The 55,074-nt window shown below is 67.2% G+C and carries 54 protein-coding genes and 2 tRNA genes (2 of these 56 only partly in view); 32 read left to right on the forward strand and 24 right to left on the reverse strand.

Annotation, left to right across the window (positions count from 1 at the left end):
• Positions 1-1,997: the 3' portion of a DNA translocase FtsK gene (locus U5798_RS18730; protein ID WP_415859505.1), read on the forward strand. It extends 2,164 nt beyond the left edge of the window; only the last 1,997 of its 4,161 coding nucleotides appear in the window; its start codon lies beyond the left edge, outside the window; the stop codon is at positions 1,995-1,997.
• 116 nt (positions 1,998-2,113) lie between these two features.
• Here U5798_RS18730 and U5798_RS18735 read toward each other — a convergent pair whose 3' ends face one another.
• Positions 2,114-3,358 carry a lactonase family protein gene (locus U5798_RS18735; protein ID WP_322082837.1) on the reverse strand — a complete coding sequence of 415 codons (1,245 nt, stop codon included), beginning with the start codon at positions 3,356-3,358 and terminating at the stop codon, positions 2,114-2,116.
• Between the two features lie 165 nt (positions 3,359-3,523).
• On the opposite strand from U5798_RS18735, the gene U5798_RS18740 reads away from it, so the two are divergent.
• Positions 3,524-5,353, forward strand: coding sequence for a glycoside hydrolase family 15 protein (locus tag U5798_RS18740; protein ID WP_124452950.1), 1,830 nt, complete (start codon positions 3,524-3,526; stop codon positions 5,351-5,353).
• Between the two features lie 223 nt (positions 5,354-5,576).
• Complete coding sequence (locus U5798_RS18745; RefSeq protein WP_322082838.1) at positions 5,577-7,067, forward strand: polyhydroxyalkanoate depolymerase; 1,491 nt, start codon at positions 5,577-5,579, stop codon at positions 7,065-7,067.
• 109 nt (positions 7,068-7,176) lie between these two features.
• On the opposite strand, the gene U5798_RS18750 is transcribed toward U5798_RS18745, so the two are convergent.
• Positions 7,177-7,809: a TetR family transcriptional regulator gene (locus tag U5798_RS18750; protein WP_069747402.1), complete on the reverse strand. Its 633-nt coding sequence runs from the start codon at positions 7,807-7,809 to the stop codon at positions 7,177-7,179.
• A gap of 156 nt (positions 7,810-7,965) precedes the next feature.
• Between U5798_RS18750 and rsxB the strand changes: the two genes are divergently transcribed.
• Positions 7,966-8,970 (forward strand): electron transport complex subunit RsxB, encoded by a 1,005-nt coding sequence (rsxB, locus tag U5798_RS18755; RefSeq protein ID WP_322082839.1) that lies wholly within the window; start codon positions 7,966-7,968, stop codon positions 8,968-8,970.
• Positions 8,967-9,611, forward strand: a complete 645-nt coding sequence (gene nth / locus U5798_RS18760; protein WP_124452943.1) for an endonuclease III — start codon at positions 8,967-8,969, stop codon at positions 9,609-9,611. Before rsxB ends, nth begins: the two co-directional genes overlap by 4 nt.
• A 96-nt stretch (positions 9,612-9,707) precedes the next feature.
• On the opposite strand, the gene U5798_RS18765 is transcribed toward nth, so the two are convergent.
• Positions 9,708-10,637, reverse strand: a complete 930-nt coding sequence (locus U5798_RS18765; protein WP_124452941.1) for a DMT family transporter — start codon at positions 10,635-10,637, stop codon at positions 9,708-9,710.
• 378 nt (positions 10,638-11,015) lie between these two features.
• On the opposite strand from U5798_RS18765, the gene U5798_RS18770 reads away from it, so the two are divergent.
• A complete protein-coding gene (locus tag U5798_RS18770) occupies positions 11,016-11,483 on the forward strand; it encodes a DUF1841 family protein (RefSeq protein ID WP_371090871.1) in 468 nt (155 codons plus the stop codon).
• 108 nt (positions 11,484-11,591) lie between these two features.
• Here U5798_RS18770 and U5798_RS18775 read toward each other — a convergent pair whose 3' ends face one another.
• Both U5798_RS18775 and U5798_RS18780 read right to left on the reverse strand, forming a co-directional pair.
• The gene (locus U5798_RS18775; protein WP_124452939.1) at positions 11,592-11,951 is read right to left on the reverse strand and encodes a c-type cytochrome; all 360 of its coding nucleotides are present in this window, start codon (positions 11,949-11,951) and stop codon (positions 11,592-11,594) included.
• Positions 11,952-11,991: 40 nt separating this feature from the next.
• On the reverse strand, positions 11,992-12,351 hold the full coding sequence (locus U5798_RS18780; protein WP_124452937.1) for a c-type cytochrome: 360 nt from the start codon (positions 12,349-12,351) through the stop codon (positions 11,992-11,994).
• 244 nt (positions 12,352-12,595) lie between these two features.
• Here U5798_RS18780 and U5798_RS18785 point away from each other — a divergent pair, with 244 nt between their 5' ends.
• The 5 genes from U5798_RS18785 (at position 12,596) to U5798_RS18805 (ending at position 17,729) form a co-directional block, all read left to right on the forward strand.
• Entirely contained in the window at positions 12,596-13,438 is an 843-nt protein-coding gene (locus U5798_RS18785; RefSeq protein WP_059236665.1) for an AAA family ATPase, read from the forward strand.
• A gap of 27 nt (positions 13,439-13,465) precedes the next feature.
• Positions 13,466-14,641, forward strand: coding sequence for a vWA domain-containing protein (locus U5798_RS18790; RefSeq protein WP_059233533.1), 1,176 nt, complete (start codon positions 13,466-13,468; stop codon positions 14,639-14,641).
• Between the two features lie 57 nt (positions 14,642-14,698).
• Positions 14,699-15,910, forward strand: a complete 1,212-nt coding sequence (locus U5798_RS18795; protein WP_322082840.1) for a benzoate/H(+) symporter BenE family transporter — start codon at positions 14,699-14,701, stop codon at positions 15,908-15,910.
• Between the two features lie 168 nt (positions 15,911-16,078).
• Positions 16,079-17,032, forward strand: a complete 954-nt coding sequence (gene tal, locus U5798_RS18800; RefSeq protein WP_322082841.1) for a transaldolase — start codon at positions 16,079-16,081, stop codon at positions 17,030-17,032.
• A 241-nt stretch (positions 17,033-17,273) separates the two neighbouring features.
• Entirely contained in the window at positions 17,274-17,729 is a 456-nt protein-coding gene (locus U5798_RS18805) for a VOC family protein (RefSeq protein ID WP_089484375.1), read from the forward strand.
• A gap of 97 nt (positions 17,730-17,826) precedes the next feature.
• Here the strand turns inward: U5798_RS18805 and mctP are convergent, their stop codons facing one another.
• The 3 genes from mctP to U5798_RS18820 all read right to left on the reverse strand — a co-directional run bounded on the left by mctP (position 17,827) and on the right by U5798_RS18820 (position 20,735).
• Positions 17,827-19,377, reverse strand: a complete 1,551-nt coding sequence (gene mctP / locus U5798_RS18810) for a monocarboxylate uptake permease MctP (protein ID WP_322082842.1) — start codon at positions 19,375-19,377, stop codon at positions 17,827-17,829.
• On the reverse strand, positions 19,374-19,616 hold the full coding sequence (locus tag U5798_RS18815; RefSeq protein ID WP_059233528.1) for a DUF3311 domain-containing protein: 243 nt from the start codon (positions 19,614-19,616) through the stop codon (positions 19,374-19,376). Before U5798_RS18815 ends, mctP begins: the two co-directional genes overlap by 4 nt.
• A 201-nt stretch (positions 19,617-19,817) precedes the next feature.
• The gene (locus tag U5798_RS18820; protein ID WP_124452929.1) at positions 19,818-20,735 is read right to left on the reverse strand and encodes a spermidine synthase; all 918 of its coding nucleotides are present in this window, start codon (positions 20,733-20,735) and stop codon (positions 19,818-19,820) included.
• Between the two features lie 168 nt (positions 20,736-20,903).
• On the opposite strand from U5798_RS18820, the gene U5798_RS18825 reads away from it, so the two are divergent.
• Genes U5798_RS18825 through U5798_RS18835 form a run of 3 tightly spaced genes read left to right on the forward strand, consistent with a single transcriptional unit; the run spans position 20,904 to position 21,756 of the window.
• Entirely contained in the window at positions 20,904-21,182 is a 279-nt protein-coding gene (locus tag U5798_RS18825) for a YlcI/YnfO family protein (RefSeq protein WP_322082843.1), read from the forward strand.
• Positions 21,179-21,487 (forward strand): type II toxin-antitoxin system RelE/ParE family toxin, encoded by a 309-nt coding sequence (locus U5798_RS18830; RefSeq protein WP_322082844.1) that lies wholly within the window; start codon positions 21,179-21,181, stop codon positions 21,485-21,487. The genes U5798_RS18825 and U5798_RS18830 overlap by 4 nt, the downstream gene beginning before the upstream one ends.
• 14 nt (positions 21,488-21,501) lie before the next feature.
• On the forward strand, positions 21,502-21,756 hold the full coding sequence (locus tag U5798_RS18835; RefSeq protein ID WP_124452923.1) for a hypothetical protein: 255 nt from the start codon (positions 21,502-21,504) through the stop codon (positions 21,754-21,756).
• Between the two features lie 147 nt (positions 21,757-21,903).
• Here the strand turns inward: U5798_RS18835 and U5798_RS18840 are convergent, their stop codons facing one another.
• Positions 21,904-22,137: a hypothetical protein gene (locus U5798_RS18840; protein ID WP_322082845.1), complete on the reverse strand. Its 234-nt coding sequence runs from the start codon at positions 22,135-22,137 to the stop codon at positions 21,904-21,906.
• On the opposite strand from U5798_RS18840, the gene U5798_RS18845 reads away from it, so the two are divergent.
• Together U5798_RS18845 and U5798_RS18850 are read left to right on the forward strand one after the other, a co-directional pair.
• The gene (locus U5798_RS18845; protein WP_011545877.1) at positions 22,136-22,831 is read left to right on the forward strand and encodes a mobilization protein; all 696 of its coding nucleotides are present in this window, start codon (positions 22,136-22,138) and stop codon (positions 22,829-22,831) included. The genes U5798_RS18840 and U5798_RS18845 overlap by 2 nt on opposite strands.
• Positions 22,832-22,906: 75 nt before the next feature.
• Positions 22,907-23,710: a hypothetical protein gene (locus U5798_RS18850; protein ID WP_124452919.1), complete on the forward strand. Its 804-nt coding sequence runs from the start codon at positions 22,907-22,909 to the stop codon at positions 23,708-23,710.
• 161 nt (positions 23,711-23,871) lie between these two features.
• On the opposite strand, the gene U5798_RS18855 is transcribed toward U5798_RS18850, so the two are convergent.
• From U5798_RS18855 to U5798_RS18870, 4 genes are all read right to left on the reverse strand, one after another.
• Positions 23,872-24,348 (reverse strand): DNA-deoxyinosine glycosylase, encoded by a 477-nt coding sequence (locus U5798_RS18855; protein ID WP_124452916.1) that lies wholly within the window; start codon positions 24,346-24,348, stop codon positions 23,872-23,874.
• A complete protein-coding gene (locus U5798_RS18860; protein WP_124453123.1) occupies positions 24,348-24,944 on the reverse strand; it encodes a chorismate--pyruvate lyase family protein in 597 nt (198 codons plus the stop codon). Before U5798_RS18860 ends, U5798_RS18855 begins: the two co-directional genes overlap by 1 nt.
• Positions 24,945-24,952: 8 nt before the next feature.
• Positions 24,953-26,851, reverse strand: a complete 1,899-nt coding sequence (gene htpG / locus U5798_RS18865; RefSeq protein ID WP_322082846.1) for a molecular chaperone HtpG — start codon at positions 26,849-26,851, stop codon at positions 24,953-24,955.
• A gap of 158 nt (positions 26,852-27,009) precedes the next feature.
• Positions 27,010-28,470 carry a PLP-dependent aminotransferase family protein gene (locus U5798_RS18870; RefSeq protein ID WP_124452912.1) on the reverse strand — a complete coding sequence of 487 codons (1,461 nt, stop codon included), beginning with the start codon at positions 28,468-28,470 and terminating at the stop codon, positions 27,010-27,012.
• A 229-nt stretch (positions 28,471-28,699) separates the two neighbouring features.
• Here U5798_RS18870 and U5798_RS18875 point away from each other — a divergent pair, with 229 nt between their 5' ends.
• The 7 genes from U5798_RS18875 to U5798_RS18905 all read left to right on the forward strand — a co-directional run bounded on the left by U5798_RS18875 (position 28,700) and on the right by U5798_RS18905 (position 37,057).
• Positions 28,700-29,392, forward strand: coding sequence for a VOC family protein (locus U5798_RS18875; RefSeq protein WP_322082847.1), 693 nt, complete (start codon positions 28,700-28,702; stop codon positions 29,390-29,392).
• A gap of 55 nt (positions 29,393-29,447) precedes the next feature.
• The gene (locus tag U5798_RS18880; protein WP_124452908.1) at positions 29,448-30,356 is read left to right on the forward strand and encodes a DMT family transporter; all 909 of its coding nucleotides are present in this window, start codon (positions 29,448-29,450) and stop codon (positions 30,354-30,356) included.
• Between the two features lie 151 nt (positions 30,357-30,507).
• Complete coding sequence (locus U5798_RS18885) at positions 30,508-31,689, forward strand: PLP-dependent aminotransferase family protein (protein WP_124452906.1); 1,182 nt, start codon at positions 30,508-30,510, stop codon at positions 31,687-31,689.
• A 42-nt stretch (positions 31,690-31,731) separates the two neighbouring features.
• Positions 31,732-32,190, forward strand: coding sequence for a RidA family protein (locus U5798_RS18890; RefSeq protein WP_322082848.1), 459 nt, complete (start codon positions 31,732-31,734; stop codon positions 32,188-32,190).
• 13 nt (positions 32,191-32,203) lie between these two features.
• Complete coding sequence (locus U5798_RS18895; protein WP_322082849.1) at positions 32,204-33,088, forward strand: PhzF family phenazine biosynthesis protein; 885 nt, start codon at positions 32,204-32,206, stop codon at positions 33,086-33,088.
• Between the two features lie 217 nt (positions 33,089-33,305).
• The gene (locus U5798_RS18900; protein ID WP_124452901.1) at positions 33,306-35,645 is read left to right on the forward strand and encodes an EAL domain-containing protein; all 2,340 of its coding nucleotides are present in this window, start codon (positions 33,306-33,308) and stop codon (positions 35,643-35,645) included.
• Positions 35,646-35,848: 203 nt separating this feature from the next.
• Positions 35,849-37,057 (forward strand): chromate transporter, encoded by a 1,209-nt coding sequence (locus tag U5798_RS18905; protein WP_322082850.1) that lies wholly within the window; start codon positions 35,849-35,851, stop codon positions 37,055-37,057.
• A 52-nt stretch (positions 37,058-37,109) separates the two neighbouring features.
• Here the strand turns inward: U5798_RS18905 and U5798_RS18910 are convergent, their stop codons facing one another.
• Entirely contained in the window at positions 37,110-37,556 is a 447-nt protein-coding gene (locus U5798_RS18910) for a multidrug/biocide efflux PACE transporter (RefSeq protein WP_124452897.1), read from the reverse strand.
• Between the two features lie 112 nt (positions 37,557-37,668).
• On the opposite strand from U5798_RS18910, the gene U5798_RS18915 reads away from it, so the two are divergent.
• Positions 37,669-38,553, forward strand: coding sequence for a LysR family transcriptional regulator (locus tag U5798_RS18915; protein WP_124452895.1), 885 nt, complete (start codon positions 37,669-37,671; stop codon positions 38,551-38,553).
• A gap of 45 nt (positions 38,554-38,598) precedes the next feature.
• Here U5798_RS18915 and U5798_RS18920 read toward each other — a convergent pair whose 3' ends face one another.
• The 5 genes from U5798_RS18920 to U5798_RS18940 all read right to left on the reverse strand — a co-directional run bounded on the left by U5798_RS18920 (position 38,599) and on the right by U5798_RS18940 (position 46,507).
• Entirely contained in the window at positions 38,599-39,057 is a 459-nt protein-coding gene (locus tag U5798_RS18920; protein WP_322082851.1) for a CopD family protein, read from the reverse strand.
• A gap of 235 nt (positions 39,058-39,292) precedes the next feature.
• The gene (gene parC, locus U5798_RS18925) at positions 39,293-41,614 is read right to left on the reverse strand and encodes a DNA topoisomerase IV subunit A (protein ID WP_124452892.1); all 2,322 of its coding nucleotides are present in this window, start codon (positions 41,612-41,614) and stop codon (positions 39,293-39,295) included.
• A gap of 69 nt (positions 41,615-41,683) precedes the next feature.
• Entirely contained in the window at positions 41,684-43,666 is a 1,983-nt protein-coding gene (locus U5798_RS18930; protein ID WP_322082852.1) for a DNA topoisomerase IV subunit B, read from the reverse strand.
• Positions 43,667-43,886: 220 nt separating this feature from the next.
• Positions 43,887-45,872: an ATP-binding cassette domain-containing protein gene (locus U5798_RS18935; protein ID WP_409364426.1), complete on the reverse strand. Its 1,986-nt coding sequence runs from the start codon at positions 45,870-45,872 to the stop codon at positions 43,887-43,889.
• A gap of 230 nt (positions 45,873-46,102) precedes the next feature.
• Positions 46,103-46,507 (reverse strand): DUF4399 domain-containing protein, encoded by a 405-nt coding sequence (locus U5798_RS18940; RefSeq protein WP_124452886.1) that lies wholly within the window; start codon positions 46,505-46,507, stop codon positions 46,103-46,105.
• 198 nt (positions 46,508-46,705) lie between these two features.
• Here U5798_RS18940 and U5798_RS18945 point away from each other — a divergent pair, with 198 nt between their 5' ends.
• From U5798_RS18945 to U5798_RS18960, 3 genes are all read left to right on the forward strand, one after another.
• A complete protein-coding gene (locus tag U5798_RS18945; protein WP_034190709.1) occupies positions 46,706-46,888 on the forward strand; it encodes a rubredoxin in 183 nt (60 codons plus the stop codon).
• A gap of 146 nt (positions 46,889-47,034) precedes the next feature.
• Positions 47,035-47,109, forward strand: a tRNA-Arg gene (locus U5798_RS18950).
• A 285-nt stretch (positions 47,110-47,394) separates the two neighbouring features.
• Positions 47,395-47,471: transfer RNA gene (locus tag U5798_RS18960), tRNA-Met, on the forward strand.
• 149 nt (positions 47,472-47,620) lie between these two features.
• On the opposite strand, the gene U5798_RS18965 is transcribed toward U5798_RS18960, so the two are convergent.
• Positions 47,621-48,772 carry a right-handed parallel beta-helix repeat-containing protein gene (locus U5798_RS18965; protein WP_322082853.1) on the reverse strand — a complete coding sequence of 384 codons (1,152 nt, stop codon included), beginning with the start codon at positions 48,770-48,772 and terminating at the stop codon, positions 47,621-47,623.
• Between the two features lie 457 nt (positions 48,773-49,229).
• Between U5798_RS18965 and U5798_RS18970 the strand changes: the two genes are divergently transcribed.
• Positions 49,230-49,562, forward strand: coding sequence for a hypothetical protein (locus tag U5798_RS18970; RefSeq protein WP_124452884.1), 333 nt, complete (start codon positions 49,230-49,232; stop codon positions 49,560-49,562).
• A gap of 43 nt (positions 49,563-49,605) precedes the next feature.
• On the opposite strand, the gene U5798_RS18975 is transcribed toward U5798_RS18970, so the two are convergent.
• Positions 49,606-50,346, reverse strand: a complete 741-nt coding sequence (locus U5798_RS18975; protein ID WP_322082854.1) for an SDR family NAD(P)-dependent oxidoreductase — start codon at positions 50,344-50,346, stop codon at positions 49,606-49,608.
• Positions 50,347-50,461: 115 nt separating this feature from the next.
• Between U5798_RS18975 and U5798_RS18980 the strand changes: the two genes are divergently transcribed.
• Entirely contained in the window at positions 50,462-51,085 is a 624-nt protein-coding gene (locus tag U5798_RS18980; protein WP_322082855.1) for a TetR/AcrR family transcriptional regulator, read from the forward strand.
• Between the two features lie 36 nt (positions 51,086-51,121).
• Here the strand turns inward: U5798_RS18980 and eco are convergent, their stop codons facing one another.
• Positions 51,122-51,622, reverse strand: coding sequence for a serine protease inhibitor ecotin (eco, locus tag U5798_RS18985; protein ID WP_124452879.1), 501 nt, complete (start codon positions 51,620-51,622; stop codon positions 51,122-51,124).
• Positions 51,623-51,765: 143 nt separating this feature from the next.
• Here eco and U5798_RS18990 point away from each other — a divergent pair, with 143 nt between their 5' ends.
• Complete coding sequence (locus tag U5798_RS18990) at positions 51,766-52,086, forward strand: hypothetical protein (RefSeq protein WP_322082856.1); 321 nt, start codon at positions 51,766-51,768, stop codon at positions 52,084-52,086.
• Positions 52,087-52,279: 193 nt separating this feature from the next.
• On the opposite strand, the gene U5798_RS18995 is transcribed toward U5798_RS18990, so the two are convergent.
• Positions 52,280-52,681, reverse strand: coding sequence for a hypothetical protein (locus U5798_RS18995; RefSeq protein WP_322082857.1), 402 nt, complete (start codon positions 52,679-52,681; stop codon positions 52,280-52,282).
• Positions 52,682-52,798: 117 nt separating this feature from the next.
• On the opposite strand from U5798_RS18995, the gene U5798_RS19000 reads away from it, so the two are divergent.
• Both U5798_RS19000 and U5798_RS19005 read left to right on the forward strand, forming a co-directional pair.
• Entirely contained in the window at positions 52,799-53,179 is a 381-nt protein-coding gene (locus tag U5798_RS19000; protein WP_322082858.1) for a DUF5594 family protein, read from the forward strand.
• A 166-nt stretch (positions 53,180-53,345) separates the two neighbouring features.
• On the forward strand, positions 53,346-54,713 hold the full coding sequence (locus U5798_RS19005) for an MFS transporter (protein ID WP_124452871.1): 1,368 nt from the start codon (positions 53,346-53,348) through the stop codon (positions 54,711-54,713).
• Positions 54,714-54,750: 37 nt separating this feature from the next.
• Here the strand turns inward: U5798_RS19005 and U5798_RS19010 are convergent, their stop codons facing one another.
• Positions 54,751-55,074 carry the 3' portion of an AAA family ATPase gene (locus U5798_RS19010; RefSeq protein ID WP_124452869.1) on the reverse strand. The gene runs 270 nt beyond the window's last position, so the window shows 324 of its 594 coding nt (coding positions 271-594); its start codon lies beyond the right edge, outside the window — the gene reads right to left on this strand; its stop codon occupies positions 54,751-54,753.

Genomic DNA, 55,074 nt, shown 5'->3' on the forward strand with positions numbered 1-55,074 from the left:
CCGTCCCGCTTGCGACGCAACCTTCCGCGCCGGCACCGACGCTCCCGGCCAGCACGGCAATCTCGTCGAACGGCGCGGCATTTGGCGCATCGAGCACGTCGAGCGCATCCGGCGCAATCGCACCGCAGCCGGCAACCAGCCTGCCCGTGCCGCCCGCCGCCGCGATCGGATCGCCGGCCTCCGTCGGCGCAACGGCCGCGGCGCAGGCGCCGTCGAGCGTTTTCACACCAGCCGTAGCCGCCACCACGACGTTCACGACACCGCCCGCCCCTGCCGCACCGTCGGCAAGCTGGTCCGTGTCGAACGATGTGTCCGCGGCGCCGCAACCGGCAATTCCCGGCACGAGCCTGTCGATGCCGGCAGCGATCGCTACCCCGCCGGCGCTCGCGGCAGCCCCGCTGGCCGGCACGACGACCGCAATGGCACCAGAGCCGGCCGCAGCCGACACGGCGGCCCCCGACATCCCCGTGCGCCAGCCGCGCCCGAACGCGTTCGAATTCCACGCGCCCGTGACGTTCAGCGTCGAACTGCCGACGCTCGACCTGCTCGAGCCCGCGTCCGACGACGTCGAAACCATCACCGAGGAACACCTCGCGCAAACCGCCCAAGTGATCGAACAGCGGCTGCAGGAATTCAAGGTGCCGGTGACGGTCGTCGGCGCATCGGCCGGCCCCGTGATCACGCGCTTCGAGATCGAACCCGCGCTCGGCGTGCGCGGCAGCCAGATCGTCGGGCTGATGAAGGACCTGTCGCGCGGCCTCGGCCTCACGTCGATCCGCGTCGTCGAGACGATTCCCGGCAAGACCTGCATGGGCCTCGAACTGCCGAACGCGAAGCGCCAGATGATCCGCCTGTCGGAAATCCTCGCGTCGCGCGAGTACCAGCATTCGCAGTCGCAACTGACGATCGCGATGGGCAAGGACATCACGGGCCACCCGATCGTCACCGATCTCGCGAAGGCGCCGCACATGCTCGTCGCCGGCACGACGGGCTCGGGCAAGTCGGTCGCGATCAACGCGATGATCCTGTCGCTGCTGTACAAGGCGACGCCGGAAGACGTGCGGCTCATCATGATCGACCCGAAGATGCTGGAGCTGTCGGTCTACGAAGGCATCCCGCACCTGCTCGCGCCGGTCGTCACCGACATGAAGCTCGCGGCGAACGCGCTGAACTGGTGCGTCGGCGAAATGGAGAAGCGCTACCGGCTGATGTCGGCCGTCGGCGTGCGCAACCTCGCGGGCTTCAACCAGAAGATCCGTGACGCGGAAGCGAAGGAAAAAAAGATCGGCAACCCCTTCTCGCTGACGCCCGAGGATCCCGAGCCGCTGTCGAAGCTGCCGCTGATCGTCGTGGTGATCGACGAGCTGGCCGACCTGATGATGGTCGCCGGCAAGAAGATCGAAGAGCTGATCGCACGCCTCGCGCAAAAGGCGCGCGCAGCCGGCATCCACCTGATCCTCGCGACGCAGCGTCCGTCCGTCGACGTGATCACGGGCCTGATCAAGGCGAACATCCCGACGCGCGTCGCGTTCCAGGTGTCGTCGAAGATCGACTCGCGCACGATTCTCGACCAGATGGGCGCCGAATCGCTGCTCGGGATGGGCGACATGCTGTTCCTGCCGCCGGGCACCGGCTATCCGCAGCGCGTGCACGGCGCGTTCGTCGCCGACGAGGAAGTGCACCGGATCGTCGAGTACCTGAAGCAGTTCGGCGAGCCGCAGTACGAGGAAGGCATTCTCGACGGCCCGGCCGCCGACGGCGCGACGCAGGACCTGTTCGGCGAAGCGCCGGACGCGGAAGCCGATCCGCTGTACGACGAAGCCGTCGCGTTCGTCGTGCGCACGCGGCGCGCGTCGATCTCGTCGGTGCAGCGGCAGTTGCGCATCGGCTACAACCGCGCGGCGCGCCTGGTCGAGCAGATGGAAGCGGCGGGGCTCGTGTCGGCGATGGGCATCAACGGCAGCCGCGAGGTGCTCGTGCCTGCCGCGGCCGACTGAGCATGGCGGCCGGACGGCCGCTGTCGATCGATACGGGCGCGCCGGGAAACCCGCCGCCCCGAAAAAAAGAGGGCGCTGCATCGGCAGCGCCCTCTTTCCATTTACGGCTTGCGCACTTACTGCACCGGCACCAGCTTGAAGTCGACCGGCTTGCCGACCGCGACCTTCTGCGGATTCGCGCCGAGCTGCCCCGTTTCGACGTCGCGGCTGAACACGTAGAACGTGTCGCTGTCCTGGTTGCCGACGATCAGCCACTTGCCGGTCGGATCGATCAGGAACTCGCGCGGCGTCTTGCCGAGGCTCGACTGGCGGCCGACGTGCTTCAGCCGGCCGTCGGCCTGGTTCACCGCGTAGATCACGAGATCGTTCGCGTCGCCGCGGTTGGTCGCGTACAGGAAGCGGCCGTCCGGCGACAGGTGGATCGCGCCGCCGCCGACCTTGCCCTTGAAGCCCGGCGCCGTCATCGATACCGTCTCGACCGGCGTCAGCTTGCCGTCGTGATAGCCGAACACCTCGACCGACGCGTTGAGCTCGCTCGTCACGTACGCGAACCGGCCATCGGCGCCGAACACCATGTGACGCGGGCCCGAACCGGCCTTCACCGGCGTGTAGCGCGTGTCGGTCGGGCTGATCAGCCCGCGGCTGCCGTCCACCGTGTAGCGGTAGCCGTAGATCTTGTCCGCGCCGAGATCCTGTACGAACAGGTAGCGGCCGTCCGGCGAGAACACCGTCGAGTGCACGTGCGCGCCGTCCTGGCGGCCTTTCACGGGCCCGGTGCCTTCATGGTGCACGGCCAGCGCGGCCGCGCCGACCGCGCCGTCGTCGCGCAGCGGAAACACGGCGAAGCTGCCGCCCGGATCCTTCGCGACCGAGTAGTTGGCCGTCACGAGGTACTTGCCGTCCGGCGACAGCGCGAGATAGCAAGGATCGTTCCCTTCCGACGACACGCGGTCGATGAAGCTCAGCGCGCCCGTCTTCGCATCGAAGCGGAACGCGCTGACGCCGCCGCGCTGCGACGCCGGCCCGTCGTCGCCGGGCAGTTCGTTGACCGCGTAGACGGTGCGACCGTCGCGGCTCGGCAACAGATACGACGGGTTCACGGTCTTCGCCGACGAGACGGGCGCGACGCTGCCGTTTTTAGTATCGAAGCGGTAAACATAAATGCCGTCGCTGCCGCCACCCGTGTAGGTGCCGACCAGCAGGTTGTAGACGCCGTCGGCCGGTGCGGGCGATTGCTGTGCGAATGCATGGGTCGCGGACAAAGAGAGCACGATCGCGAAACCTTTCATCCAGTGAGCGAACCTAAGCGGGAACCCTCGTGCCGAAGCGCGTGCGTCACGCTCGCGTAAACGGTTGGGCATTGAATCCTCCTTGCATCGAGTCGCTTCAAGTGTTGAGATAGGACGAAACGCCGGCCGTTCATGCGCTCCGCCGCCCGGCCGAGTATACGGGGCGCGACGCTCGGGCGTGAAGCCCGGCCGCCGCCGTCCGCATTGTGAATACGAATATCCAAGGATCGCCTGCCCATGCCCGCCCTGATCGAAGACTACGCCCTCGTCGGCGACGGCCATACGGCCGCGCTGATCTCGAAAGACGGCTCCGTCGACTGGCTGTGCTGGCCCCGCTTCGATTCGGGCGCCTGCTTCGCGGCGCTTCTCGGCACGCCCGAGCACGGCCGCTGGCTGCTCGCGCCGGCTGCCGACGCCGCGATCACGCACACCACGCGCCGCTATCGCGGCGACACGCTGATTCTCGAAACCGATTACGAAAGCGCCGACGGCGCGGTCACCGTGATCGACTTCATGCCGCCCGGCAACGGCTGGTCCGAACTCGTGCGGATCGTCGTCGGCCGCCACGGCACGATGAAGATGCGCATGGAACTCGTGTTGCGCTTCGACTACGGCTTCTCGGTCCCGTGGGTCACGCAACTCACCCGCGAGGACGGCATGAAGGCGATCGCGGGCCCCGACACCGTCGTGCTGCGCACGCCGGTGCCGCTCACCGGCAAGAATCTCCATACGCTCGCGGAATTCACGGTCGGCGCCGACGAACGCGTGCCGTTCTCGCTCAGCTACGCGGCGTCGCACATGCGGCTGCCGCCCGCGCGCGATCCGCTGTCGATGCTCGCGCGCACCGAGAACTACTGGCTCGAATGGTCGGGCCGCTGCCAGGTGCAGGGCCGCTACGCGGCAGCCGTGCGCCGTTCGCTGATCACGCTGAAGGCGCTCGCGTACGAGCCGACCGGCGGCATCGTCGCGGCGCCGACCACGTCGCTGCCCGAGAAGATCGGCGGCAGCCGCAACTGGGACTACCGCTTCTGCTGGCTGCGCGACGCGACGATCACGCTGCTCGCGCTGATGCGCGGCGGCTACTACGACGAAGCGCGCGCATGGCGCACGTGGCTCGGCCGCGTGATGGCCGGTTCGCCCGAGCAGATCCAGATCATGTACGGGATCGCCGGCGAGCGCCGGCTGCCGGAAATGGAGCTCGACTGGCTGCCCGGCTATCAGGATTCGAAGCCGGTTCGCGTCGGCAACGGCGCCGCGAACCAGCTCCAGCTCGACGTGTTCGGCGAGGTGATGGCCGCGCTGCACCTCGCGCGCGTTGGCGGCCTGCAGGCCGACGACACGGTCTGGTCCGTGCAGTGCGCGCTGCTCGATCATCTCGAGAAGATCTGGCGGGAACCCGACGAAGGGATCTGGGAAACGCGCGGCGGCCGTCTCCATTTCACGTTCTCGAAGGTGATGGCGTGGGTCGCGTTCGACCGTGCGATCAAGTCGGCGGAAATGTTCCGGCTGCCCGGTTCGCTCGACCGCTGGCGCGCGCTGCGCGAGCAGATCCATGCCGACGTCTGCGCCAACGCATGGCACGAAGGCAAGCAGGCGTTCGCGCAGAGCTACGGCAGCGACGAGCTCGACGCGAGCGTGCTGCTGATGCCGCTGCTCGGCTTCCTGCCGCCGGAGGACCCGCGGATCGTCGGCACGGTCGAGGCGATCGAGCGCGAATTGCTGCACGACGGGCTCGTGATGCGCTACCGCACGACCGAGTACGACGACGGCCTGCCGCCCGGCGAAGGCACGTTTCTCGCGTGCAGCTTCTGGCTGGTCGACAACTACGCGCTGCTCGGCCGGATCGACGACGCGCACCGGCTGTTCAGCCGGCTGCTCTCGCTGTCGAACGACCTCGGGCTGCTCGCGGAAGAGTACGACCCGGTCGCCGGACGGCTCGTCGGCAACTTCCCGCAGGCGTTCTCGCACGTGGCGCTCGTGCATACCGCGATGAACCTGATGCACCACGAAGACGCGATGGCGCGCGCGGCCGGCCAGCCCGCGCCGGCCGTGGCGACGGGGCGTTGACGGGCGGTTGGACGGGGGCGCGGGCGGCTTGGTCAGAGATCGTCAAATCGCAAAAATTTGATGAAAAATCGGGGAAATGTTGCATTGCACCACCCATCGTTGTCCGATATGATCGACGCGATTGTCCGGCCGCAGTGCACCATGGCCGGCCGCTGACCCCTACGGCACGCCGCGACGCCCCACGCCGCCCTTGCGCACCGTCCCCCACGCGGGAGTAGTCTGCATGCTTTACCAATTGCACGAATTCCAGCGGGCCATGCTGAGCCCGCTCACGGCCTGGGCCCAGGCCGCGTCCAAATCGTTCGCCAACCCGTCCAGCCCGTTCTCGCTGATGCCCGGCGCAACCCGGATGGCCGCCGCCTACGAACTGATGTACCGGCTCGGCAAGGATTACGAGAAACCTGAATTCAACCTTCATCAGATCGTCAAGGACGGCCACAACATCCCGATCGTCGAGCAGACGATCATCGAGAAGCCGTTCTGCCGGCTGCTGCGTTTCAAGCGCTACTCGGATGATGCCGATGCGGTCACGCAACTGAAGGACGAGCCGGTCGTGCTGGTCTGCGCGCCGCTGTCGGGCCACCACTCGACGCTGCTGCGCGACACGGTGCGCACGCTGCTGCAGGATCACAAGGTCTACATCACCGACTGGATCGACGCACGGATGGTGCCGGTCGAGACGGGCCCGTTCCACCTGCACGACTACATCGCGTACATCCAGGAATTCATCCGTCACATCGGCGCGCGCAACCTGCACGTGATCTCGGTATGCCAGCCGACGGTGCCGGTGCTCGCGGCGATCTCGCTGATGGCGAGCCGCGGCGAGGATACGCCGCTCACGATGACGATGATGGGCGGCCCGATCGACGCGCGCCGCAGCCCGACGTCGGTGAACTCGCTCGCGACGCAGCACTCGACCGCGTGGTTCGAGAACAACGTGATCCACACGGTGCCCGCGAACTATCCGGGCGAAGGCCGCCAGGTCTATCCGGGCTTCCTGCAGCACACCGGCTTCGTCGCGATGAACCCGGAACGGCATGCGCAGTCGCACTGGGATTTCTACCAGAGCCTGCTGCGCGGCGACGAGGAAGACGCCGAAGCGCACCGCCAGTTCTACGACGAGTACAACGCGGTGCTCGACATGGCCGCCGAGTATTACCTCGAGACGATCCGCGTCGTGTTCCAGGAGTTCCGGCTCGCGGAAGGCACGTGGGACGTCGAAGGCGAGCGCGTGCGGCCGCAGGACATCAAGCACACCGCACTGATGACGATCGAGGGCGAACTCGACGACATCTCGGGCAGCGGCCAGACGCACGTCGCGCACGAGCTTTGCACGGGCATCCCGCAAGACGACCGCCGCAGCCTGACCGCCGAGAAATGCGGCCACTACGGGATCTTCTCGGGCCGACGCTGGCGCACGATCATCTATCCGCAGCTGCGCGACTTCATCCGCGAGCATGCGCCGGAGCCGAAGCACGGCGCGACGAAGTTGCCCGTCGATGCCCAGGATGCGACTGCGATCGGCGTCGTGCCGGCCGCCAAGCCGGAGCCGGAAACGGCCGTGCGCGCCACCGCCGCGAAACGCACGCGCGCAAAGGCGCCGGCCGTGACGGTCGCGCCCGCCAGGACGCCCGCCGCAAAGGCCGCGCCCGCCGCGAAACGCGCGGCAGGCAGCCCGCGCGCCAAGACCGTGCGAGCCCGCAAGGCCGCCTGACGCGTCGCGTTCCGACGCAAAAACGCCGCCGTTGCCTGGCGCAACGGCGGCGTTTTTTATCCGGCTGCGGCCGCGCGCGGGCGGCTCATCGGCTCGTTCGTTTGCCGCGTCAGCGCCGCAGCAGATACGCGAGCAGCACCTCGGTGTTCATCCGGACCATCTCCGCGCGCTCGTCGGTATCGGTGAAGTCGCGGCCGAGCGTCGCGGCGAGCGTGAAGCGGTTCGACACGATGTAGTAGCCGAGCCCCGACAGCGTCACGTAGAAGCGCAGCGGATCGATGTCGCTGCGGAACAGCCCGGCCTTCTGGCCGCGCATCAGCACGTTGCCGAGCTTCGCGACGATGGGCGACATCATCTCGCGGATCCGCGTCGACTTGTGCAGGTAGCGCGCCTCGTGCAGGTTCTCGTTGTTGATGAGCCTGAGCAGCTCCGGATGGTCGCGGTAGTAGTCCCAAACGAAATGCGCGAGCCGCGTGACCGCTTCGACCGGCGCGACGCCGTCGAGATCGAGCACGCGCTCGGCCTCGGTCAGCGCGGAGAACGCGTGTTCGAGCACCGCCGTAAACAGCTGCTCCTTGCTGCCGAAGTAGTAATAGAGCATGCGCTCGTTGGTTTCGGCCCGCCGCGCAATCTGGTCGACGCGTGCGCCGAACAGCCCTCCACTCGCGAACTCTTCGGCTGCCGCCATCAGGATGCGGCGGCGCGTACCTTCAGGATCTCTTTTGATTTTTGGCTGATTCATGGTGGCGCTTTGCTATGTGAGCCGCTTGATCCGGACCGACACCCCCACCGCGTTGGCGCCGGCCGCCCTGGAACGGGCGCGCCGCGTGCGGCCGCCCTCCTGCTGAGCCCCTGCAAAAAAGCGGTTCGATTATGCGCACAGACGGCGTCCAGCGCAATGCGGGAAATCGGCGATAATCGAGCTTTGGCAAACCTTTCCGGCTGCGCCCGACGCGGCCGAGAGCCATTCGGCGCCGCTGCGCCCGTTGTCACCGTGACCGACTCCAAAACACTCGCGGATCGCATCGAAGATCTGCTTCCCCAGACGCAATGCACGAAGTGCGGCTATAACGGCTGCCGTCCGTACGCCGAGGCGATCGCCGCCGGCGATGCGAACTACAACCAGTGCCCGCCCGGCGGCGCCGAAGGCATCGCGCGCCTCGCGGGCCTGCTCGGCAAGCCGGTGATTCCGCTGAATCCCGTCAACGGCAGCGAGCATCCGCGCGCGGTCGCCTTCATCGACGAAAGCCTGTGCATCGGCTGCACGCTGTGCATGCAGGCGTGCCCGGTCGACGCGATCGTCGGCGCGCCGAAGCAGATGCACACGATCATCGAGGCGCAGTGCACCGGCTGCGATCTGTGCGTGCCGCCCTGCCCGGTCGACTGCATCGCGATGCTGCCGGTGACCGGCGAGCGCACCGGCTGGGATGCATGGTCGCAGGCGCAGGCCGATGCCGCGCGCGAACGCCACGACCTGCGGCTCGCGCGCCAGCGCCGCGAGCGTGAAGCCGCCGAGGCGCGCGCCGCCGCACGCCGCGCGGCCAGTGCCGCGAAGCCGGCCGCGGAACAGCCTGCGGCGCAGCCGGACGCCCCCGCAGCCGCACCGGCCGCCGACGACGCCGACGCGAAGAAACGCGCGATCATCGCCGCCGCGCTCGAGCGTGCGCGCAAGAAGAAGGAAGAACTGTCCGGGCAAGGCGCCGGGCCGAAGAACACCGAAGGCGTGAGCGCGGCCGTCCAGGCGCAGATCGATGCGGCCGAGGCGCGCCGCAAGCGGCTCGCCGAACAGCAGGCGCAGCGCGACGCCGACGCCGCGGCTGCAGGCGGCAACGATCAAGAGAACGACGCAGGCAACGACGACCCAGGCAGCCCCTCCGCGCCGCCCGACAAGAACGCTCCATGAACGCCAGCAAACGACGCGCGATCTACGAAACGCTGCAGAGCCTCAATCCGCATCCGACCACCGAGCTCGAATACTCGACACCGTTCGAGTTGCTGATCGCCGTGATGCTGTCCGCGCAGGCGACCGACGTGTCGGTCAACAAGGCGATGCGAAAGATGTTCCCGGTCGCGAACACCCCGCGACAAATCGTCGCGCTTGGCGAGGAAGGCGTCACCGAGTACATCAAGACGATCGGTCTCTATCGCACCAAGGCGAAAAACGTGGTCGCGGCGTGCCGGATCCTGCTCGAGCGCTACGACGGCGAGGTGCCGGCCGATCGCGAAGCGCTGGAAGGCTTGCCGGGCGTCGGCCGCAAGACCGCGAACGTCGTGCTGAACACCGCGTTCGGCCAGCCGACGATCGCGGTCGACACGCATATCTTCCGCGTCGCGAACCGTACGGGGCTCGCACCGGGCAAGGACGTGCGGGCCGTCGAGGCCGCACTCGAGAAGTTCACACCGAAGGAATTCCTGCAGGACGCACATCACTGGCTGATCCTGCACGGGCGCTATGTGTGCAAGGCGCGCAAGCCCGAGTGCTGGCACTGCGCGATCGAGCCGCTGTGCGAATTCCGGCCGAAGACGCCGCCGCCCAACGAGTAAGCATCCGGCGCAACGGACATGCGCCGCACCGAACCGCGCCGGCACCGTCCGATTCCGTAGGTGCCGCACTGGCATACCCGGCTTCCGCCTCTGCGGCTACGCGTTGGATGTCGCCGTCGCGTCGTCGGCCGCCGCGCCGCCTGCGCGCACGAGCGCCAGCACGGCCGCCAGAATCGCGACACCGCCCGCCCATTGCAGCGGCGACAGTGCCTCCCCGAACAGCAGCGCCGCGAGCGCGACCGTCACGACCGGTTCGAGCGTCGACAGCATCGACGTGCGCGCGGCCCCGAGCCGCTCGAGCCCGGCGAAGAATGCGAGCATCGCCGCGACCGTCGATACCAGCGCGATCGCGAGCATCGACGCCCAGCCGCCGCCCGTCGCGGGCCAGCGCGGCGGCACGCCGAACGCCGCGGTCCGCACGACGGCGATCGCCACGAGCGTCGCGGTGGCCGACAGGCAGATGATCGCGGTCGTCGCGAGCGGATCGACGCCGCGCGTCGCCTTCGTGCCGCCGACGATGTACAGCGAGTAGATCACCGCGGCCGCCAGCGCGAGCGCGATCCCGAGCGGCTCGCCGTGCCCGCCGCCGACCATCAGCGCGGAGCCCGCGACGCACAGCACGAGCGCGACGGCCTTCGCGCGCGTCAGGCGTTCGCCGAGCCACCACGCGGCCAGCAGCGTGACGAACGCCGGATACAGGTACAGCAGCAGCGCGACGAGGCTCGCCTGCGCGTGCTGCAGCGCGCTGAAATAGCAGAACGACTGCCCGACGTAGCCGGCCGCGCCCATTGCCACGAGCGGCACGAGCGCGCGCCCGCGCGGCCATGCGACGCGGCGGTGCCGTGCGATCGCGGCAAGCACCGCACCGCCGATCGCGAAGCGCACGATCAGCAGCCCGAGCACGTCGACGCCGGCCGCATATGCGTAGCGGCCGAAAATCGCCATCGCGCCGAACGCGGCGGCGGACAACGCGACGTAGAGCGTGCCCTGCAGGGCGGCGGACGATGGGCGGACGGTAGCGGTCATGATGAAACGGGTGAGCGAGGCGCCGTGACGGGAGTCGTCGGAGTGTAGCGGTGCAGCGGCGGCCGGCCTAGGGCCTGTTCCCGCTAATAACGGGCTTGCGAACGAGCCTTGCCGGCTGCAGTGCAAGAAGCAAGGAGCGCCGTTTGGCCGAGCCAAACAAGCGACGCGCGACGCCGCAATACGGCCGGCAAGGCACGTTCCCCTGTTTGGAAAAATTCATTCGTGGGGCTGGCCCGTTATTAGCGGGAACAGGCCCTAGCCCGCGCTTACCCGTTCCGCGGCTCTGCGCGGGCAGCCGCGGCCGGCCAGCCCCGCACGGGTCGTCCTCGCTCGCCGCCAGCACCGTCCGCCGACCCGGCGTACAATGCCCGACGCGGCATGACGCCGCCCGAATCACGACGTTTCCCCACCATGTTCAATCCAAGCCGCGACGATGTGCGTCGCTTTTTCACCGAGACCTGGCGCAAGCAGCGCGCGGGCGAGATCCTGACGCCGCTGGAAGCGATCGCAGCCGACTGGATCGTCGAGCATCCCGAATACCACGACGAGCTCGCCGATGCCGACGGTGCGGCCGCGCGCAACTACACGCCCGAGGAAGGCCGGACGAACCCGTTCCTGCACCTGTCGATGCACCTCGCGATCAGCGAGCAGTTGTCGATCGACCAGCCGCCCGGCATCCGCGCCGCGCACGACAAGCTGGCCGCGAAGCTCGACTCGACCCACGATGCGCAGCACGCGATCATGGAATGCCTCGGCGAGACGATCTGGGAAGCGCAGCGCACGAACACGCCGCCCGATACCGACGCGTACCTGCAGCGCATCCTGCGCCGCGCGTCGCGCGACTAAGCGCACGGCGCCCGTACGTCCGCCCCGGGTTTCGCCCGGTCGCCGGCAAAAAAATACCCCGCCGAGGCGGGGTATTGTTGCTGCGAGCGCCCGTGAGGCCCGTCGCGCTTACTTCTTGAACACGAGATCGGTTTCCTTCAGCGACTCGATGTAGGACGCGATGTCCTTCATGTCGCTGACCGACAGGTTCTGCACCTGTGCCTGCATGATCGCGTTGTTGCGACCGAGCAGCGGGTTCGTCAGCCCCATCTGGTATTGGCGCATCGCCCACACGAGGTAGTCGGCGTGCTGGCCGGCCAGGCGCGGGTATTCGGCGTTGATCGGCTTGTTCAGCTGCGCGCCGTGGCAGGCCGCGCAGTTGTGCGATTCGACCAGTTCCTTGCCCTTCGTGATGTCCGCTGCGTGCGCGGTACCGATCGCGAGGCCGGCCGCCAGTGCCACCGCCGCCGTCTTGAATGCGTTGTTCATGAATGCTCCTGTCCCGCCGGAGAGATCGGCGGCGCGCGCTTTACTTGTAGGGGTTGTCCTTCGTGTCGGCCTTCTGCGCGGCGTAGTACGCCGACAGATCCGCGATGTCCTGGTCCGTCAGCGAACCGGCGATCGCATTCATCGACGGGAAGTGACGATCCTTCTTGCGGTAGGCCTTCAGCGCGTTCTCGAGATATTGCTGGTTCTGGCCGCCGAGGACGGGCACCCGGTAGACCTCCGGATACGCCGCGCGGTAGTCCTGGATGCCGTGGCAACCGATGCACATGGCGGCCTTGCCCGCCCCGTCCTTCGGGTTGCCGACCACACCGGCCGCCTGCGCGCTGCCCGCGAGCGCCACGAGCGCTGCGACAACCACGTGTTTGCCGACGAATTTGTTCATAGCTCTTGTAACCTAGCTTGAGGGGAAACTGGCGCCAAAGCGGCAACGGCCCGCGCCGTTTTGCTTATCGGATCGCCACGCAGGCCAAAAAAAACGGCCAGATTGTACCGCGTCGGCGGGGAACGCGTCCATACGGCGGCCCCGTTCGCCCCGCCACAGCCCCGCAACGATACGCGGGCGCGGCCCAACCGGACAGCCCTTCTGACTTATACTGGGTTTTTTCCCGATGAAGAAGAGCGCCGCCATGCGTTTCGAAGGGTCCTCGCAGTACGTCGCCACCGACGATCTGAAGCTCGCGGTCAACGCCGCACTGACGCTGCAACGCCCGCTGCTGATCAAGGGCGAGCCCGGCACCGGCAAGACCATGCTCGCCGAGGAAGTGGCCGCCGCGCTCGACATGCCGCTGCTGCAGTGGCACATCAAGTCGACCACCAAGGCGCAGCAGGGCCTGTACGAATACGACGCCGTATCGCGGCTGCGCGACTCGCAGCTCGGCGACGAGCGCGTGAAGGACATCTCGAACTACATCGTCAAGGGCGTGCTGTGGCAGGCGTTCGACGCCGAGCAGCCGAGCGTGCTGCTGATCGACGAGATCGACAAGGCCGACATCGAATTCCCGAACGACCTGCTGCGCGAGCTCGACCGGATGGAGTTCCACGTGTACGAGACGCGCGAGACGGTGCGCGCGAAGCACCGCCCGCTCGTCATCATCACGTCGAACAACGAGAAGGAGCTGCCCGACGCGTTCCTGCGCCGCTGCTTCTTCCACTACATCCAGTTTCCCGATCCGTCGACGATGCAGAAGATCGTCGCGGTGCACTTCCCCGACATCCGCGAGGAGCTGCTGCGCGCGGCGCTCGAGAGTTTCTTCGAATTGCGCGGCGTGTCGGGCCTGAAGAAGAAGCCGTCGACGTCCGAGCTGCTCGACTGGCTGAAGCTGCTGCTCGCCGAGAACATCCCGGCCGACGCGCTGCGCGGCGCGGACGCGAAGCAGATCGTGCCGCCGCTCGCGGGCGCGCTGCTGAAGAACGAGCAGGACCTGAGCCTGCTCGAACGGCTCGTCTACATGAACCGGCACAACCGGTAATCCCCCCTCACCCGCGAAGGCCCGGCCATGCTGCTCAATTTCTTCTACGCGCTGCGCGCAGCCAAGCTGCCCGTCTCGGTGAAGGAATACCTGACGCTGCTCGAATCGCTGAAGGCCGGGCTGATCTCGCCGTCGATCGACGCGTTCTACTTCCTCGCGCGGATGACGCTCGTCAAGGACGAGCAGTACTTCGACAAGTTCGACCAGGCGTTCGGCGCGTATTTCCACGGCGTGTCCACGCTGCCGTCCGAAGCGTTCGACATTCCGCTCGACTGGCTCGAGAAGCGGCTGGAGCGCGAGCTGTCGCCGGAGGAAAAGGCGCAGATCGAGGCGATGGGCGGGCTCGACAAGCTGATGGAGCGCCTGAAGGCGCTGCTCGACGAGCAGAAGGAACGCCACGAAGGCGGCAACAAGTGGATCGGCACGGGCGGCACGTCGCCGTTCGGGCACGGCGGCTACAACCCGGAAGGCGTGCGCATCGGCGGCCCGTCGAACGGCAACCGCACCGCGGTGAAGGTGTGGGAAGCGCGCGCCTATCGCGACTACGACGATTCGGTCGAGATCGGCACGCGCAACATCAAGGTCGCGCTGCGGCGGCTGCGCCGCTTCGCGCGCGAAGGCGCGGCCGAGGAGCTCGACCTGCCCGGCACGATCCGCAGCACGGCCGCGAACGCCGGCTGGCTCGACCTGCGGATGGTGCCCGAGCGCCACAACAACGTGAAGGTGCTGATGCTGCTCGACGTCGGCGGCTCGATGGACGACCACATCAAGCGCACCGAAGAGCTGTTCTCGGCCGCGAAGGCCGAATTCAAGCATCTCGAATTCTTCTACTTCCACAACTGCGTGTACGACCACCTGTGGAAGAACAACCGCCGCCGCCACTCGGAGCGCACCGCGACGTGGGACGTGCTGCACAAGTTCACGCCCGACTACAAGCTGATCTTCGTCGGCGACGCGACGATGAGCCCGTACGAAGTGCTGCAGCCCGGCGGCTCGGTCGAATACAACAACCCGGAAGCCGGCGCCGTGTGGCTGCGCCGCCTCGCCGACCAGTTCCCCCATCATGCCTGGCTGAACCCCGAGCCCGAGCGGCTATGGGAGTACCGGCAGTCGGTCGCGGTGATCCGCGACCTGCTCGGCCATCGCATGTATCCGCTTACGCTCGCCGGCCTCGAAACCGCGATGCGCGCACTCAGCAAGTAACGCAACCCCGTCGCAGATACAAAGGCCGCGTCCGAGCGGCCTCCCTCCGGAGATAGCATGAACACCTCGCCCACCGCGAGCGCCAGCCGCGCCGGCGGCCGCCGCTTTTTCGCCGATACGTCCGTGTCGGCGCTCGTCGCCGGCTTCGTCGCGATGATGACCGGCTACACGAGCTCGCTCGTGCTGATGTTCCAGGCCGGCCGCGCCGCCCACCTCACCGATGCGCAGATCTCGTCGTGGATCTGGGCGCTGTCGATCGGCATGGCGGTGACGACGATCGGCCTGTCGCTGCGGTTTCGCGCGCCCGTCGTCGTCGCGTGGTCGACGCCCGGCGCCGCGCTCTTGATCGCGTCGCTGCCCGGCGTGCCCTACGGCGAGGCGATCGGCGCGTTCGTCGTGTGCGCGCTGCTGCTGACGGCCGTCGGCGTGAGCGGCCTGTTCGACACGCTGATGAAGCGCATTCCGGCCGGCATCGCAGCCGCCTTGCTCGCGGGCATCCTGTTCGAGATCGGCATCGAGATCTTCCGCGCCGCGCAGTTCCAGACCGCGCTCGTGCTCGCGATGTTCTTCACCTACCTGATCGTCAAGCGGCTCGCGCCGCGCTATGCAATCGTGACGACGCTGATCGTCGGCACGGCGGTGGCCGGCGGGCTCGGCCTGCTCGACTTCAGCCGCTTCCACATCGCGCTCGCGCAGCCCGTGTTCACGATGCCCGCGTTCTCGATCGCGTCGATCGTCAGCATCGGCATTCCGCTGTTCGTCGTCGCGATGGCGTCGCAGAACGTGCCGGGCATCGCGGTGCTGCGCGCGGACGGCTATCAGACACCGTCGTCGCCGCTGATCGCGACGACCGGCCTCGCATCGCTGCTGCTCGCGCCGTTCGGCTCGCACGGCGTGAACCTTGCAGCGATCACGGCCGCGATCTGCACGGGCCCCGAAGCGCACGAGGATCATGCGAAGCGCTACACGGCCGCCGTGTGGTGCGGCACCTTCTACCTGGTCGCCGGCATCTTCGGCGCGACGATCGCCGCGCTGTTCGCCGCGCTGCCGAAGGCGCTCGTGGTATCGGTCGCCGCGCTCGCGCTGTTCGGCTCGATCATGAGCGGGCTCGCGAACGCGATGCAGGACGTCAAGCAGCGCGAAGCCGCGCTCGTCACGTTCATGGTCACCGCGTCGGGCCTCACGCTGCTGTCGATCGGCTCGGCGTTCTGGGGGCTCGTCGCGGGGATCGTCACGCAGGTGATCCTGAACGCCAGACGCCCCGCGTGACGCGGCTCGCCGCGCGTTGCGGCACGCCTCGGGCACGCCAAAACGTGCTCGACACGAATCGGGCCTAAAATGATGGATCGGAAGCGGCGCCCTGCGCCGCTTCGCTTCGCCGCCGCGCTCGCGCGGCCCGTGAGAACCCGGCGCCCCGCGCCCTTCTTCCGAATCGCCATGACTACCGCACTCGACCAGCTGAAGCAGTACACGACCGTCGTCGCCGACACGGGCGATTTCCAGCAGCTTGCGCAATACAAGCCGCAGGACGCGACCACCAACCCGTCGCTGATCCTGAAGGCCGTCCAGAAGGATGCGTACAAGCCGATCCTCGAGAAAACCGTCCGCGATCATCGCAACGAAAGCACCGATTTCATCATCGACCGCCTGCTGATCGCATTCGGCACCGAGATCCTGAAGCTGATCCCGGGCCGCGTGTCGACCGAAGTCGACGCACGCCTGTCGTTCGACACGCAACGCTCGATCGACAAGGGCCGCGAGCTCATCAAGCTGTACGAAGCAGCCGGCGTCGGCCGCGAGCGCATCCTGATCAAGCTCGCGTCGACGTGGGAAGGCATCCGCGCGGCCGAGGTGCTGCAGAAGGAAGGGATCAAGTGCAACATGACCCTGCTTTTCTCGCTCGTGCAGGCCGCCGCGTGCGCGGAAGCCGGCGCGCAACTGATCTCGCCGTTCGTCGGCCGCATCTACGACTGGTACAAGAAGCAGGCCGGCGCGGAATGGAACGAAGAGAAGGACGGCGGCGCGAACGATCCGGGCGTGCAGTCGGTGCGCCGCATCTACACGTACTACAAGACGTTCGGCTACACGACCGAAGTGATGGGCGCGAGCTTCCGCACGACGAGCCAGATCACCGAACTCGCCGGCTGCGACCTGCTGACGATCAGTCCCGATTTGCTGCAGAAGCTGCAGGACAGCAACGAGACGGTCGCGCGCAAGCTGTCGCCGGAATCGCTGCAGGACAAGCCGTCCGAGCGCGTCGCGATCGACGAGGCATCGTTCCGCTTCCAGTTGAACGACGAAGCGATGGCGACCGAAAAGCTTGCCGAAGGCATCCGCGTATTTGCCGCCGATGCGGTGAAGCTCGAAAAGCTGATCGACGCGCTGCGCTGAGTCGCGACGGGCGTCAGCGGCTGTCAGCAACCCTGACAACAGCCGTCAGCAAGCACGCCGCACACGGCCGCGAACACGATGTTCGCGGCCGTTTTTATTTTTCATTCCATCGTCAAGCGCGCGCACTACAATCCACGTCACGGGTGCGCCGGCCGCCTCCCGACGCGCCCTTTCCCAGTCAATCTTGCACGACGCCGAACCCGCACCGACACGCGGGCCCGGCCCATCACAGGAGACAACGATGCAAGTCCAACCGTACCTGACGTTCTACGGTCGCGCCGACGAAGCCCTTCAGTTCTACGAAAAGGCACTCGGCGCCAAGACGATGTTCAAGATGCACTTCAAGGATGCGCCGCCGAACCCCGACTACCCGATGGCGCCGGAGATGGCCGACAAGGTGATGCACGCGAGCTTCACGATCGGCGACTCGATGATCATGTGCTCGGACGGCGATTGCAGCCAGCCGGCGGGCGCCGCGCACGCCGGCTATTCGCTGTCGCTGAATCCGGCGACGGTCGAGGAAGGCCAGAAGCTGTTCAATGCGCTCGCCGACGGCGGCGAAGTGACGATGCCGTTCGGCAAGACGTTCTGGGCGCTCGGCTTCGGCATGGCGAAGGATCGTTTCGGTGTGCACTGGATGGTCAACGTCGAAGACCTGTCGCAACGCGAGGATCTCGCGAAACGCGCGCAGGGCTGACGTAAAAAGGAACGCCCGCCACCTTTGCAGGGGCGGGCGTTTTCGTTGCTGCGCGACGCGTGCGCGGCACGCAGCCGCGCACGGCCCACGGCCCCTATCAGCCTTCGACGACGTCGAGATAATCCTCCGGCCGCGTGCGATCTTCCGCATGCGCCATCCCCATCACGCGCACCAGCACGCTCACCGCCACCGCCACCACGAGGTTCACGATCAGCGACCACACCGCTGCGTAGCCGGGAATCGCGAGGCCGAACAGGTGGATCGTGAAGATGGAGCTGGCCAGCTTCAGCGAGATCGCCATCCACGTGCCGCACACGATGCCGGCCGCCCAGCCGGCCAGCAGGCCGCGATGGTCGAGCACGCGCGTGTACAGGCCGAGCACGATCGCGGGCAGCGTCTGGATGATCCAGATCCCGCCGAGCAGCTGCAGCTGGATCGCGTAGGTCAGCGGCAGCCCGAGGATGAACGCGACCGCGCCGACCTTCACGATCAGCGACACGAGCTTCGCGACGTGCGTCTCCTGGTCGTGCGACATGTTGCGGTTCACGAACTCGCGGTGGATGTTGCGCGTGTACAGGTTCGCGGCCGCGATCGACATGATCGCCGCCGGCACCAGCGCACCGATGCCGATCGCCGCGAACGCGACGCCGACGAACCACGACGGGAAGTACTCGAGGAACAGTGCGGGCACCGCGAAGTTCGGGCCGAACGCCTTGAAGTACGGCGCGTACTGCGGCATGTCCTTCACGCCCGACGCGAGCGCCATGTAGCCGAGCAGCGCGAGCAGGCCGAGCACGAACGAGTACGCGGGCAGCATCGCCATGTTGCGGCGGATCGAGTTGCCCGACGACGACGACAGGATCGCCGTGACCGAGTGCGGGTACAGGAACAGCGCGAGCGCCGAGCCGATCGCGAGCGTCGCGTACGCGCTGTAGCCGTTCAGGCTCATTGCATCGGGCGCCTTCAGCAGCAGCTTCGCAGGCGGCACGCTCGCGAAGATGTGCCCGAAGCCGCCGAGCTTCGCCGGGATCACGATGACGGCAGCCGCGATCGTGATGTAGATCAGGATGTCCTTCACGATCGCGATCATGGCCGGCGCGCGCAGCCCCGACGTGTACGTGTACGCGGCGAGGATCGCAAACGCGATGATCAGCGGCAGGTCGCCGACGAAGCCGGTCGTATCGAAGCCGAGCGCGCCGATCACCACTTCGATGCCGACGAGCTGCAGCGCGATGTACGGCATCGTCGCGACGATGCCCGTCACCGCGATCGCGAGCGCGAGCATCCGGCTGCCGTAGCGCGCGTTGACGAAGTCGGCGGCCGTCACGTAGCCGTGCCGCTTCGCGATGCTCCACAGCTTCGGGAACACGACGAACGCGAACGGATAGATCAGGATCGTGTAAGGCAGTGCGAAGAAGCCCATCGCGCCGGCGCCGAACACGAGCGCGGGCACCGCGACGAACGTGTAGGCCGTGTAGAGGTCGCCGCCGAGCAGGAACCACGTGACGATCGTGCCGAAGCGGCGTCCGCCGAGGCCCCATTCGTCGAGATGGGCGAGATCGCCGCGCCGCCAGTTCGCGGCCAGGAAACCGATGATCGTGACGCCGATGAACAGCAGGACGAAGACGAAGGTTGCGCCGAGGTTCATTGCCCACCTCCCTGCGGGCCGCTCGCCTTCCACGCGTTCTTGGTCTTGAAATAGACGAACGCGGTGATCACCGCGCTGATGAAGACCCACAGCAACTGGTACCAGTAGAAAAACGGAAAATCGAACAACTGCGGTTCGATCTTGCTGTACGACGGTACCCAGACCATCGCGATCAGCGGCAGTACCAGCAGCCAGAGCCAGCGCTTGGCGGCTCGGTTGGCGTCGGCATCGTGAGCCATGACGTCTCCTCTTCTTTCCCGGTTATCGATCTTGTGTTGAGCGGGTACGGCACCGAGAGGAGCGGCGAAACGGGTAGGCTGCGGCTCCCCTGGCTTCGCGCCAGTATAGGAGCCGCGGGCATGCGGTCAAGCGGGGGCGAACCCGAGGTGATCCGCCCCTTGTCGCATGGTTGCACCGGCCTGTCGCCGGTGCATGAAGCGTCAGATCGCGAACGACGCGTCGCGGGCGCCGGTCGTTTCTTTCAAAGCTTTCACCCACTTGCGTGCGGGCAGCTTCAGCGTGTCCTCGATCAGCGTCGCGCGTGCGTCCAGCTGCGCGAACGGCACGTCGAGCGCGGGCCCCGAGAACGCGATCGCGATCCGGTTGCCGTCGTGCACTTCGGGCAGCGCGATCACGCGGTGATCGAATGCCGCGTTCAGGTGCTTCATGTTGCGTACGAAGCTCGGATGATCGCCGAACAGGTTGATCGTCGCGATGCCTGCGTCGGCGAGGCAGCCGCGCACCGCGCGGTAGAACGCGACGCTGTCGAGCACCGGGCCGCGCGCGGTCGCGTCGTACAGGTCGATCTGGATCGCGCCCGTGGTGCCGCGGTTGGCCGGGTCGTTGACGAAGTCCCACGCGTCGGCTTCATGCACGACGAGACGCGCGTCGTCGGACGGCAGCGCGAACATCGTGCGCGCGGCGACGATCACGGCCGGGTTCAGCTCGACGGCCTCGACCTTCGCGTTCGGCAGGAAACGGTGCGAGAACTTGGTCAGCGCGCCGGTGCCGAGCCCGAGCTGGACGATCCGCTCGGGCGTTTCGAGGAACAGCAGCCACGCCATCATCTGCTGCGCGTATTCGAGTTCGATGTGCAGCGGCTTCGAGATCCGCATCGCGCCCTGCACCCATTCCGTGCCGAAGTGCAGGAAGCGCACGCCGCCCTCTTCGGAGAACGTCACGGGCGCGAAACGCGGCTTGCGCGGCGCTTCGAGCACCGGCACGTCGTCGTGTTCGTCGATGTCCGGGCGGCGCTTCACGCGCGGCGGTTGGAGTTTTTCGGAGCCGTTGTACGAGGACGGCTTGCCTTGCTTGAACGCACGCGCCTCGGCGGACGCGCGCTTGATCAGTCGGGTCATGATTGAATCTCGCTGGGTGATGCTGGTTTTAGCGGACGAGAGGATAGCATTGGTGGGGGATGAGCCGCCGGCGGCGAGAGCGGTCGGTCGAGCGGCCGTTCGGGCGACTTGCAGGCAGCATGGACGTGCGGGATAATGCATCGCAATTGCGATGCAAATGAGGCCACGATGAAAACTGCGACTTTTCCGTCTGTCCGGGTCGAACCGGAATTACGCGATGCCGCCGAGAATGTCCTTCAGGAAGGCGAAACGCTGTCGAGCTTCGTCGAGCAATCGATTCGCGAAGGCGTCGAACGTCGACGTCTCCAAAGCGAATTCATCGCGCGCGGCATAGCATCACGCGACGATGCTCGACGGACCGGCGAGTATGTCTCTTCGGTCGAAGTGCTGGAACGACTGGGGCGACGACTCGATACGCTGCGTGACAGAAAGCGACAGGCTCGATGACCTGTACGGTTCGCTTTACGTCCGCCGCACCGGACGACCTGGACCGGCTTTATGCTTTCGTCGTCGACCGTGACGATGCGGAGGTCGATGTGGCAGAACGCGCGTTGGCAGCCATAACGTCAGGAATCGCCACGCTCGAATCGTCGCCGTTTACCTGCCGCAAAGTTCATCCGTCCATGCCGTTTCTCCGGGAACTGATCATTCCATTCGGCGTATCCGGCTACGTCGCGTTATTCGAGATCGATGACAGCCGGACGGTGACGATCCTCGCAGTCCGCCACCAACGAGAAAGCGACTACCATTGACGACGAGGAATCGCATGACCTCGAACGACAAGAAAATCTGGTTTCCCGCGAAACGCTACGGATGGGGATGGGGATTGCCTATCGCGTGGCAAGGGTGGGTCGTGCTGCTGCTGTTCGCGATCGGCATCCTCGCGAGTGCATGGCTCGCGCCGCCACAACGCTCGCCGGTGGCGTACGGCGCCTGCATCGTGGTACTGGTCGCGCTGCTCACCGCCGTCTGCTGGCTCAAGGGCGAGAAGCCCGGATGGCGATGGGGCAAGGACGATTGAGCGTCGGGCGCGACGCACGAGCCTATGCGGTCGCCGTTCGTCAGCAGCGCCCTTCCTTCCGTCATCGATACGCCGCGGCAGCGCTCTGTTGAACGGCTGAATCGTCCCGACTCCCACGCGACGCAATAATGTGAAGCAACGGCCGCGTCAACGCTCCGGCTTCTGCTCGAACGACGGCATCGCATCCGCCAGGCACCGCCCCCTGCAATCGCCAGAACCGATTGCCATTTTGTTCAGTTTGACACCGCCGTTGATCAGACAGCATGCTGCTGCGGCGCACGCATTTTCTTTCGACGTGACCGGTGGCACCGTAACGTCATCGAAGCCTGCCAACATCCGCTCTGGCCATACCTGCTCAATCACACGGGATTTCGTAAGCATGAGTCACATCCACTTCATCGGCGGGGAAAAAGGCGGCGTCGGCAAATCGCTCGCGGCCCGCGTGCTGGCCCAGTACTTCATCGATCGGAGCATGCCCTTCGTAGGCTTCGATACCGACCGATCGCACGGCGCGCTACTGCGGTTCTATGCCGATTTTGCCGCGCCTGCCGTGCTCGACCAGCATGACAGCCTCGACCCGGTCATGGAATCGGCGCTCGAAGATCCGCAGCGGCGCATACTGGTCGATCTCGCGGCCCAGACGCGGCAGTCGCTCGCCAAGTGGCTCGACGATTCGGACGTAGTCGATTTTGCCGAAGAGCACGGCCTCACGTTGACGTGGTGGCACGTGATGGACACCGGACGCGATTCGGTCGATCTGCTGCGGCAATGGCTCGACGAATTCGGCGGACGAATCAAGCTGGTGCTGGTGCTGAATGAAGTCCGCGGCGATCGCTTCGAGATTCTGGAGGCATCCGGCGAACGCGAGAGGGCCGAGGCCCTTGGCGCCAGCGTGATTACGCTGCGCCGCCTGCCCGATACGACCATGCAGAAGATCGATCGACAAAGCGCGAGCTTCTGGGCGGCGGTCAATCATCCCGACCGCGCGGCCACGGGGCTCGGCTTGCTGGAGCGGCAGCGCGTCAAGGTCTGGCTGCATCGTACCTATGAGGAGCTGGGCACGCTCGCGTTGTAGCGCGGGCCCCCGCGACGGTGCGGAGTGTGCGGCGGGTTGCTGGAATGGCTCATACCGGGAAAACTTGGAGGTTCAATGGCCGATCACGACAGACTGCATCCACTCCGTCCGTTCCTGAAAAATTGGGTTTGGGAGCACGGCCGAATCGGGACGCGCTATCTCGACTGCGTCGATGGCGAAATCAAGTTCGACGAAGGCAAGAAATCGCATTTCGCAGCCGAGAAATACACCTACGTGCCCCTGGGCAAGAACGCTGCCGACGACGCATCCGCGGAGGGTCCCGCGATCCATGAGGCGGGACTTGCCCGCTTTTTGCGTGCGGCTCAGTTGGGCACGCCCGCGGAAGCCGGTTCCGTGGCGGAGGTTCAGCGCGCGGTGCAGGATTGCGTGGAGATCGGCCTGTTCAGCGCGTATCAATGGGAGGCTCGCAAGGCATTGGCCCGCTACGCGCAGGAACCCATGTTCGAGGACGAGATCCGCGCGGCGGTGGTCGACGACATCCGGCGGACTTACGTCGGCATGCGGGAGCAGCTGGCGCTGTACGATTTCAGCGTGCTCTACGGCTTGCCCGCGCCGCTGCTGATCAGCGACACACCCTTCATCGACTGGCGCGTGATCGCCAGTCCGGCGCTTCCGTTCGTATCGCTTCCGCTGGGACCTTACTGCCTGCTGGTAGGCGCGCCGTCGGGCAGGAGCAGCCGGGTCGGCCCGGTGGTCTGGAAGGCCGCTGCCGCGATGGGGCCGTTGAAGGACCACAACCGTCGGATCGAGGAGCATGCGCGTCTGTGGCTGGTGGCGACCACCGATGATCAACTCGTCGCCGCACAAAGTCGCATTGCCTCGGTCACGGGCGCCCGGCAAGGCGAGGTGAAGCCCTGACCGGTAGAGCGAGAGCAACCTGGATCTTCCAGCGAGCCTGACCGTCGAGTCGAATCAACTCACACGTGTTAGCCGAAACGCGTTGAAACCGCATCCCGACTTGAACACCTGATGCCGCCCACCCGAAACCGCTACATCGAATACTCGGAATCCAACGCGACTCAGGCGCGAAGTGCGCGCCACTGCACGAGCTTCTGCTCGAACGAAAGCATCGCATTTGCCGGGCTCGACGAAGGCAGCACGAGCGTCTCGTACCCGGCCTGGCCGATCACGTCGGCAAATCGCCCGGCCGTCTTGCCGTTGAAGCACACGCGCCTCAGCAACGGCGCATGCTGGCGCAGCGAATCGAAGTCGTTCGGCTTCGCGTTGCGGATCGCAGAATCGAGACTGCCCTGCCGATGGCACGCATCGAGGACATCCCAGATGCCGATGCCGTGCGTAAGGACGCACACGAGCCGCGCGTCGTACGGCAGTTCATGAAGCGTCGGCTCGCCGAGCACCGCCCCCAGCAACCGCCAGAACTGGTTGCGCGGATGCGCGTAGTACTGCGCGGCATCGAGCGACGCCTCGCCCGGAAAGCTGCCGAGGATCATCGTGTGCGTATCCGGCGAGACGACGGGCGGAAAGCCCTGCAGCATCACGCGCCTCCGCCCGGGCCAGCCGAGCGCGGCCCGTCGCCGTGCGCGGCGAGATGGCGCCACAGCGCCGGCAGCATGCACTCGGTGACCATCAACGGCTTGCCGTGACGCTGGAACACCGAGCGCCGCGCGGCGAACGCATGCGGCGCACGCTCGCCCTGCAGCGCATGGGTCGCGAGCGCATACAGCGGATGGCCCGCAATCACGCGCCGGCTGACGAGCGACGAGCGCTCGACCTGCGGATCGCTGTACAGCAATTCCGCGAGCGGCCGCGTGCGCAGCCGTCGCATTGCCTGCCACACGCCCTTGCTGGCGGCGAGCGGCGCGATGCTGTGCGCAGCGACGTACGGCGTGCCGTCGACCGACAGGATCACCTCGCGCACCCACATCGGCGCGCGCGGCGAACTGGCGAGCGCGTCCGGCTCGTCGAACCACGGGCAGTCGACGGCCTCGCGCGTCACGCGCACGTTCACGCAGCCGAGCCGCGCGAGATGCGCGGTGAGCGACCCGCCGCGCGTCAGCCAGTCGCGCTGGTCGAGCGAGCAGCCGGGCCGCGGCGTCTCCCGCCAGCCGGCCTGGCCGCCGTCGAAGCGCATGCGTGCGTTCACGCGGCGCGCGACAGCAGCAGCGCGTTGGTCCGCTTCACGAAGCTCGCCGGATCGTCGAGCGTGCCGCCTTCGGCCAGCAGCGCCTGATCGAACAGCAGATGGCACCAGTCGCCGAAATCGGCGCTGTCGGCATTCAGCTGCTTCACGAGCGCATGCTCGGGATTGATCTCGAGGATCGGCTGCATCGCCGGCGCGTTCTGGCCGGCCGCCTTCAGCATCCGCTGCAGGTAGCCGCTCATGTCGTTGTCGTCCGCGACGAGGCACGACGGCGAATCGGTCAGGCGGAACGTGACGCGCACTTCCTTCACCTTGTCGCCGAGCGCTTCCTTCATCTTCTCGACGACCGGCTTGATCGCTTCGCCCGCCTCTTCCTGCGCCTTCTTCTCCTCGTCGTTCAGCTCGCCGAGGTCGAGGTCGCCGCGCGCGACGCTCGCGAGCGGCTTGCCGTCGAATTCGTGCAGGAACGACAGCATCCATTCGTCGACGCGGTCGGTCAGCAGCAGCACCTCGACGCCCTTCTTGCGGAACACTTCGAGATGCGGGCTGTTCTTCGCGGCCTGCCAGGTATCGGCGGTCACGTAGTAGATCTTGCTCTGCTCCGGCTTCATGCGCGACACGTAGTCGGCAAGCGACACGTCCTGCGCGTCGGTATCGCCGTGGGTCGACGCGAAGCGCAGCAGCTTCGCGATGCGCTCGCGGTTCGCGTGGTCTTCGCCGAGGCCTTCCTTCAGCACCTGGCCGAACGCGCTCCAGAACGTCTTGTACTTCTCCTTGCCGGTATCCTCTTCCGCGTTCGCGAGCTCTTCGAGCATCGACAGCGCGCGCTTCGTCACGCCTTCGCGGATCGCCTTCACGTCGCGGCTTTCCTGCAGGATCTCGCGCGACACGTTCAGCGGCAGGTCGGCCGAATCGACGACGCCCTTCACGAAGCGCAGGTATTGCGGCAGCAGCTGCTCGGCGTCGTCCATGATGAACACGCGCTTCACGTACAGCTTCAGGCCGCCGCGATAGTCACGGTTCCACAGATCGAACGGCGCGTGCGACGGCACGAACAGCAGCTGCGTGTATTCGCTGCGGCCCTCGACGCGGTTGTGCGTCCACGTGAGCGGATCCTGGTGATCGTGCGCGATGTGCTGGTAGAACTGCGTGTACTGCTCGTCGGTGACGTCGCTCTTCGAACGCGTCCACAGCGCGCTCGCCTGGTTGACGGTCTCGTCCTCGTCCTTCAGGACCATCTCGCCCTTTTCCTGATCCCACTCTTCCTTCTGCATCAGGATCGGCAGCGCGATGTGGTCGGAGTACTTCTGGATGATCGACTTCAGGCGGTGCGACGACAGCAGTTCGTCCTCGCCTTCGCGCAGGTGCAGCGTGATCGTCGTGCCGCGCTGTGCGCGCTCGATCGCGTCGATCGTGAAATCGCCCTCGCCCGCGCTTTCCCAGCGCACGGCTTCGTTCGCCGGCAGGCCCGCGCGGCGCGTCTCGACGGTGATCTTGTCCGCGACGATGAAGCCCGAGTAGAAGCCGACGCCGAACTGGCCGATCAGCGCCGCATCCTTCTGCTGGTCGCCGGACAGCTTCGTGAAGAATTCCTTGGTGCCCGAGCGCGCGATCGTGCCGAGGTTCGCGATCGCCTCGTCGCGGCTCATGCCGATGCCGTTGTCGTCGATCGTGATCGTGCGCGCGGCCTTGTCGTAGCCGATACGGATGCGCAGGTTCGGATCGTTCTCGTACAGCGCGTTGTCCGCGAGCCCTTCGAAACGCAGCTTGTCGGCCGCGTCGGACGCGTTCGACACCAGTTCGCGCAGGAAGATTTCCTTGTTGCTGTAGAGCGAATGGATCATCAGGTGGAGGAGTTGCTTGACCTCTGCCTGAAAGCTCATCGTTTCATGTGCCATGGATGTTGTTTCCTCTTACTTGAACTTGAATGGTGTGGCGCAGGCGCCCGGCGCGCGAGGCCGGCGGGCCCGTCAAGGACAACCGCCTGGCGCAAGCGGTTTGCGCGCGTATCTGGGGATGCCACGCGCAGTTTCAAGAGCCGGCCTGCCGCGCCGTGTCACGACGCGCGCCGCACGGCCGAGTCGATATAGCCCGCCAGCAGCCCCGGCAGCGCCGGATCGCCGCAGTTCGCGACATTGAAGCGCATCCACGTCGACGGCGATTGCTGCGGCGAGAACAGGCTGCCCGGCGTCAGCAGGAAGCCGGCCTCGTGCGCGACGGCCGCGAGCGCGTCCGAATCGACGCCCGTGTCGGCCCACAGGAACATCCCGGCCGCCGGCATCGTGAACAGCCCGAGCCCCGTGCGCTCGAGCATCCGCGCGGTCTTGTCGCGCACGCCGTCGAGCCGCGCGCGCAGCCGCTCGACGTGGCGCCGGTAATGCCCTTCGGTCAGGATCTTGTACAGCACGCGCTCGTTGAGCTCGGGCGTCGTCATCCCGACCAGCATCTTCTGGTCGGTGACGGCCTTCGCGATCTCCGGCGCGCAGGCCACGTAGCCGACCCGCAGGTTCGCCGCCAGCGTCTTCGAATAGCTGCCGAGGTAGATCACGCGCTTCAGCTGGTCGAGGCTCGCGAGGCGCGTGGCCGGATAGCTCGGCGGGCACAAGTCGCCGTACACGTCGTCCTCGACGACGAGGAAGTCGTACGCTTCCGCGAGCTTGAGGATCCGGAACGCCTGCGCGGCCGACAGCGACGTGCCGGTCGGGTTCTGCAGCACCGAGTTGATCACGAGCATCTTCGGCCGCCACATCTGCACCAGCGTTTCGAGTGCGTCGAGATCGGGGCCGTCAGGCGTATACGGCATCCCGACGAGCTGCGCGCCCTGCGCCGCGAAGCGGCCGAACATCTGGAACCAGGCGGGATCGCCGACGATCACCGCGTCGCCAGGGCGCATGTAGATCCGCGAAATCAGGTCGATCGCCTGCGTGATCCCCGAGACGAGCACGATCTGTTCGGGCTTCGCGCCGATCTCGACTTCGGCGAGGCGCGTCTGCAGTTGCTGGCGCAGCGGCAGGAAGCCCTGCGCGGTGCCGAAGCCGAGCATCTGCGCGCCCGACTGGCGCCCGAGCGCGCGCAGCGCGCCGGTGATCAGCTCGCCGTCGAGCCAGCGGCCCGGCAGGTAGCCGAGGCCGGGGCCTTTTTCCGGGCTGACGGTGTGCAGCATGTTGCGCAGCAGCCAGACGACGTCGATCGTGTTGTGCACCGGCGCGGCCTCGGCCACGCGCGCGACGCTGTCGGCCGGCTGCGGGCCGGCGGCCGTGCGCTCGCGCACGTAGAAACCCGAGCCGCGCCGCGAATCGAGGTAACCCTGCGCGACGAGGCGCTCGTACGCCTCGACGACGGTGAAGCGCGACACGCTCTTGTCGAGCGCGAGCTTGCGGATCGACGGCATCCGCATGCCGGGACGGAACACGCGTTCGTCGATACGCCGCCGCGCCCACTGGACCAGCTGGTCGACGAGCGTGAGCGTGGCCGTATCGTGCGGCACGGGAATCTGGGCGAGTGGGACGGTGGACATGGGCGGCAGCTCCAACTGTACCGAAGGCTATCGCGCCGATTGTACCGTTACTGTGCCGGTAGCGACGATTACAGTTGACCGGAATGGCGATCGTGCGGCCGCCGTTCCGGCCCCGCCGCACCGGGGCCGCGCCCTCCGGCCCGCCTCGCGGCCGGTGCGCCGGCCGGGCCGGCAGCCGCCCTGCACCTCGCTCGCCTACCATGACACTTTCGCTTCCCGACCGACGTTCATGCCAGCCCGCTCCCTGACACTCGACCATCTCGTGATCGCCGCGCGCACGCTCGACGAAGGCGTTCGCCATGTTGCCGACGCACTCGGCATCGAACCGGCCGGCGGCGGCCGCCACCCGCTGATGCGGACCCACAATGCGCTGTTCGGTGCGTGGGGCGGGCTCTACCTCGAAGTGATCGCGATCGATCCCGACGCACCGGCGCCCGACGCAGGCGCCACGCCGCCGCGCGCGCGGCTGTTCGGCCTCGACGATCCGGCGATGCACGCGCGGCTCGCGCAGGGGCCGTTTCTCGCGCACTGGGTGGCGCGCGTCGACCGCCCGCGCCAGCTTGCCCTGTGGCAGAGCCAGTACCCGGCCCGCATCGCGCCCGTGGTCGCGATGAGCCGCGGCGACCTGCGCTGGGGCCTCACGGTGCCCGACGACGGCAGCTTCCCCGCGTGGCAGGGCGCGGGCGACGGGATCGCGCCGTCGCTGATCCAGTGGGACAGCGCGCGCCACCCGGCCGAATCGCTGCCGGGCGACGGCGTCGCGCTGAAGGCGCTCAAGGGCGCCCACCCGCACGCGGACACGATCCGCGAGCAGCTCGACTGGCTCGGCGCCGCCCACCTGCTCGACCTCGCATCCACCGACGGGCCGCCCGCGCTCGTCGCCGAATTCGATACGCCGCACGGCGCACGCACGCTGCGCTGACCGCCCCGCCGCTTTCCCGATTACATCGACCCTGCAATACGGAGACACCTGCAACATGAATTCGCGCGAAACCCGGGGCATGCTGCTCGGCCTGATCGGCGTGATGATCTTCAGCCTGACGCTGCCGATGACGCGAATCGTCGTGTCCGAACTCAACCCGCTGCTCAACGGGCTCGGCCGTGCGCTCGCCGCCGCCGTGCCGGCCGGCCTGCTGCTGTGGTGGCGCCGCGAAGCGCTGCCGACCCGCGCGCAGCTGAAAAGCCTCGCGATCACGTCGGCCGGCGTGATCATCGCGTATCCGGTGTTTTCCGCGTGGGCGATGAAATCGGTACCGGCGTCGCACGGCGCGGTCGTCAACGGGCTGCAGCCGCTGTTCGTCGCGCTGTACGCGGCGTGGCTGTCGCACGAGCGGCCGTCGAAGGCGTTCTGGGCCAGCGCGATAGCGGGCAGCGCGCTCGTGATCGCGTTCGCGCTGCGCGACGGCGGCGGCACCGTGCAGGCCGGCGACGCGCTGATGCTCGTCGCGGTCGGCATCGGCGCGCTCGGCTATGCGGAAGGCGCACGCCTTGCACGCCAGATCGGCGGCTGGCAGGTGATCTGCTGGGCGCTCGTCGTGTCGGCGCCGTTCCTCGTGCTGCCGGTCGGCTGGCTCGCGTGGATGCAGCATGCCGCGCATCCGGGCCCGCTCGCGCTGCGCACGTGGCTCGCGTTCGGCTACGTGACCCTCTTTTCGCAATTCATCGGCTTTTTCGCGTGGTATGCGGGGCTCGCGATGGGAGGCATCGCGCGGGTCGGCCAGGTGCAATTGCTGCAGATTTTCTTCACGATTGCGTTTTCCGCGCTGCTGTTCGGCGAAACGGTCACGGCGTCGACGTGGCTGTTCGCGGCCGCGGTGATCGCCACCGTGGTGCTCGGGCGCCGCTCGGCGGTCGCCACGGCCCCGCGCCCCGCTCGCGCCGGTTGATGAGGTGCGCCATAATGGACGTTTTGCCTGATCGGTTTGCCCACCCGGCCGCGAAGGCTCGATCGCGCTCGCGCCTGCCCACCCGGCAGCGCCGAAGCGATTCGCCCGAACGACCTTTCTTGACTGACCACGATATCCGAACGAGGAGACTATGAATCCGAGCGACCTGCATCCGCCGCACTGGCAGCTTTCCGAACGCGCCCGCAAGCTGACGAGTTCTGCGATCCGCGAGATCCTGAAGGTCACGGAACGCCCCGAGGTCATCTCGTTCGCCGGCGGCCTGCCCGCCCCCGCGACGTTCCCGGCCGAGCGCATGCGCGCCGCCGCCGACCGCGTGCTGCGCGACGCACCGGCCGCCGCACTCCAGTACAGCGCGACCGAAGGCTACCTGCCGCTGCGCGAATGGATCGCCGAGCGCTACAGCGTGCGCGTGTCGCAGGTGCTGATCACGACCGGCTCGCAGCAGGCGCTCGACCTGCTCGGCAAGGCGCTCGTCGATCCGGGCAGCCCGATCCTCGTCGAAACGCCGACCTACCTCGGCGCGCTGCAGTCGTTCTCGCTGTACGAGCCACGCTACGTGCAGGTGCCGACCGACGAACAGGGCCTGCTGCCGGAAGGCCTGACGCCCGAACTCACGCGAGGCGCGCGCCTGCTGTACGCGCAGCCGAACTTCCAGAACCCCACCGGTCGCCGCCTGCCCGTCGAGCGCCGCCGCGCGCTCGCCGCGTTCGCGCAGTCGAGCCCGTTCCCGGTGCTGGAAGACGATCCGTACGGCGCGCTGAACTATCGCGGCGAACCGCTGCCGACGATGCTGTCGATGGCGCCCGACCACGTCGTGCACCTCGGCACGTTCTCGAAGGTGCTCGCGCCGGGCCTGCGGATCGGCTACATCATTGCGCCCGAAGAACTCCACTTCAAGCTCGTGCAGGCCAAGCAGGCCACCGACCTGCACACGCCGACGCTCACGCAGCGCATCGCGCACGAAGTGATCAAGGACGGCTTCCTCGACGAGCACATCCCGACGATCCGCGAGCTGTACAGCGCGCAGTGCGACGCGATGCTCGGCGCGCTCGAGCGTCACATGCCGGAAGGCGTCACGTGGAACCGCCCGGAAGGCGGGATGTTCATCTGGGTGAACCTGCCCGCGCAGATCGACAGCATGAAGCTGCTCGCCGCGGCCGTCGACAACCACGTCGCCTTCGTGCCGGGCGCGCCGTTCTTCGCGGACGACGCGCAGCAGAACACGCTGCGCCTGTCGTTCGTGACGGTGCCGCCCGAGAAGATCGAGGAAGGCGTGGCGCGCCTCGGCACGCTGCTGCGCGAACGCCTCTGATCCCCTTTTTCCTGTCACGACTTTCTACGAGGAATCGAACGCATGGCTAACGTCTACGACAAACTGAAGTCGCTCGGCATCGAGCTCCCGACCGCCGGCGCACCGGCCGCCGCCTACGTGATGAGCGCGCAAAGCGGCAACACGGTGTACCTGTCGGGCCACATCGCGAAGAAGGACGGCAAGGTCTGGGCCGGCAAGCTCGGCGCGGATCTGCAGACGGAAGACGGCAAGGCGGCCGCGCGCTCGATCGCGATCGACCTGCTCGCGACGCTGCACGCGCACACCGGCGACCTGAACAAGGTCACGCGCATCGTGAAGGTGATGAGCCTCGTCAACTCGACGCTCGACTTCACCGAACAGCACGTCGTGACGAACGGCGCGTCGGAACTGATCGCCGAAGTGTTCGGCGACGCAGGCAAGCACGCGCGCTCGGCCTTCGGCGTCGCGCAGATCCCGCTCGGCGCATGCGTCGAGATCGAGCTGATCGCCGAAGTTGCGTAACGGGCACGGCGCGATGCCCGGCCGTCTCGTCCGCTTCAAGCAGGTCGACGTGTTCACGTCGGTGCCGTTCAAGGGCAATCCGCTTGCCGTGGTGTTCGACGCCGATTCGCTCGGCGACGACGCCATGCGCGAGATCGCCCGCTGGACGAACCTGTCGGAAACGACGTTTCTCTGCGCGCCGACGGATCCGGAAGCCGACTATCGCGTCCGGATCTTCACGACGGGCGGCGAACTGCCGTTCGCCGGCCACCCGACGCTCGGCACCGCGCACGCGTTCCTGGAAAGTGGCGCGCGGCCGCGCACGCCGGGCCGGCTGATCCAGCAGTGCGGGGTCGGCCGGGTCGCGCTGCGCGAGCAGGCGGGCGGCTGGGCCTTCGCCGCGCCGCCGGCGCGCGTCACGCCGCTCGACCGTTCGGACTACGCGGTGCTGGCCGCCGCGCTGCGCAGCGACGCGCTCGACCTCGATGCCGAGCCGTGCGCGGTCGACAACGGCGCGCCGTGGCTGGTCGTGCGGCTGAAGTCGGCCGACGCGTGCATCGGCCTGTCGCCCGATCCGGCCGCGCTGGAGGCGCTGACGCGCCGCTACGGCGTGGACGGCCTCGCCGTCTACGCACCGCATGCCGCAGGCGGCCCCGCGACGTTCGAGATCCGCTGCCTGATGACGGGCGGGCAGTTCGGCACCCCCGGCGAGGATCCCGTCACCGGCAGCGCGAACGCCGCGCTGGCCGGGCTGCTGACGCGGCAGGAACGCCGCCCCGGCCCGTCGTATACAGCCCGCCAGGGCACGGCGATCGGCCGCGAAGGCCGCATCTCCGTCAGCTATGACGAAGACGGGTCGACCTGGATCGGCGGCGACGTCGTGACGGTCGTCGACGGTACCTTCAGGTCACCTGCCTGACATTCTGCGACGTGCGACGGCGCCGGCTCGTCCGGCGCCCCCGCGATTCGCCCAGCTATCGCAAAAACGTTCCAGCCAGTAATATCGGGCCTAATCCGTTGTTTCGGACGTCTGCCCATGGTTGCGCATCCCGCGAACGAACAGACGCCGGGATAACCCCAACCCAAGCCAGCCATCCAGACGGATGGCGCACGCGAGCAGGACGCCACCCGCTTCGATGAGCTCCGCCCGGTCCAACCACACGCCGCCGACCCGGCCGCTGCGCGCGCCGCGCAAATCGCGCCGGCGTGCGCTTTTTGCGATCCCGTTGCTCGGGATGCTGGCGCTCGCGCTGCTGTGGGCCGTGATCATCGCGCGGCTGTCCGTGGAAAAGGACAGCGCCTACAAGGAAGCGGCCGCCTCCGCTGCCATCCTCTCTTCAGCGCTCGAGCAGCATACGGTCAAGGCGATCCACCAGGTCGACCAGATTACCCGCTTCGTCAAGTTCGAGTTCGAGAAGTCGCCCGGGCGCTTCAATCTCGCGAGCGCCGTCGAGAAAGGCGTCGTGCCGAGCGACACGCTGATCCAGGTGTCGCTGGTCAACGCGAAGGGCATCCTGTTCGCGAACACGGCCGATCTGCATCCGCAGCCGATCAACCTGTCGGACCGCGAGCACTTCAAGGTCCACCTCGCGCACAACGACGACCGCCTGTTCATCAGCAAGCCCGTGCTCGGCCGCGTGTCGAGCCACTGGACGCTGCAGATGACGCGGCGCCTGAACAATCCGGACGGCAGTTTCGCCGGCATCGTCGTCGTGTCGGAAGACCCGAGCTACTTCACGAACGACTTCTACAACAACGCGGCGATCGGCAAGGAAGGCGTGATCGCGGTGGTGTCCGACACGGGCACGGTGCTCGCGCGGCGCACGGGTTCGCTGAACAACGCGCCGGGCGCGTTTTCGGCATCGGGCGTCTACCCGATCGCCGAGCGCGTGACGGGCACGATCATCGACCCGATCGACGGCGTGACGCGCATCGTGTCGTACCGCCACCTCGACGGCTACCCGCTCGCGGTGATGGTCGGGCTGTCGCAGACGGAAGAGTTCGCGGACTACACCCACACGCGCAACGTCTACCTGCTGATGACGAGCTTCATCACGCTCGCGATGCTCGCGTTCTTCGGCGTCGCGACGGGCCTGATCGGCAAGCTGCTCGGCCGCGAGCGCGAGATGACGCAGCTCGCCGAATACGACCTGCTCACCGGCCTCGCGAACCGCTATGCGACGCTGCGCGGGCTGCGCAACGACGTGTCGATGCCGGCGAGCCTGTCGCGGCTCGGCCTGCTGTTCATCGACCTCGACAACTTCAAGACCGTCAACGACACGCTCGGCCACAATGCCGGCGACATCGTGCTGCAGATGACCGCGTCGCGCCTGGCCGATGCGGTCGGCGACGAAGGCTCGCTCGCGCGCATCGGCGGCGACGAATTCGTCGTCGTGATGAAGGGCGACGACGTCGAGCGGCGCGCGGTGCGGCTCGCGGAAGCGATCATCCGGATGTTCGGTGAGCCGTTCGACGTGCGCGGCAGCTCGTTCGTGCTGCATGCGAGCATCGGCATCGCGCTGCACACCGTCGCGAACGAAAGCGAGATCGACCTGCTGAAGAAGGCCGACCTCGCGATGTACAGCGCGAAGGACGCCGGCAAGAACTGCTACCAGTTCTATGCGCCACACCTGTCGCACCGTGCCGATCACCTGATGCGCTGGGAACAGCAATTGCGCGTCGCGCTTGCCGAGGGGCAGCTGTTCCTCGCGTACCAGCCGAAGATCGACCTCACGCACCGCACCATCACCGGCTTCGAGGCGCTCGCGCGCTGGGATCACCCCGAGCACGGGATCATCTCCGCGAACGAATTCATTTCGATCGCCGAATCGACGGGCCTGATCGTGCCGATCGGCGACTTCGTGATCCGCACCGCCTGCGAGCAGATCGCACGCTGGCGCGACGAGGGCCACGACACGCTGACGCTCGCGGTCAACATCTCGCCCGTGCAGTTCTGGCGCGGCGACCTGATCGAGACGATCTCGCGCACGCTGCTGGAAACCGGCATCGACGCGAACCGGCTTGAACTCGAGATCACCGAAACCGCGATGATGGAATATCCGGAGCTCGTGTCCGAGAAGATCGTCGCGCTGAAGAAGCTCGGCATCCGCATCGCGCTCGACGATTTCGGTACCGGCTATTCGTCGCTGTCGTACCTGCACCGCTTCTCGGTCGACACGCTGAAGGTTGACCGCTCGTTCGTGCAGGCGATCCCGAACGATCGCAGCGTGTGCGTGATGGTGTCGTCGATCGTGCATCTCGCCCGCTCGCTCGGCCTGACCGTCGTCGTCGAAGGCACGGAAACCGAAGAGCAGATCACGTGGCTGTCCGCGCTCGGCGAGATCGAGGCACAGGGCTTCCTGTTCTCGCGCCCGGTGCCGGCCGATGCCATTCCCGCGCTGATCGCCCGCTTCGGCGTGCGCGGCGACCATCCGAACGTCATCACGCATCGCGCGACGGGCAGCACGGGTGCCTGAGCACGTCGCGGTTGCAGCCGCGGCGCGCGTTGCGCGCTGCCGCAATTGTTTCGACTTTCGATCCGATCGTTTAGTTAATTAACTAGCGTTTTCGCGCATGGCAGTGTCACGGTGCACGGCGGACAATCGGGAGGGCCAACGTATCGGCGGGCCGCCGGTCCGGCCACACGCGCGAGATCCGGCCCTGCGCCAATAGCACAACCATGACAACCGTCGAAATCGAAGCGACTGCCCGTGTCGAAGAGGCACAGGCATCCCTATGGACCTTGTTCAAGGTCGTCGCCGGCATTTCCGCGATCTCGTGGGGCGGGCTTTCGATGATGGCGCAGCTCGAACGCCACTACGTCGAACGGCTGCAGCGCATCGAGCCGCAGGTATTCGGCGATCTCGTCGCGCTCGCCTGGCTCGTGCCGGGCCCGGTCGGCTGCAACGTGGCGGTGCAGGTCGGCCAGACGCTGCACGGCCGTGCCGGCGCATGGGTCGCCGGCGTCGCGAGCGTGCTGCCGTTCTCGATCCTGATGACGCTGTTCGCGATCTTTTACCAGACGCCGCTCGTGCGCTCGCTGGCCGCGCCGATGCTGATCAATCACTTCGGGATGGTGCTCGCCGCGCTGATCGGCGTCACGTGGGTCAAGCAGCTGCGCTCGCTCGCGCGCACGCGGCTCGAGCAGGTGATCGCCGCGCTGTCGACGATTCTGCTCGCTTTCGCGCATAGTCCCGCCGCTTTCGTCGGCATTCTCTTCGCTGCGTTTGCAGCGGGCTGGCTGACGGGGCCGACCCAGCGCGATGCCGTCGATTTCACGCTGTCGAAGCGCGACCGCAACCTGCTCGTGCTGCTCGGCGTGCTCGTCGTGCTGTTCGCGATGCCGCTGCCAGGCGATTACCAGGAGCAGCTGCTGTGGCCGCGCCTCGCGGGCGCGGGCATGACGCTGTTCGGCGGCGGTTTTTCCGCGCTGCCGGTGCTCAAGACGCTGTTCGTCTCGCCGGCGACGGGCATCTCCGATCACGACTTCACGCTGGCGTTCGCGCTGTCGCCGGTGGCGCCGGGGCCGCTGCTGAACGTCGTGCCGTTTCTCGGCTACCTGACCGACGGCTGGGTCGGCGCGCTGCTCGCGACGGCCGCGCTGTTCATTCCGTCGGGATGCCTCGTCGTGTTTGCGCAGAATCACCTGTCCCGGCTCAAGCGCCATGCACGCTTCGAGCACGGGATGCGCCTGCTGCGCGCGGCGACGACGGGCTTTCTCGTCGTCGCCGTCGTGAAGATCCTGCACCGTGAGCCGGCCGACCCCGTTTACTGGCTGACGGGCGCCTTCGCGACGCTGTGCTTCGCGCGCTTCAAGGTGCCCGTCTATGCCGTCTACGGCGCAGTCGCCGTGACGTGCGGCGTGTGGCTGTGGGCCGCCGCGCGCTGACGGGCGGCGGCCGTCACCCTGCTCCGCCGGCCTGCGCCGGCGTCGATGCGCCTCAACCGGCCTGCACCGCGACCCGGCGTGCCATCCAGCGGGCCCGCAGCGCGTCGTACGCGAGGTTGAAGCAGAACGTATAAGGCAGGAAGAACAGCACGATGCCGAGGTCGAGCAGCAGTGCCTCGACGAGGCTCACGTTCAGCCACCACGCGGCAACCGGCACCACCATCGCGACGAGACCGAGCTCGAACGTGATCGCGTGCGCGATCCGCATGCCGAGCGTGCGCGTCAGTCCCGCGCGCCGCTCGAAGCGGTCGAACAGCGTGTTGAACGTCATGTTCCACGCCATCGCGATCAGCGACACCATCACCGTCAGCACGCCGACGTGCGACACCGGCATGTCCAGCAGCCACGCGCCGATCGGCGCGCACAGCGCGATGGCGACCAGCTCGAACGTCAGCGCGTGCAGCAGCCGTTCCGTCACCGTTTTATTCGTCCGTTTCATGATGCCCTCCCATTCGTTGCGTCATTCATGCGGGCCATTTTGATCGGCGATATCGGCATAATCCAGTTTGATATCATCGGTTTTACCGATATGACGAAGCCCGGAGCGCCGCATGCACCATGCCCCCGAAGCCCTGCTCGCGTTCGCCGAAGCCGCGCTGCTCGGCTCGTTCACGGCCGCCGCGCGCAAGCTTGGCAAGCGCCAGTCGACCATCTCGGAAGCCATCGCGAACCTCGAAATCGATCTCGGCGTGCAGCTGTTCGACCGCTCGACACGCGCACCGACACTGACGGACGCCGGGCGCGCGCTGCTGCCGCAGGTGCAGCGCGCGCTCGAAGCCAGCGCGGCGATCGACCGCACGGCCGCGCGGCTCGCGCACGGCGAGGAAGCGCGGCTGACACTCGTCGTGTCCGACACGTACCAGTCGAAACGCTATGAGGAAACGCTGATGGCGCTCGAACGGCGCTTTCCGGCGCTCGAGCTCGAATGCCAGATCGCCGAGCACGAGGACGTGCTCGACCTGATCCAGCAGGGCCGCGCGCAGCTCGGGCTGATGGCTGCGCGCGCGGCCTACCCGGCCGATATCGGCGCGGCGACGGTGGCGGAAGAATCGGAGATCGGGCTGTTCGTCGGGCGCACGCACGCGCTCGCCGAATACGGCGACGCCGAGGTGCCGCACGCGGCGCTGCGCGACGTGCGCGAACTGCGCCTCAATACCTATGTGAAAACGGAAGCCAGCGGCACCGACGACCGGATCGTCGTCGGCACCCGGCACTGGCTGGCGCCAAGCTACCTGATGCTGCTGGAAATGGCCGTGCTGGGGTTCGGCTGGGCGGAACTGCCGCGCTGGATGGTCGAGCACTTCGCGCGCGATCGCCTGTGCGAGCTACGCTCGCGCGGCTGGCCGCGTCGCGTGCGAGTCGATGCGGTCTGGTCGCGCAACCGGCCGCTCGGCCCGGCCGGCGCATGGCTGCTCGATGCGATGCTGGCCGCGTAGCGGCGCGCACCGCCGGGCGTGTGGCTGACGGCCGCTGGCCGCCGGTCAGAAACCGCGCGACAGCACGGCCGCGCCGATCGTGACGACGCCGAGCACGAGATTCACGACGACGAGCAGGCGCACCGCATTCACCGCGCGCGCGCCGTCCGGCCAGTTCTGCGCCTGCACCGCGCGACGGATGCGCGGAAACACCGCGAAGCGGATATGGCCGAAGATCAGCATCATCACGACGCCGAGGCCGGCCATCGCGTGCAGCGACCACGTCGCGTGCGCACCGCCGAATGCCACGAGCAGGAAGCCGCCGGACAGCAGGATCACGATCACCGAGCCCGCCACCCAGTTGAAGAAACGGCCGAACACGCCTTCGATCAGCGGCAGCCGGAGTTGCGGCGACAGGTCCGACAGCGCCGGACGCAGGCAGAAGTGCGCGAAGACCATCCCGCCCACCCACACGGCAACGGCCAGCAGGTGAAGAAACAGCGCGACGGCAACGGCATGGGACATGGCGACAATCCTGTGATGAGTGGGAGCGGCGAACGGCCGCGTCGAGCGCGGCATCAAGCGACGTTCGACCGGCCGGTTGCCCCTCGGTTCAGACCCTCGGCGCGATTTCACAATATTTTGCAAGTTCAGCGTGACAGCGCCACGCCTGCTTACCCGAACCGCCGCCTTCAAGCAAAAGGCCGCACACCGCCGAAGCGGACGTGCGGCCTTCGATCGCGGCCGAACCGGCCCTGCGTCAGCCGAGCAGCGGACGCAGTTCGTTGACGACCTTGAGCTTCGTCTCCGGCGCGCGGCCCTTGCGGGCGCGCTTGCCGATGTGCGGCGCGAGCCCCGCGTACGACAGCGTCTCGTCCTGCGCCTTGCCGCCGCGGCCCGTGCCGATCAGCACGACGCCGGCCGGATCGATCGCGAGCGCCTGCACGAGCGTTTCCTTGTCGTCGAGCGCCATCAGGATCACGCCGCGGCCACCGCCGGACAGCGTCTTCATCTCGTCCATCCCGAACACGAGCAGACGGCCGCCGCTCGACAGGCACGCGACCTGCGTCGCGTTCGGCAGCACCGGCATCGGCGCGAGCGGCACCGCGCCCGCATCGATGGTCATGAACGCCTTGCCGGCCTTCACGCGGCTCACCATGTCGCCGACCTTCGCGAGGAAGCCGAAGCCGTTGCTCGACGCGAGCAGCAGTTGCTGGTCGGCCGGCGCCGCGTAGTAGTGCATCAGGTGCGAGCCCGATTCGAGCTCGATCAGCGATGTGACGGGCACGCCGTCACCGCGCCCGCCCGGCAGCACCGACACGTCGACCGAGTACACGCGGCCGCTGCTGCCCCACGCGATCAGCCGGTCCGGCGTGCGGCACTGGAACGCCGCGTACAGGCTGTCGCCGGCCTTGAACGTGAACGCGGCCGGGTCGAGCCCGTGGCCCTTCAGCGCACGCACCCAGCCCTTCTGCGACACGACGACCGTCACCGGCTCGTCGACCACCTTCGCCTCGAACGTCGCGCGCTTTTCCTGCTGGATCAGCGTGCGGCGATCGTCGCCGTACTGCTTCGCGTCGGCCTCGATCTCCTTGATCATCAGCCGCTTCATCGCGCTTTCGTTCGCGAGCAGTTCCTCGAGCTTCGCCTTCTCGTCGCGCAGCGCTTCGAGTTCCTTCTCGATCTTGATCTTCTCGAGCCGCGCGAGCTGGCGCAGCCGGATCTCGAGGATGTCTTCCGCCTGACGCTCGCTGAGGCCGAATGCGCTCATCAGCGCGGACTTCGGCTCGTCCGACTCGCGGATGATGCGGATCACCTCGTCGATGTTCAGGAAGACGATCATCCGCCCTTCGAGGATGTGGATGCGGTCGTCGACCTTCGCGAGACGATGGCGGCAACGGCGCGTCATCGTCAGCTGGCGGAACTTCACCCACTCGTCGAGGATCGTCAGCAGGCCCTTCTGGCCCGGCCGGCCGTCGGCGCCGATCATCACGAGGTTCAGCGTCGCGTTCGACTCGAGGCTCGTGTACGCGAGCAGCGTGTTCACGAATTCCGTCTGGTCGATCGTGCGCGACTTCGGCTCGAACACGAGCCGCACCGCCGCTTCCTTGCCCGACTCGTCGCGCACTGCGTCGAGCAGGTCGAGCATCGCCTTCTTCGTGTTGAGCTGTTCGGGCGTCAGCGTCTTCTTGCCGAGCTTGAGCTTCGGGTTGGTCAGCTCCTCGATTTCCTCGAGCACCTTCTGGCCCGACGTGCTCGGCGGCAGCTCGGTGACGACGAGCTGCCACTGGCCGCGCGCGAGATCCTCGATCTTCCATTTCGCGCGCACCTTCAGGCTGCCGCGGCCCGTTTCATAGGCCGCCGAGATTTCGGTGTCGCTCGAGATGATCTGGCCGCCGCCCGGGAAATCCGGGCCGGGAATCAGGTTCATCAGCTCCGCGTGCGTGAGCTTCGGATTGCGGATCAATGCGACCGCCGCGGCCGCGACTTCGCGCAGGTTGTGCGACGGGATTTCGGTCGCAAGGCCGACCGCGATGCCCGACGCACCGTTCAGCAGCACGAACGGCATGCGGCTCGGCAGCGTCTTCGGCTCCTCGAACGAGCCGTCGTAGTTCGGCATGAAGTCGACCGTGCCCTGGTCGATCTCGTCGAGCAGCAGCTTCGAGATCGGCGTCAGGCGCGCTTCCGTGTAACGCATCGCCGCCGCGCCGTCGCCGTCGCGCGAGCCGAAGTTGCCCTGCCCGTCGATCAGCGGGTAGCGCAGCGAGAAATCCTGCGCGAGACGCACGAGCGCGTCGTACGCCGACTGGTCGCCGTGCGGGTGATATTTACCGAGCACGTCGCCGACCACGCGCGCCGACTTCACCGGCTTCGCGTCGGGCCCAAGGCCCATTTCGTTCATCGCGAACAGGATCCGGCGCTGCACCGGCTTCTGGCCGTCGCACACGTCGGGCAGCGCGCGGCTCTTCACGACGCTGACCGCGTAGCTGAGATACGCCTGCTCCGCGTAGTTGCCGAGCGTCAGCGCGTCGCTCTCGGGCGCGTCGGGGCTGGCAAAGAGATCGGAAGTGTTGTCGTCCATCTGAATTCCGTATTCGTAAGTGGCGTGGGGCCGGGCCGGGCGTCATGCCCGACCGCGCGGATGCGTGGCTTAGATGTCCGCTTCGACGTCGTTGCCCTTTTCCTCGAGCCAGCCGCGCCGCGCGGCTGCCTCGCCCTTGCCCATCAGCATCGTCATGCGCGCGACGGTCGCCTCGTAGTCGAGCTCGCCGAGCTTCACGGGCATCAGGCGGCGCGTATCGGGGTTCATCGTCGTGTCCCACAGCTGCTCGGCGCTCATTTCGCCGAGGCCCTTGAAGCGGCTGATGCTCCACTGGGTCTCGCGCACGCCGTCTTTGCGCAGCTTGTCGAGCGTCGCTTCGAGTTCGCCGTCGTCGAGCACATAGAGCTTCTGCGCGGGCTTCTTGCCGCGCGCGGGCGCATCGACACGGAACAGCGGCGGACGAGCAATGTACACATGGCCGCGCTCGATCAGTTGCGGGAAATGCTTGAAGAACAGCGTGAGCAACAGCACCTGGATGTGCGAGCCGTCGACGTCCGCGTCCGACAGGATGCAGATCTTGCCGTAGCGCAGGTTCGACAGGTCGACGGTGTCGTCGGGGCTGTGCGGATCGACGCCGATCGCCACCGAGATGTCGTGCACCTCGTTGTTCGCGAACAGGCGGTCGCGCTCGGTTTCCCACGTATTCAGCACCTTGCCGCGCAGCGGCAGGATCGCCTGGTATTCCTTGTCGCGGCCTGCCTTCGCGGAGCCGCCTGCCGACTCGCCCTCGACGAGGAATACCTCGTTGCGCTCGATATCCTGGGTCTCGCAGTCGGTCAGCTTGCCCGGCAGCACCGCGACGCCCGAGCTCTTGCGCTTCTCGACCTTCTGGCCGGCGCGCGTGCGCGCCTGCGCCTGCTTGATCACGAGTTCGGCGAGCTTCTTGCCGTGCTCGACGTGCTGGTTCAGCCACAGTTCGAGCGCCGGACGCGAGAACGACGACACGAGCTTCACCGCGTCGCGGCTGTTCAGGCGTTCCTTGATCTGCCCCTGGAACTGCGGATCGAGCACCTTCGCGGACAGCACGAACGACACGCGCGCGAATACGTCTTCCGCGAGCAGTTTCACGCCCTTCGGCTGCAGGTTGTGCAGTTCGACGAAGCTTTTCACGGCCTGGTACAGGCCGTCGCGCAGGCCCGATTCGTGCGTGCCGCCGGCCGGCGTCGGGATCAGGTTCACGTACGACTCGCGCACGAGCGAACCTTCCTCGCTCCACGCGACGACCCACGACGCGCCCTCGCCTTCGGCGAACGTATCGTCGCCCGAACGCGAATCGGCGAACCGCTCGCCTTCGAACAGCGGGATCAGCAGCTCGCTGCCGTTCATTTCGTCGAGCAGGTAGCCGCGCAGGCCGTCTTCATATTTCCACGTCTGGCGCTCGCCGGTCTTCTCGTTGACGAGCACGACCTCGACGCCCGGCAGCAGCACGGCCTTCGAGCGCAGCAGGCGCTGCAGCTCGCCGAGCGGCAGGTTCGGCGAATCGAAGTACTTCGGATTCGGCCACACCTGCACGCGCGTGCCGGATTTCTTCTCGCCGCGGCCCGCGCCCTGCGTCGCGAGCGGCTTGACGACGTCGCCTTCGGCAAAGCCAAGCTCGGCGATCTTGCCGTCGCGCCACACCGTCACGTCGAGGCGCGTCGCGAGCGCGTTCGTCACCGACACGCCGACGCCGTGCAGGCCGCCCGAGAACGTATAGGCGCCGCCGGCGGCCTTGTCGAACTTGCCGCCTGCGTGCAGGCGCGTGAACACGATCTCGACGACCGGCACGCCTTCTTCGGGGTGCATGCCGAACGGGATGCCGCGGCCGTCGTCCTCGACCGAGACCGACTGGTCGGCGTGCAGCGTGACCGTGATCTGCTTGCCGTAGCCGCCGAGCGCCTCGTCGGACGCGTTGTCGATGACTTCCTGGATGATGTGCAGCGGATTCTCGGTACGGGTGTACATGCCGGGCCGCTGCTTGACCGGCTCGAGACCCTTGAGCACCTTGATCGATGCTTCGCTATAGGCCGCGCTGGGTTTCTTCGTTGACATAGGCGCTGAATTTCGTCATTCATCGGGACGTTGTCCACACCTCGTGTGGATAACGTCGTGGACAAAACGTTGAGTTCCGTAAAAAAGCGAATCGAAACAACGGTGTGCTTGGACTGCTCCGAAAGCGGGCGCGCGGCGTGCGCTGCGCGGCCCTGAACGCGCGGTATTTTACTGGTTCCGCGTGGCACGCCAATCACGAGATCGGCGTGCGCCGCACGCGTCACGCCGGCTTGCGCTTCGCCTCGAGCGTTTCCCACCGTTCGAGCGCGGTGAGCAGCTCGTCGTCGATCGCCGCGAAGCGCTCGGTCAGGCGCGTGCCTTCCGCCGGATCCTTCGCAAAAATCGAACCGTCCTCGAGCCGCGCATTGATCGTCTTCTGCTCCTCTTCGAGCGCGGCGATCTTCTCCGGCAGCGAATCGAGCTCGCGCTGCTCGTTGAACGACAGCTTCACCGTGCGCTGCGCGTTGCGGCCCGGGGCGCTCTTCGCCGCGTCTTCCTTCAGCGGCGCCGCTTCCTTGACCGCGCGCTTCGCGGCTTCCTGCTGCGCGAGCTGCTCCGAACGCTCGCTCTGGATCTGCCAGTCGCTGAAGCCGCCGACGTATTCGCGCCACTTGCCGTCGCCCTCGGCCGCGATCACCGACGTCACGACGTTGTCGAGGAACGCACGATCGTGGCTGACGAGCAGCACCGTGCCGTCGTAGTCGGCCAGCAGCTCTTCGAGCAGCTCGAGCGTCGGGATGTCGAGGTCGTTGGTCGGTTCGTCGAGCACCAGCACGTTGGCCGGACGCGCGAACAGGCGCGCGAGCAGCAGCCGGTTACGCTCGCCGCCCGACAGCGACTTCACCGGCGAGCGCGCGCGTTCCGGCGCGAACAGGAAATCGCCGAGATAGCTCATCACATGCTTGCGCACGCCGCCGATCTCGACCCATTCGCTGCCGGGGCTGATCGTATCCGCGAGACTCTTGTCCTGGTCGAGCTGCGCGCGCATCTGGTCGAAATACGCGACCTGCAGGTTCGTGCCGGTGCGCACCGTGCCTTCGTCGGGCTTCAGCTCGCCGAGGATCAGCTTGAGCAGCGTGGTCTTGCCCGCGCCGTTCGGACCGACGAAGCCGATCTTGTCGCCGCGCATGACCGTCGTCGAGAAACGGTCGACGACCGTGCGGCCGCCGTAGCGCTTCGTCACGTCGGTCAGCTCCGCGACGATCTTGCCGGACTTCTCGCCCTGCGCGACGTCGAGCTTCACGTTGCCCTGCGAATTGCGGCGCTCCGCGCGCTCGTTGCGCATCTGCACGAGCCGCGCGATGCGGCCGACGCTGCGCGTGCGGCGCGCCTCGACGCCCTTGCGGATCCACACTTCTTCCTGCGCGAGCAGCTTGTCGAACTTGTCGTTTTCCACGCGCTCGACTTCGAGCTGCTGCGCCTTGCGCGTCTGGTAGGCGGAGAAATTGCCCGGATACGACAGCAGCCGGCCGCGATCGAGTTCGACGATGCGCGTCGCGACGCGGTCGAGGAACGCGCGATCGTGGGTGATGAACAGCAGCCCCGCGCGCTGCGAGACGAGCAGTTCTTCCAGCCAGCGGATGCCGTCGAAGTCGAGGTGGTTGGTCGGTTCGTCGAGCAGCAGCACGTCGGGCTGCAGCACCAGCGCGCGTGCCAGCGCGACACGCTTCTGCATCCCGCCCGACAGCGCGTCGACGCTCGCGTCGCCGTCTACCAGGCCGATCTGCGCGAGCGTCATCGACACGCGCGTGCGCCAGTTCCACGCGTCGTGCGCGTCGAGCGACGATTGCAGCGCATTCATCCGCGCGAGCAGCGCGTCGTGCTCGGCGCCTTCCGGTATATCCGCGAGGCGGTGCGCGATCGAATCGAATTCTTCGAGCAGTTCGCGCGTATGCGCGAGCCCCGACGCGACCGCGTCGAAGATCGTCGCGCCCGGTTCGAACTCGGGCTCCTGCGGCACGTAGACGGTCACGAGTTCCTGCTGGCGCGTGATCAGGCCGTCGTCGGGCTTCGCGAGGCCGGCGACGATCTTCAGCAGCGACGACTTGCCCGCGCCGTTGCGGCCGATCAGGCCGACGCGCTCGCCGGCTTCCAGCGAGAAATCCGCGTGATCGAGCAACGCGACGTGACCGAACGCGAGCTGCGCGCCGGTAATGGAATAGAGCGACATGGGGAGACGGCGAAGAGAGGAATCGGAAGCGCCCATTGTACCGGTCGCGGACGCCGGCACCGGCTTGGCCGGATGGACGAGCGCCACAATCGGCGCGCGACACGCGCAGGCGCGGTGCGATGAACGGCTGGCGGCCGGTTTCCGGCTGGGTACCGGCCGTGCAGGTTGCATGCCTGCACGAATGGACAAAGGCCGGCCCGATACGCCGCGGCCGGCCGATCGGCCATTCCGCGCGCGGCGCACCGGGCGCCCGCGCGGATGTGCAATTACTTCACGTTGACGGTGATCGTCGAGCTCATTTCGGGACCGTAGGAACGGTGTGCGCCGTCGCCGAGCTGTAGCGTCAGCGTGTGCTGGCCGGGCGCCAGCTTCACGTCGGTTTCGGTCTGGCCCTTGCCGAAATGCAGCGAATGGTCGCTCGCCGGGATCACGTCGCCCTTCGGCACTGGCTTGCCGTCGATCAGCAGGTGATGGTGGCCGGTATCCGGCGTCATGTCGCCGGCCGGTTTGAGCGCCATGCCTTCCAGACCGAACTTCACGTGCACGGGGCTCGACACCGTCGCGCCGTCCTGCGGCTCGACGAAGAACACGCGCGCTTCGGCACGCGCGAGCGTCGACACGGCCAGCGCCGCGACACACACTGCACCCGCGATCCACTTTTTGTTGAACATCCTTTCCTCCTACAGATTGACAGGCCCACGAAGCATACACTGCATGCCCACCCCATGCGACGACGCCGGTTGTTCGCGATGCGTACGTTTAAAACGACGTTGCGGAGGTGTTCGGCGAAATTCCGGTACCATTGCGCCTTTCGTCCGCCGGCGAGGCTGCGGACGGCATCACCGAATTTTCATTTTGCCGAGCGCTACATGAGCGAAGTAACCGAATACCAGAGCTGGGTCTGCCTGATTTGCGGGTGGGTGTACAACGAAGCGGAAGGATTGCCCGACGAAGGCATCGCGGCCGGCACGCGTTTCGCCGACATCCCCGCCGACTGGCGCTGCCCGCTGTGCGACGTGGGCAAGGAAGATTTCGTCGTCGTCGATTTCTGATTTTCCGTTTCGATCGCGGCTGATTACGCGATACGCGCGTCGGTGCGCATTCCGCCCCGCCGACGCGCCGCGCCTTTGCTATACTCTGCGCGCTGTCCACACTGCCGTCCGGTTCGCGTTTCGCGCGCGATTGCCCGGACATGGCTCTCCCCGTAGTTCAATGGATAGAACAAGCGCCTCCTAAGCGCTAGATACAGGTTCGATTCCTGTCGGGGGGACCAGCGACACTCCATCCCGGCCTTATACCGCAAGCCTCATCGGTGAGTTTGGCGTAAATTTGGCGTAGCGCCGAATCACTTCGCCGCCGCGTACATTTCGTCCGCCCGGTAAACTGCAGCATCGCGCGCGCCGCCTCGAGGTTCGACGTCATCGGCCATTTCTCCAGTCGTCTGCCAGCAGGATCACGACCGGCCGTTTCTCGTCACCCGGCCGGTGCATGTATATCTGCCGACGGCCATGTCGCCAGTCGTTTGACGCACTGCAACAGTATGGAGTACACTTCGCGCCGCGGGGTGGAGCAGTCTGGCAGCTCGTCGGGCTCATAACCCGAAGGTCATAGGTTCAAATCCTATCCCCGCAACCAACATCGAAGCCCGCTTTGCGACAGCAAGCGGGCTTTTTATTTGTCGTCGCTTCCGTGCGGGAAACCGACTGCGTCGCGACAACGCGGACTCCCTGCGGAACATCGCGCAGAAGCTACTGCAGTCAGCGGAAGCGAGGGATCTCGGCCGATCAGAATGTCTTTACCTGCGGCATCAAACTCGCATCCGCACCGGTCACGGCAAACGTCCCCTTCGCCGACGCCCCCGACGGCAGCGCCAGCAAGCTGCCATCCCCCAGCCGGTTCGCATCGACGACCATCTGGCTCGCCGCACACCCGTTCGCCAGCAGCGACACCGGCGCACCAGCGATCGCCGAGAACGTATTCCCCGTCACGCTGAAAGAACACACGTTCCCATACGCGCGGAAACCGGCATAACCGGAGCCGGACACACTGTTGCCCGTCACCGCGACGTTCGTCACCGTGCCCGTCCAGGTGTCCAGTTCGAGCGCCGCCTGCTGCGTCGGCTGCAGCCCGTTGTTGTTCACGTTCGAATTCTGGATGTTGGTCACGACGTTGCCGGTAATCGCGACGTTCGACGCACCATACGAGTTCCAGCTGTCCTCCTGCGCCACCAGGATGCCCGCCGCCTTCTGCACGCCGTCGACCGTATTGTTCGAGATCGTCACGGCCTGCCCGCCGACCACCGCAATGCCGCGCCCCCACGCATTGCCCGACACCGCGTTATGGTCGATCAGCACATTGCTGCTGATACGGCCGTCGCCGATATAGCTGACGACGGCGATCAGGTCGTCGCCGGTGGCCGTCACCGTATTGTCCTGCACGAGCACGTTGATCGATCCGTTGGTCGCGTGGATGCCGTCGGCCAGCGTCGCGTGGACGGTATTGCCGACGATCGCGACACTGTTGCCGCCGAACACGAAGATCCCCGCACTCGCGCCGCCGTCGATCGTCACGCGCAGCACCTGGACACCCGTGCCCGTCACCTCGACCTTGGTCGAGGCCGGCGTCGTGAGCCGCGTCGTGCCGGTGCCGGCCAGCGTCACGCCGACGAGCGTCGAACCGGTGCCGCTCATCAAGATCGTCTGGTCCGCAGGATTCGTAGCGGCCAGCGTCGCGCCGTATCCGGCAATCACCGCCTGCGGCACGCTCACCGTGAGCGAATGCCCGACGACGTAACGCCCCGGCGCGATGACCAGGCGCTGGCCGGCCTTCAGGCCGTCGAATGCCTTTTGCAGCGCATCGGCCTGATCGCTGCCGTCGGCGGCCGGATAGACAGTCACGTCCGCAACGATCGTGGAATTTGCACCCTGCGTGGGCAAGCGCGCGTTGCCCGATGTCGTGCCGGCGGGGCTGGACGCCGGCGCAGGGCTGGCGGGAGTCGTCGATGAAGGCGCGGTGCCGGATGCCGCGCTGGCAGGTTCGGCGGGCGAGGCAGGTGCGCCCACAACGGTCTGCGCCGCCGGCGCCGCATTGTCGCCGCCACCGCCACACGCGGCGAGGCCAAGGCAAAACGCGGCGAGCATCGCTCGATCGACTGTACGCATAGGATTTCCGACGAGCCCGAGATGGCGCCATCCTAAGTACGCGCGGCACCTTTGTAAATGAGGCTTTCGTCCGCTACGCGTCGCACTGTGTGTCGCACATACAAATCGTTGGCGATCCTCTCCGATTCATCGCCGTGACATGCGACATGCGATCGCACTTCGTCCAATCGGCACGGACGGGCACCGCGCATTGCGTAGAATCCCGAACCTTTTCCCGTATCCGGACCCGACCATGATTCGAACCCTCGCGGCGCTGGCCATACTTTCTGCCCTGACCTGCCCGGCGAACGCCACCGATACCGGCACGGCGCCCGCCAAGCCGCGCTATGTCAGCCCGGGCATCGCCAACGTCACGACCGCAGCCGCACCGCATCCGGAAAGCACATCGTCCGACGCCCGCTGCCGCGAACTGGCCGCGGGCATCGACGCGGTCACGCACGCGCCCGACCGCGGCCACAAGGTCGTGCGCGGCTTCGGCCCGGACGGCAAGCCGCGCAACGAACTGCGCGCCTATGATAAACGGGCCGACCTCGAAGCCGAGCATCGGCAGCTCGGCTGCCGATAACGGACCCCGCCCCGCCCGGCTGAATCGCGCCGGGCATCGGTCCTTACGCGTTCGCACCGCCGTCGATCGTCAACCCGGTGCCATTGATCGACCTTCCTTCCGGCCCGACGACGAACGCCACGAGCGCCGCAACGTCATCGGCCTTGCCGTACTGCGGAATCGCCATCCGCGAACGCTGCGCACTGGCGTGCTCGCCGTCGGCCGGATTCATGTCGGTATCGGTCGATCCAGGATGCACGATATTGACCGTGATGCCGCGCGAGCCGAGATCGCGCGCGAGCCCCTGCGTCCAGCCGATCAGCGCGGCCTTGCTAGCCGCATAGAGGCTCATCCCCGCGTCGGGCACGCGCGTCGCGAGGCAACTGCCGGTCGACACGATGCGCCCGCCCTCCCCGAGATGCCGCGCCGCCGCCTGCGACGCGACGATCACCGCGCGCACGTTCACGTTCAGCGTCGCGTCGATATCGTCGAGCGTGAGGTCGTCCAGCGCGCCGGCGCGGAAAATCCCCGCGTTGTTGACGAGGATGTCGAGCCCGCCGAACGCCTCCGCTGCACGGTCGACAGCGTCGCGCACCGCAACCGGATCGGCACTGTCGGCCCGGATCGCGACGGCACGGCGGCCCAGCGCCTCGATGCTCGCGACGACGGCATGCGCCCGCTCGGCCGATTTTTCGTACGTGATCGCAACGTCCGCACCATCGGCCGCCAGCCGTTTCGCGATCGCCGCGCCAATGCCGCGGCTGCCGCCCGTGATGAGTGCACGCTTGCCCTGAAGTCGGTTCATGTCGGTTCCTTTCCTTATTTATGTAACGATCGGCACAGAATGTGGCAAGTTGCGCACCACAGTCAATTGATTTATTTTATCGATCGATACAGAAATTGACGAAGGGACGGACGCAATGGCTGAACGGGGCCGACCGAGAAGCTTCGACAAGGAAGCGGCGCTGGATCGCGCGATGGAGGTGTTCTGGCGTCTCGGCTACGAAGGTGCGTCGATGACGGACCTGACGACCGCGATGGGCATCGCGTCGCCAAGCCTGTATGCAGCGTTCGGCAGCAAGGAAGCGTTGTTCCGGCAGGCGCTCGAGCACTACCGCGCGACGGAGGGACGGGAAATCTGGGATGGCGTCGAACACGCCGGCAGCGCGCACGACGCAATACGAAACTACCTGATGGATACCGCGCGCGTGTTCACGCGGCGCTCGAAGCCGGCCGGCTGCCTGATCGTGCTGTCGGCGCTGCATCCGGCCGAGCGTTCCGATACGGTCCGGCAAACGCTGATCGCGATGCGCGAGCGCACGGTCGACGCGTTGCGGGATCGTCTCCGGCAAGGCGTCGCGACCGGCGAGATCTCGGCGGACGCGGACCTCGACGCGATCGCGCGGTACTACGTGACGGTTCAGCAGGGCATGTCGATCCAGGCGCGCGACGGCGCGAGCCGCCGCGATCTGGAGGCCGTCGCGCAAGCCGCGCTGGCCGCATGGCCGGCGCTCGTCGGCGCGCGCGGCACGGGCGGCGCGTAGCGGCAGGACATCGCCGCGCGCGACCGCGTCGGCAGGTTACTGCTTCGCTGCGTGCTGCACGTCCTTCGACGCATGCCACACGCGATAGCGCACCTCGAAGCCGTCCGGCACGTAGACGACGAGCGGCAGGCGGCTGTTGTAGCGCAGCAGCTGGCCGTCGCCGCGTACCTGCACGAACCGCTGCTGCGGCGCCTGGCCCGGGCATGCCATCAGCGTCGAGGCCGGCCCCTTCACGTCGGTGAGCTGGTAATACGTATAGCCCCAGCCCTTCACGTCCTCGGCGGTCAGCTCGCCGCCGAACCACTGCTGGTTGCAATCGGTCTGCAGCGTCTTGCCGATCATCAGCTCGACGCGCGCATCGCCTTCGTTCTCGAGCGCGGGCAGCCCGATCACGACGCGCTGCTGGCCGGCCGCCGCCTGCGGAAACATCTTGATCGACTCGGCCGGCACGGCGGGCGCCGAAGCGGGGCTCGCCATGCACGCAGCGGCAGTCGTGACGCAGAAAGCGGCCAGCGCGGCCCGGATCGCGAATTTCATCGATGTGCTCCTGAAAAGCAAATGAGCCCCGGATGCTAACACTTTCGCATCAGGACCTTACGCCACTGTAATTTGCCGACACAATTGCAAACAGCTGCCGGTTCCCGCGCGCGGTACTTATAGGGCAATCAACGGAGAACATCATGCTGAAGCTCATTGCTGCCGCCGGCGTCGCGACCTTGCTGGCCGGCTGCGTCGTCGCCCCGGACGCCGGATACGGCTACGGTTACGGGCAGCCCTACTATTCCGATCCCGGCTACGCGTACGCGCCGTCCCCCGTGTACGGTACGGTCAACATCTGGGGTGGCGGCGGCGGACGCGACTGGGATCGCGGCCGGCGCGACTACCATCGCTGGGACGGCGATCGCGGCAACCACGGCAACGGCTGGGGGCGCGGCGGCCGCCGCGGCGACTGGAACGACGGCGGCGGGCGCGGTGACGACGGTGGCGGCCATCGCCACTGACGCGCAATTGCAACCGTTTGTATCCGCGCAGGCCCCGCCGATGGCCGGCCGCGGATCACGCAAGCGAACGGACAGCCGCACAAACACAAAGGCCCTCGCAGGAAGCGAGGGCCTTTTGTCGTCCGGTCCCGCGACATGAACGTCGGCGGGTGCCGGCCGGCGCCCTGCCCGTTCACGCGTCGCATACGCCCGCCTACCAGCCGGCCGGCTGCGCGTAGCCGCCCTGCACCGGCGCGCCGCACACGTACGCGCGCCGATAGCGGTCGTAGCAATAGTTCGGGCCGTCGTCCTGATATTGCGCCTGCTGATAGGTCGGATACGCAGGCTGCTGGTAGGCCGGCGCCTGGTAGTACGTCGGCGGCTGATAGGCTGGTGCCTGGTACACGGGCGCCTGATACGCGACGGGCGGATTCATCGCGGACGTCACGATCGCGCCCAGCACCGCACCGCCGATCAAGGCGCCGATGACGGCGCCGCCGTCGCGGCCATGCGCGGACGCCGGGCCCGCGACGGCGAGCGAACCGGCGAGGACACACACTGCGGCAATCTTTTTCATGATGGACTCCCACGCGAAGTGGTACTGGATGCGATGCATTGTGGCGGCACGCGGCCGTAATAGATGCAGCAAGTGGTAACGCGCGATTACCGGCGTCACGCCCACCGGAACGCCGCGCCGCCGTGCTACGATTTTCGGCATACAGGAGACGCCTTCATGCAGCCCGAAACCGCCCGCCGTTTCGATACCGAATTCGCGCCGCGCATCGCGCAGGCCATCGCCGCCTTCTTCGCCGAGCACGTGCTGACCGACGTCGTCCCGTACGGCGGCCACGGGCATCCGACGCGCGTGCAGATCCGCAGCGCGCCGCACGAACATGTGAGCGGCTTCGAGCATCCGCTGAATCTCGAGCTGACCTGGGACACCGACGAAATCGAGCGGCTGATGGCGGAGGACGGCCCGCAGCGCTTCGAGCACTACCTCGCCGCGCTGCCGAAGAAGCTGGGTGCATGGCAGGGCGCACGCGACATCGATCTCGCGTCGCGCACGCAGGCCGAACCGCTCGTGCGGCTCGGCGGTCTCGACTTCGAAGGCTGAGTGCGCGCGTCGGCGTCACGTCACGCGGCCCGGTGATACACTCGACCGGCCCCGATCCGGTGCAGCCGCGCCGGCCGGGCCGTTCATCGCCGCCTCCACCCTTTTCGCATGGTTGCGCACGCAACCGGCAAGCGGGCGCGCGGACAACCACGCTCTGGCTCCCGTCATGAACGCCGATACCGGCCTGCCGCTTCCGCAACGCTACTGGGCGATCGTCTGCGTCGCACTGGGCATCACGCTCGCCGTGCTCGACGGCGCGATCGCGAACGTCGCACTGCCGACGATCGCGCACGACCTGCATGCATCCGACGCCGCGTCGATCTGGATCGTCAACGCGTACCAGCTCGCAGTCACGATCACGCTGCTGCCGCTCGCGTCGCTCGGCGAGCGCATCGGCTATCGCCGCATCTACATCGCCGGGCTCGCGCTGTTCACCGCGGCCTCGCTCGGCTGCGCCCTTGCCGGCTCGCTGCCGATGCTGGCCGTGATGCGCGTGATCCAGGGGTTCGGCGCGGCCGGCATCATGAGCGTCAACGCGGCGCTCGTGCGGATGATCTATCCGTCGTCGATGCTCGGGCGCGGGCTGTCGATCAACGCGATGGTCGTCGCGCTGTCGTCGGCGATCGGGCCGACGGTCGCGTCCGCGATCCTGTCGTTCGCATCGTGGCCGTGGCTGTTCGCGGTCAACGTGCCGATCGGCATCGCCGCGGTTCTCGGCAGCGTGCGCGCACTGCCGGCCAACCCACTGCACGACGCGCCGTACGATTTCCCGAGCGCGCTGATGAACGCGTGCGTGTTCGGCCTGCTGATCACGGCCGTCGACGGGCTCGGCCACGGCGAGGGTCACGCGTACGTCGCGGCCGAGCTGGCGGTCGCGGTCGTCGTCGGCTACTTCTTCGTGAAGCGTCAATTGTCGCAGCCGGCGCCGCTCCTGCCCGTCGACCTGATGCGCATCCCGATGTTTGCGTTGTCGGTCTACACGTCGACGGCGTCGTTCACGTCGCAGATGCTCGCGTTCGTCGCGCTGCCGTTCTGGCTGCAGAATTCGCTCGGCTTCTCGCAGGTCGAGACGGGGCTCTACATGACGCCGTGGCCGCTCGTGATCGTGTTCGCCGCGCCGCTCGCGGGCGTGCTGTCGGACCGCTATTCGGCCGGCATCCTCGGCGGGATCGGGCTTGCGCTGTTTGCGGCCGGTCTGCTGTCGCTCGCGACGATCGGCCCGCATCCGGGTACCGTCGACATCGTGTGGCGGATGGCGCTGTGCGGTGCGGGCTTCGGGCTGTTCCAGTCGCCGAACAACCGCGCGATGCTGTCGTCGGCGCCGCGCGAGCGCAGCGGCGGCGCGGGCGGCATGCTGAGCACCGCGCGCCTGACCGGCCAGACGCTCGGCGCGGCACTGGTCGCCCTGATTTTCGGCCTGTCGCCCGATCGCGGGCCGACGATCGCGCTCTATGTCGCGACGGCATTCGCTGCGGTGGCGGCCGTCGTGAGCATGCTGCGCATCACGTCGCCACGGCCGGACGCGGCGACCTGACACGGCCATGCGCCACGCGTCGCACGCACGACGAGCGTCACGCGGCGTCGAGCGCGTCCATCACGAAGCGCACGCGCGCCTTTACGCCGACGCGCGGCAACTCGATCAGCCGGTAACCATATGACGTGTAGCAATCGACCATCGCGTCGTAGGTCCGCTCGGCTTCCGCGAAATCCTGCCGGCGCTCGGTGTCCTGCGCATAGATCTCGGGCCACGGCGGCGCGATGAACACGCGGCGGTGATAGCGGAAACGGCGGGCCGCCGCTTCCGCATGCGCGGGAACCGGCAGGCCCGTCAGCCGCAGGTAGCCGACCACGTCCGGCACGCCGCGATCGAAGAACACGGGCCCGCGCGCCTGCCG

The organism is Burkholderia sp. BCC1972, assembly GCF_905339605.1.
In the GTDB taxonomy this organism is placed as follows: domain Bacteria; phylum Pseudomonadota; class Gammaproteobacteria; order Burkholderiales; family Burkholderiaceae; genus Burkholderia.

What these genes read in the sequence shown, in the direction of transcription:
- U5798_RS18820 (WP_124452929.1), bottom strand. Translation starts at nt 20,735, where the DNA reads ATGACCCGACTGATCAAGCGCGCGTCCGCCGAGGCGCGTGCGTTCAAG.
- U5798_RS18895 (WP_322082849.1), top strand. Translation starts at nt 32,204, where the DNA reads ATGCCCGGCCGTCTCGTCCGCTTCAAGCAGGTCGACGTGTTCACGTCG.
- U5798_RS18740 (WP_124452950.1), top strand. Translation starts at nt 3,524, where the DNA reads ATGCCCGCCCTGATCGAAGACTACGCCCTCGTCGGCGACGGCCATACG.
- mctP (WP_322082842.1), bottom strand. Translation starts at nt 19,377, where the DNA reads ATGAACCTCGGCGCAACCTTCGTCTTCGTCCTGCTGTTCATCGGCGTC.
- U5798_RS18970 (WP_124452884.1), top strand. Translation starts at nt 49,230, where the DNA reads ATGATTCGAACCCTCGCGGCGCTGGCCATACTTTCTGCCCTGACCTGC.
- U5798_RS18835 (WP_124452923.1), top strand. Translation starts at nt 21,502, where the DNA reads ATGACCTCGAACGACAAGAAAATCTGGTTTCCCGCGAAACGCTACGGA.
- U5798_RS18920 (WP_322082851.1), bottom strand. Translation starts at nt 39,057, where the DNA reads ATGTCCCATGCCGTTGCCGTCGCGCTGTTTCTTCACCTGCTGGCCGTT.
- tal (WP_322082841.1), top strand. Translation starts at nt 16,079, where the DNA reads ATGACTACCGCACTCGACCAGCTGAAGCAGTACACGACCGTCGTCGCC.
- U5798_RS18905 (WP_322082850.1), top strand. Translation starts at nt 35,849, where the DNA reads ATGACAACCGTCGAAATCGAAGCGACTGCCCGTGTCGAAGAGGCACAG.
- U5798_RS18990 (WP_322082856.1), top strand. Translation starts at nt 51,766, where the DNA reads ATGCTGAAGCTCATTGCTGCCGCCGGCGTCGCGACCTTGCTGGCCGGC.
- U5798_RS18775 (WP_124452939.1), bottom strand. Translation starts at nt 11,951, where the DNA reads ATGAACAACGCATTCAAGACGGCGGCGGTGGCACTGGCGGCCGGCCTC.
- U5798_RS18850 (WP_124452919.1), top strand. Translation starts at nt 22,907, where the DNA reads ATGGCCGATCACGACAGACTGCATCCACTCCGTCCGTTCCTGAAAAAT.
- U5798_RS18825 (WP_322082843.1), top strand. Translation starts at nt 20,904, where the DNA reads ATGAAAACTGCGACTTTTCCGTCTGTCCGGGTCGAACCGGAATTACGC.
- U5798_RS18860 (WP_124453123.1), bottom strand. Translation starts at nt 24,944, where the DNA reads ATGCGCTTCGACGGCGGCCAGGCCGGCTGGCGGGAGACGCCGCGGCCC.
- U5798_RS19005 (WP_124452871.1), top strand. Translation starts at nt 53,346, where the DNA reads ATGAACGCCGATACCGGCCTGCCGCTTCCGCAACGCTACTGGGCGATC.
- U5798_RS18910 (WP_124452897.1), bottom strand. Translation starts at nt 37,556, where the DNA reads ATGAAACGGACGAATAAAACGGTGACGGAACGGCTGCTGCACGCGCTG.
- U5798_RS18900 (WP_124452901.1), top strand. Translation starts at nt 33,306, where the DNA reads ATGAGCTCCGCCCGGTCCAACCACACGCCGCCGACCCGGCCGCTGCGC.
- U5798_RS18980 (WP_322082855.1), top strand. Translation starts at nt 50,462, where the DNA reads ATGGCTGAACGGGGCCGACCGAGAAGCTTCGACAAGGAAGCGGCGCTG.
- rsxB (WP_322082839.1), top strand. Translation starts at nt 7,966, where the DNA reads ATGCGGGAAATCGGCGATAATCGAGCTTTGGCAAACCTTTCCGGCTGC.
- U5798_RS18780 (WP_124452937.1), bottom strand. Translation starts at nt 12,351, where the DNA reads ATGAACAAATTCGTCGGCAAACACGTGGTTGTCGCAGCGCTCGTGGCG.
- U5798_RS18785 (WP_059236665.1), top strand. Translation starts at nt 12,596, where the DNA reads ATGCGTTTCGAAGGGTCCTCGCAGTACGTCGCCACCGACGATCTGAAG.
- U5798_RS18880 (WP_124452908.1), top strand. Translation starts at nt 29,448, where the DNA reads ATGAATTCGCGCGAAACCCGGGGCATGCTGCTCGGCCTGATCGGCGTG.
- U5798_RS18840 (WP_322082845.1), bottom strand. Translation starts at nt 22,137, where the DNA reads ATGCTTACGAAATCCCGTGTGATTGAGCAGGTATGGCCAGAGCGGATG.
- U5798_RS18750 (WP_069747402.1), bottom strand. Translation starts at nt 7,809, where the DNA reads ATGAATCAGCCAAAAATCAAAAGAGATCCTGAAGGTACGCGCCGCCGC.
- U5798_RS18870 (WP_124452912.1), bottom strand. Translation starts at nt 28,470, where the DNA reads ATGTCCACCGTCCCACTCGCCCAGATTCCCGTGCCGCACGATACGGCC.
- U5798_RS18845 (WP_011545877.1), top strand. Translation starts at nt 22,136, where the DNA reads ATGAGTCACATCCACTTCATCGGCGGGGAAAAAGGCGGCGTCGGCAAA.
- nth (WP_124452943.1), top strand. Translation starts at nt 8,967, where the DNA reads ATGAACGCCAGCAAACGACGCGCGATCTACGAAACGCTGCAGAGCCTC.
- parC (WP_124452892.1), bottom strand. Translation starts at nt 41,614, where the DNA reads ATGGACGACAACACTTCCGATCTCTTTGCCAGCCCCGACGCGCCCGAG.
- U5798_RS18735 (WP_322082837.1), bottom strand. Translation starts at nt 3,358, where the DNA reads ATGCCCAACCGTTTACGCGAGCGTGACGCACGCGCTTCGGCACGAGGG.
- U5798_RS18975 (WP_322082854.1), bottom strand. Translation starts at nt 50,346, where the DNA reads ATGAACCGACTTCAGGGCAAGCGTGCACTCATCACGGGCGGCAGCCGC.
- U5798_RS18815 (WP_059233528.1), bottom strand. Translation starts at nt 19,616, where the DNA reads ATGGCTCACGATGCCGACGCCAACCGAGCCGCCAAGCGCTGGCTCTGG.
- eco (WP_124452879.1), bottom strand. Translation starts at nt 51,622, where the DNA reads ATGAAATTCGCGATCCGGGCCGCGCTGGCCGCTTTCTGCGTCACGACT.
- U5798_RS18830 (WP_322082844.1), top strand. Translation starts at nt 21,179, where the DNA reads ATGACCTGTACGGTTCGCTTTACGTCCGCCGCACCGGACGACCTGGAC.
- U5798_RS18995 (WP_322082857.1), bottom strand. Translation starts at nt 52,681, where the DNA reads ATGCATCGCATCCAGTACCACTTCGCGTGGGAGTCCATCATGAAAAAG.
- U5798_RS18855 (WP_124452916.1), bottom strand. Translation starts at nt 24,348, where the DNA reads ATGCTGCAGGGCTTTCCGCCCGTCGTCTCGCCGGATACGCACACGATG.
- U5798_RS18885 (WP_124452906.1), top strand. Translation starts at nt 30,508, where the DNA reads ATGAATCCGAGCGACCTGCATCCGCCGCACTGGCAGCTTTCCGAACGC.
- U5798_RS18795 (WP_322082840.1), top strand. Translation starts at nt 14,699, where the DNA reads ATGAACACCTCGCCCACCGCGAGCGCCAGCCGCGCCGGCGGCCGCCGC.
- U5798_RS18915 (WP_124452895.1), top strand. Translation starts at nt 37,669, where the DNA reads ATGCACCATGCCCCCGAAGCCCTGCTCGCGTTCGCCGAAGCCGCGCTG.
- U5798_RS18790 (WP_059233533.1), top strand. Translation starts at nt 13,466, where the DNA reads ATGCTGCTCAATTTCTTCTACGCGCTGCGCGCAGCCAAGCTGCCCGTC.
- U5798_RS18765 (WP_124452941.1), bottom strand. Translation starts at nt 10,637, where the DNA reads ATGACCGCTACCGTCCGCCCATCGTCCGCCGCCCTGCAGGGCACGCTC.
- U5798_RS18930 (WP_322082852.1), bottom strand. Translation starts at nt 43,666, where the DNA reads ATGTCAACGAAGAAACCCAGCGCGGCCTATAGCGAAGCATCGATCAAG.
- U5798_RS19000 (WP_322082858.1), top strand. Translation starts at nt 52,799, where the DNA reads ATGCAGCCCGAAACCGCCCGCCGTTTCGATACCGAATTCGCGCCGCGC.
- U5798_RS18935 (WP_409364426.1), bottom strand. Translation starts at nt 45,872, where the DNA reads ATGGGCGCTTCCGATTCCTCTCTTCGCCGTCTCCCCATGTCGCTCTAT.
- U5798_RS18770 (WP_371090871.1), top strand. Translation starts at nt 11,016, where the DNA reads ATGACGCCGCCCGAATCACGACGTTTCCCCACCATGTTCAATCCAAGC.
- U5798_RS18745 (WP_322082838.1), top strand. Translation starts at nt 5,577, where the DNA reads ATGCTTTACCAATTGCACGAATTCCAGCGGGCCATGCTGAGCCCGCTC.
- U5798_RS18805 (WP_089484375.1), top strand. Translation starts at nt 17,274, where the DNA reads ATGCAAGTCCAACCGTACCTGACGTTCTACGGTCGCGCCGACGAAGCC.
- U5798_RS18940 (WP_124452886.1), bottom strand. Translation starts at nt 46,507, where the DNA reads ATGTTCAACAAAAAGTGGATCGCGGGTGCAGTGTGTGTCGCGGCGCTG.
- U5798_RS18945 (WP_034190709.1), top strand. Translation starts at nt 46,706, where the DNA reads ATGAGCGAAGTAACCGAATACCAGAGCTGGGTCTGCCTGATTTGCGGG.
- U5798_RS18875 (WP_322082847.1), top strand. Translation starts at nt 28,700, where the DNA reads ATGCCAGCCCGCTCCCTGACACTCGACCATCTCGTGATCGCCGCGCGC.
- U5798_RS18890 (WP_322082848.1), top strand. Translation starts at nt 31,732, where the DNA reads ATGGCTAACGTCTACGACAAACTGAAGTCGCTCGGCATCGAGCTCCCG.
- htpG (WP_322082846.1), bottom strand. Translation starts at nt 26,851, where the DNA reads ATGGCACATGAAACGATGAGCTTTCAGGCAGAGGTCAAGCAACTCCTC.